Annotated in this window: 48 protein-coding genes, 3 pseudogenes and 1 riboswitch; of the genes and pseudogenes, 27 read left to right on the forward strand and 24 right to left on the reverse strand. The window is 70.6% G+C overall.

Going from position 1 to position 49,274, the window contains the following annotated elements; translation table 11 throughout:
• The first annotated feature begins 99 nt into the window (after positions 1-99).
• A complete protein-coding gene (locus ACFPZI_RS23805; protein ID WP_381366943.1) occupies positions 100-270 on the forward strand; it encodes a hypothetical protein in 171 nt (56 codons plus the stop codon).
• 384 nt (positions 271-654) lie between these two features.
• On the opposite strand, the pseudogene ACFPZI_RS23810 reads toward ACFPZI_RS23805, so the two are convergent.
• Positions 655-879: pseudogene (locus ACFPZI_RS23810) on the reverse strand (acyl-CoA desaturase); the annotation flags it as partial.
• A gap of 127 nt (positions 880-1,006) precedes the next feature.
• Between ACFPZI_RS23810 and ACFPZI_RS23815 the strand changes: the two are divergent.
• Together ACFPZI_RS23815 and ACFPZI_RS23820 are read left to right on the forward strand one after the other, a co-directional pair.
• The gene (locus tag ACFPZI_RS23815) at positions 1,007-2,224 is read left to right on the forward strand and encodes a PP2C family protein-serine/threonine phosphatase (protein ID WP_381366445.1); all 1,218 of its coding nucleotides are present in this window, start codon (positions 1,007-1,009) and stop codon (positions 2,222-2,224) included.
• 84 nt (positions 2,225-2,308) lie between these two features.
• The gene (locus ACFPZI_RS23820) at positions 2,309-3,577 is read left to right on the forward strand and encodes an ATP-binding protein (protein WP_381215154.1); all 1,269 of its coding nucleotides are present in this window, start codon (positions 2,309-2,311) and stop codon (positions 3,575-3,577) included.
• 38 nt (positions 3,578-3,615) lie between these two features.
• On the opposite strand, the gene ACFPZI_RS23825 is transcribed toward ACFPZI_RS23820, so the two are convergent.
• The 3 genes from ACFPZI_RS23825 to ACFPZI_RS23835 form a co-directional block, all read right to left on the reverse strand.
• The gene (locus ACFPZI_RS23825) at positions 3,616-4,089 is read right to left on the reverse strand and encodes a DUF5994 family protein (protein WP_381215157.1); all 474 of its coding nucleotides are present in this window, start codon (positions 4,087-4,089) and stop codon (positions 3,616-3,618) included.
• 67 nt (positions 4,090-4,156) lie between these two features.
• Complete coding sequence (locus tag ACFPZI_RS23830; protein ID WP_381215522.1) at positions 4,157-4,429, reverse strand: hypothetical protein; 273 nt, start codon at positions 4,427-4,429, stop codon at positions 4,157-4,159.
• A gap of 262 nt (positions 4,430-4,691) precedes the next feature.
• A complete protein-coding gene (locus ACFPZI_RS23835) occupies positions 4,692-5,228 on the reverse strand; it encodes a DUF5994 family protein (RefSeq protein ID WP_381215160.1) in 537 nt (178 codons plus the stop codon).
• Positions 5,229-5,876: 648 nt separating this feature from the next.
• Here ACFPZI_RS23835 and ACFPZI_RS23840 point away from each other — a divergent pair.
• A complete protein-coding gene (locus ACFPZI_RS23840; protein ID WP_381366450.1) occupies positions 5,877-6,314 on the forward strand; it encodes a thioredoxin domain-containing protein in 438 nt (145 codons plus the stop codon).
• Positions 6,315-6,578: 264 nt separating this feature from the next.
• Here the strand turns inward: ACFPZI_RS23840 and ACFPZI_RS23845 are convergent, their stop codons facing one another.
• The gene (locus tag ACFPZI_RS23845; protein WP_381366914.1) at positions 6,579-7,163 is read right to left on the reverse strand and encodes a dihydrofolate reductase family protein; all 585 of its coding nucleotides are present in this window, start codon (positions 7,161-7,163) and stop codon (positions 6,579-6,581) included.
• Positions 7,164-7,289: 126 nt separating this feature from the next.
• Between ACFPZI_RS23845 and ACFPZI_RS23850 the strand changes: the two genes are divergently transcribed.
• Positions 7,290-7,913: a TetR/AcrR family transcriptional regulator gene (locus ACFPZI_RS23850; protein WP_381366453.1), complete on the forward strand. Its 624-nt coding sequence runs from the start codon at positions 7,290-7,292 to the stop codon at positions 7,911-7,913.
• Here ACFPZI_RS23850 and ACFPZI_RS23855 read toward each other — a convergent pair.
• The 4 genes from ACFPZI_RS23855 to ACFPZI_RS23870 form a co-directional block, all read right to left on the reverse strand.
• Positions 7,904-8,533, reverse strand: a complete 630-nt coding sequence (locus ACFPZI_RS23855; protein WP_381366456.1) for a hypothetical protein — start codon at positions 8,531-8,533, stop codon at positions 7,904-7,906. The genes ACFPZI_RS23850 and ACFPZI_RS23855 overlap by 10 nt on opposite strands.
• 155 nt (positions 8,534-8,688) lie before the next feature.
• Positions 8,689-9,297 carry a GNAT family N-acetyltransferase gene (locus tag ACFPZI_RS23860; RefSeq protein ID WP_381366459.1) on the reverse strand — a complete coding sequence of 203 codons (609 nt, stop codon included), beginning with the start codon at positions 9,295-9,297 and terminating at the stop codon, positions 8,689-8,691.
• 425 nt (positions 9,298-9,722) lie between these two features.
• Positions 9,723-10,802 (reverse strand): family 2 encapsulin nanocompartment cargo protein polyprenyl transferase, encoded by a 1,080-nt coding sequence (locus tag ACFPZI_RS23865; RefSeq protein ID WP_381366462.1) that lies wholly within the window; start codon positions 10,800-10,802, stop codon positions 9,723-9,725.
• A 131-nt stretch (positions 10,803-10,933) separates the two neighbouring features.
• Positions 10,934-12,340: a family 2B encapsulin nanocompartment shell protein gene (locus ACFPZI_RS23870; protein WP_381366465.1), complete on the reverse strand. Its 1,407-nt coding sequence runs from the start codon at positions 12,338-12,340 to the stop codon at positions 10,934-10,936.
• Between the two features lie 308 nt (positions 12,341-12,648).
• Between ACFPZI_RS23870 and ACFPZI_RS23875 the strand changes: the two genes are divergently transcribed.
• The 5 genes from ACFPZI_RS23875 to ACFPZI_RS23895 all read left to right on the forward strand — a co-directional run bounded on the left by ACFPZI_RS23875 (position 12,649) and on the right by ACFPZI_RS23895 (position 16,881).
• Positions 12,649-13,227, forward strand: a complete 579-nt coding sequence (locus ACFPZI_RS23875) for an N-acetylmuramoyl-L-alanine amidase (RefSeq protein WP_381366917.1) — start codon at positions 12,649-12,651, stop codon at positions 13,225-13,227.
• Positions 13,228-13,379: 152 nt separating this feature from the next.
• Positions 13,380-13,853 (forward strand): DUF6010 family protein, encoded by a 474-nt coding sequence (locus ACFPZI_RS23880; protein ID WP_381366468.1) that lies wholly within the window; start codon positions 13,380-13,382, stop codon positions 13,851-13,853.
• A 223-nt stretch (positions 13,854-14,076) separates the two neighbouring features.
• Positions 14,077-15,003, forward strand: coding sequence for a 1-aminocyclopropane-1-carboxylate deaminase/D-cysteine desulfhydrase (locus ACFPZI_RS23885; RefSeq protein ID WP_381366920.1), 927 nt, complete (start codon positions 14,077-14,079; stop codon positions 15,001-15,003).
• Positions 15,004-15,304: 301 nt separating this feature from the next.
• Positions 15,305-15,718, forward strand: coding sequence for an ATP-binding protein (locus ACFPZI_RS23890; protein WP_019058277.1), 414 nt, complete (start codon positions 15,305-15,307; stop codon positions 15,716-15,718).
• A 17-nt stretch (positions 15,719-15,735) separates the two neighbouring features.
• A complete protein-coding gene (locus ACFPZI_RS23895; RefSeq protein ID WP_381366470.1) occupies positions 15,736-16,881 on the forward strand; it encodes an RNA polymerase sigma factor SigF in 1,146 nt (381 codons plus the stop codon).
• A 50-nt stretch (positions 16,882-16,931) separates the two neighbouring features.
• Here ACFPZI_RS23895 and ACFPZI_RS23900 read toward each other — a convergent pair whose 3' ends face one another.
• The gene (locus ACFPZI_RS23900; RefSeq protein ID WP_381366473.1) at positions 16,932-17,375 is read right to left on the reverse strand and encodes a hypothetical protein; all 444 of its coding nucleotides are present in this window, start codon (positions 17,373-17,375) and stop codon (positions 16,932-16,934) included.
• Positions 17,376-17,591: 216 nt separating this feature from the next.
• Here ACFPZI_RS23900 and ACFPZI_RS23905 point away from each other — a divergent pair, with 216 nt between their 5' ends.
• Together ACFPZI_RS23905 and ACFPZI_RS23910 are read left to right on the forward strand one after the other, a co-directional pair.
• Positions 17,592-18,560, forward strand: coding sequence for a diacylglycerol/lipid kinase family protein (locus ACFPZI_RS23905; RefSeq protein ID WP_381366476.1), 969 nt, complete (start codon positions 17,592-17,594; stop codon positions 18,558-18,560).
• Between the two features lie 319 nt (positions 18,561-18,879).
• On the forward strand, positions 18,880-19,137 hold the full coding sequence (locus tag ACFPZI_RS23910) for a WhiB family transcriptional regulator (RefSeq protein ID WP_030219886.1): 258 nt from the start codon (positions 18,880-18,882) through the stop codon (positions 19,135-19,137).
• A gap of 270 nt (positions 19,138-19,407) precedes the next feature.
• On the opposite strand, the gene ACFPZI_RS23915 is transcribed toward ACFPZI_RS23910, so the two are convergent.
• Positions 19,408-20,874, reverse strand: a complete 1,467-nt coding sequence (locus ACFPZI_RS23915; protein ID WP_381366479.1) for a sensor histidine kinase — start codon at positions 20,872-20,874, stop codon at positions 19,408-19,410.
• 642 nt (positions 20,875-21,516) lie between these two features.
• Between ACFPZI_RS23915 and nagB the strand changes: the two genes are divergently transcribed.
• The 7 genes and pseudogenes from nagB (at position 21,517) to ACFPZI_RS23950 (ending at position 29,877) form a co-directional block, all read left to right on the forward strand.
• Positions 21,517-22,302 carry a glucosamine-6-phosphate deaminase gene (gene nagB, locus ACFPZI_RS23920; RefSeq protein ID WP_381366482.1) on the forward strand — a complete coding sequence of 262 codons (786 nt, stop codon included), beginning with the start codon at positions 21,517-21,519 and terminating at the stop codon, positions 22,300-22,302.
• A gap of 212 nt (positions 22,303-22,514) precedes the next feature.
• Complete coding sequence (locus ACFPZI_RS23925) at positions 22,515-23,279, forward strand: GntR family transcriptional regulator (RefSeq protein ID WP_381366485.1); 765 nt, start codon at positions 22,515-22,517, stop codon at positions 23,277-23,279.
• Positions 23,280-23,532: 253 nt separating this feature from the next.
• Positions 23,533-23,808 (forward strand): DUF3311 domain-containing protein, encoded by a 276-nt coding sequence (locus tag ACFPZI_RS23930; RefSeq protein ID WP_381366488.1) that lies wholly within the window; start codon positions 23,533-23,535, stop codon positions 23,806-23,808.
• Positions 23,805-25,454 (forward strand): monocarboxylate uptake permease MctP, encoded by a 1,650-nt coding sequence (gene mctP, locus ACFPZI_RS23935; protein ID WP_381366491.1) that lies wholly within the window; start codon positions 23,805-23,807, stop codon positions 25,452-25,454. The genes ACFPZI_RS23930 and mctP overlap by 4 nt, the downstream gene beginning before the upstream one ends.
• Before the next feature lie 77 nt (positions 25,455-25,531).
• A pseudogene (locus ACFPZI_RS23940) lies at positions 25,532-26,084 on the forward strand (GNAT family N-acetyltransferase).
• A 77-nt stretch (positions 26,085-26,161) separates the two neighbouring features.
• Positions 26,162-26,300, forward strand: a riboswitch (cobalamin riboswitch).
• A 125-nt stretch (positions 26,301-26,425) separates the two neighbouring features.
• Positions 26,426-28,858, forward strand: coding sequence for a ribonucleoside-diphosphate reductase subunit alpha (locus ACFPZI_RS23945; RefSeq protein ID WP_381366494.1), 2,433 nt, complete (start codon positions 26,426-26,428; stop codon positions 28,856-28,858).
• The gene (locus tag ACFPZI_RS23950; protein ID WP_381366497.1) at positions 28,858-29,877 is read left to right on the forward strand and encodes a ribonucleotide-diphosphate reductase subunit beta; all 1,020 of its coding nucleotides are present in this window, start codon (positions 28,858-28,860) and stop codon (positions 29,875-29,877) included. Before ACFPZI_RS23945 ends, ACFPZI_RS23950 begins: the two co-directional genes overlap by 1 nt.
• 55 nt (positions 29,878-29,932) lie before the next feature.
• Here the strand turns inward: ACFPZI_RS23950 and ACFPZI_RS23955 are convergent, their stop codons facing one another.
• Positions 29,933-30,172, reverse strand: a complete 240-nt coding sequence (locus ACFPZI_RS23955; protein WP_381366500.1) for a hypothetical protein — start codon at positions 30,170-30,172, stop codon at positions 29,933-29,935.
• A 94-nt stretch (positions 30,173-30,266) separates the two neighbouring features.
• On the opposite strand from ACFPZI_RS23955, the gene ACFPZI_RS23960 reads away from it, so the two are divergent.
• On the forward strand, positions 30,267-31,229 hold the full coding sequence (locus tag ACFPZI_RS23960; protein WP_381366503.1) for a GlxA family transcriptional regulator: 963 nt from the start codon (positions 30,267-30,269) through the stop codon (positions 31,227-31,229).
• A gap of 63 nt (positions 31,230-31,292) precedes the next feature.
• Here the strand turns inward: ACFPZI_RS23960 and ACFPZI_RS23965 are convergent, their stop codons facing one another.
• The 10 genes from ACFPZI_RS23965 to ACFPZI_RS24010 form a co-directional block, all read right to left on the reverse strand.
• Positions 31,293-32,732, reverse strand: a complete 1,440-nt coding sequence (locus ACFPZI_RS23965) for a bifunctional albaflavenone monooxygenase/terpene synthase (protein WP_381366506.1) — start codon at positions 32,730-32,732, stop codon at positions 31,293-31,295.
• The gene (cyc1, locus tag ACFPZI_RS23970) at positions 32,729-33,814 is read right to left on the reverse strand and encodes an epi-isozizaene synthase (protein ID WP_381366509.1); all 1,086 of its coding nucleotides are present in this window, start codon (positions 33,812-33,814) and stop codon (positions 32,729-32,731) included. The genes ACFPZI_RS23965 and cyc1 overlap by 4 nt, the downstream gene beginning before the upstream one ends.
• Before the next feature lie 320 nt (positions 33,815-34,134).
• Entirely contained in the window at positions 34,135-34,785 is a 651-nt protein-coding gene (gene def / locus ACFPZI_RS23975) for a peptide deformylase (protein WP_381366512.1), read from the reverse strand.
• Positions 34,786-34,964: 179 nt separating this feature from the next.
• On the reverse strand, positions 34,965-35,945 hold the full coding sequence (locus tag ACFPZI_RS23980) for a tetratricopeptide repeat protein (RefSeq protein WP_381366514.1): 981 nt from the start codon (positions 35,943-35,945) through the stop codon (positions 34,965-34,967).
• Between the two features lie 295 nt (positions 35,946-36,240).
• The gene (locus tag ACFPZI_RS23985) at positions 36,241-37,575 is read right to left on the reverse strand and encodes an HD-GYP domain-containing protein (protein WP_381366517.1); all 1,335 of its coding nucleotides are present in this window, start codon (positions 37,573-37,575) and stop codon (positions 36,241-36,243) included.
• A complete protein-coding gene (locus tag ACFPZI_RS23990; protein ID WP_381366520.1) occupies positions 37,572-39,020 on the reverse strand; it encodes an HD-GYP domain-containing protein in 1,449 nt (482 codons plus the stop codon). The genes ACFPZI_RS23985 and ACFPZI_RS23990 overlap by 4 nt, the downstream gene beginning before the upstream one ends.
• Positions 39,021-39,210: 190 nt before the next feature.
• Positions 39,211-39,546 (reverse strand): mycothiol system anti-sigma-R factor, encoded by a 336-nt coding sequence (gene rsrA / locus ACFPZI_RS23995; protein ID WP_381366523.1) that lies wholly within the window; start codon positions 39,544-39,546, stop codon positions 39,211-39,213.
• A complete protein-coding gene (locus ACFPZI_RS24000) occupies positions 39,543-40,229 on the reverse strand; it encodes a sigma-70 family RNA polymerase sigma factor (protein ID WP_381366923.1) in 687 nt (228 codons plus the stop codon). Before ACFPZI_RS24000 ends, rsrA begins: the two co-directional genes overlap by 4 nt.
• A gap of 307 nt (positions 40,230-40,536) precedes the next feature.
• A complete protein-coding gene (locus tag ACFPZI_RS24005) occupies positions 40,537-41,178 on the reverse strand; it encodes an alpha/beta hydrolase family protein (RefSeq protein ID WP_381366926.1) in 642 nt (213 codons plus the stop codon).
• A 58-nt stretch (positions 41,179-41,236) separates the two neighbouring features.
• Positions 41,237-42,052, reverse strand: a complete 816-nt coding sequence (locus ACFPZI_RS24010) for an SOS response-associated peptidase (protein WP_381366526.1) — start codon at positions 42,050-42,052, stop codon at positions 41,237-41,239.
• Positions 42,053-42,156: 104 nt separating this feature from the next.
• Here ACFPZI_RS24010 and ACFPZI_RS24015 point away from each other — a divergent pair, with 104 nt between their 5' ends.
• The 4 genes from ACFPZI_RS24015 to ACFPZI_RS24030 all read left to right on the forward strand — a co-directional run bounded on the left by ACFPZI_RS24015 (position 42,157) and on the right by ACFPZI_RS24030 (position 45,918).
• The gene (locus ACFPZI_RS24015) at positions 42,157-42,879 is read left to right on the forward strand and encodes a M50 family metallopeptidase (RefSeq protein WP_381366529.1); all 723 of its coding nucleotides are present in this window, start codon (positions 42,157-42,159) and stop codon (positions 42,877-42,879) included.
• A gap of 186 nt (positions 42,880-43,065) precedes the next feature.
• A complete protein-coding gene (gene aroA, locus ACFPZI_RS24020; protein ID WP_381366532.1) occupies positions 43,066-44,382 on the forward strand; it encodes a 3-phosphoshikimate 1-carboxyvinyltransferase in 1,317 nt (438 codons plus the stop codon).
• A 10-nt stretch (positions 44,383-44,392) separates the two neighbouring features.
• Entirely contained in the window at positions 44,393-45,403 is a 1,011-nt protein-coding gene (rsgA, locus tag ACFPZI_RS24025) for a ribosome small subunit-dependent GTPase A (protein ID WP_381366535.1), read from the forward strand.
• Between the two features lie 191 nt (positions 45,404-45,594).
• Positions 45,595-45,918 carry a DMT family transporter gene (locus ACFPZI_RS24030; RefSeq protein WP_381366538.1) on the forward strand — a complete coding sequence of 108 codons (324 nt, stop codon included), beginning with the start codon at positions 45,595-45,597 and terminating at the stop codon, positions 45,916-45,918.
• Positions 45,919-45,952: 34 nt separating this feature from the next.
• On the opposite strand, the gene ACFPZI_RS24035 is transcribed toward ACFPZI_RS24030, so the two are convergent.
• The gene (locus ACFPZI_RS24035; RefSeq protein ID WP_381366541.1) at positions 45,953-46,567 is read right to left on the reverse strand and encodes a TetR/AcrR family transcriptional regulator; all 615 of its coding nucleotides are present in this window, start codon (positions 46,565-46,567) and stop codon (positions 45,953-45,955) included.
• A 180-nt stretch (positions 46,568-46,747) separates the two neighbouring features.
• Between ACFPZI_RS24035 and hisN the strand changes: the two genes are divergently transcribed.
• Positions 46,748-47,548, forward strand: a complete 801-nt coding sequence (gene hisN, locus ACFPZI_RS24040) for a histidinol-phosphatase (RefSeq protein WP_381366544.1) — start codon at positions 46,748-46,750, stop codon at positions 47,546-47,548.
• Between the two features lie 251 nt (positions 47,549-47,799).
• Entirely contained in the window at positions 47,800-48,204 is a 405-nt protein-coding gene (locus tag ACFPZI_RS24045; RefSeq protein ID WP_381366547.1) for a CBS domain-containing protein, read from the forward strand.
• 93 nt (positions 48,205-48,297) lie between these two features.
• Here ACFPZI_RS24045 and ACFPZI_RS24050 read toward each other — a convergent pair.
• A pseudogene (locus ACFPZI_RS24050) lies at positions 48,298-48,566 on the reverse strand (catalase-related domain-containing protein); the annotation flags it as partial.
• A 235-nt stretch (positions 48,567-48,801) separates the two neighbouring features.
• Between ACFPZI_RS24050 and ACFPZI_RS24055 the strand changes: the two are divergent.
• Entirely contained in the window at positions 48,802-49,218 is a 417-nt protein-coding gene (locus ACFPZI_RS24055; RefSeq protein WP_381366550.1) for a Fur family transcriptional regulator, read from the forward strand.
• Positions 49,219-49,274: the final 56 nt, after the last annotated feature.

Consider the following 49,274-nt stretch of genomic DNA (forward strand, 5'->3'; position numbering starts at 1 on the left):
CGAGGGCCGCGTGAGGTGATCCGCCGTGACCACCGCCACCGCCGCGTCCCGGCGTAAGCGGCTGATCACGCGGATGACGCTCGCGAGACGGGTGAGTGCATGATGAACACAGCGACGACGGGCCTCGCGGCCGGGATGGCCCTGGGCTTCGCCGGTTACTTCGGCGGCTTCTGGGCATTTCTGCTGGTTCTGGCCCTGGGGACGGCGGGGCTGATCGTCGGCCTCGTCGTGCAGGGCGACCTCGACGTCCGCGGACGGAGGCAGCGGTGAGGACCCGGCCCGGTTCCCCGCCTCCCGGCGAAGGGCCCGGCCCAGTCCCGGCGTGCCGCCCTCGATGCCCTCTGCGAAGGCCCACTCCGAACCGCCCATCGGTCCACCGGCTTCCCTGACATGCCCACCGAGACCCGACTACAGGTCGCCCGCCACAAACCACACCGCGCGGAGTAAGGAGGAGGCCGACCATTCCCGTGTCCACCCCCTTGCGGTCTTTCGCAGTTCACAGGGGAACCGACACTGCTCCTCAAGGGCGAGGTCATGACCATCCTGGGCATCGTTCTGCTCGTCGTCGGCTTCGTCACCGGGATATCCATCCTGTGGGTCCTCGGCGCGATGGGACACGCCGTCGCCGGTCGACGTCACTCCTGGTGATCGGGGTCAGGTCCGGCGGGCGGCCATGCAGGCCGCAGTCGGCCAGCGCACGTCGTAGACCCAGCCGAGGCGTTCGAGGAGGCGGATGAACGCGACGGAGAAGTCGATCCGACCGCGGTCGACGCCGTGCCGGGCGCAGGTGGGGTCGGCGTGGTAGAGGTTGTGTCAGCTCTCGCCGAACGAGAGCAGGGCCAGCGACCACAGGTTGGTGGCCCGGTCGTGGCGACGGGATGGGAGCAATGGCCCGGGTGGATCGGGCGGCGGTCGCACGCTGCTCTGGTCGGTCAGGCTGCGTCGGGAGTTCGTGTGCACAGTTTCTTCGTGAGGAGCCATCCGAGCGTCCACCGTGGCCACGGCGATGACGGGCAGTGAGCGGCAGGGCAGTGGAGGGGGCACGGGCCGGTCGGAGGGGTTCGGGGAGGAGCTTCTGGGGGCTCTGCTGGACCAGGGACACGAGTTGCCGCCGCATCTGCTCGGTCCGCTCGTTGCGCAGCAGGTGGACAGGCTCGGTAGCCGCGAGACCTCGGTTTTCTTGCAGGACTACGGTCAGGTGTGGCTCGTGCCCCTGCCGGGCGACGGGCTGACGGCCGGGGATCCGCAGCCGATCGACGGCTCCGATGCCGGTCGTGCCTTCCAGGTGGCGCGTCGTCTCGAGGTGCCTCAGGCCGATGGTGTACGGGTCTACTCGCCTCTGCTGGACGGCGGCGACCAGGTGGGCGTCCTGGCCGTCACTCTGGACGGGATCGACGACGATGACCGGCGGCTGCTGCGAAGGATCGCCGCTCTGGTGGCCGACATGCTGGTGACCAAGCACGGGTACACCGATCTGTTCTTCCAGGTCCGGCGCAGAGAACCGATGAGTGTGGCGGCGGAAATCCAATGGTCACTGCTGCCGCCGCTGGCCATGTCCACGCCTCGGGTCATGTTGGCCGGAATGCTGGAGCCCGCCTATGACGTGGCCGGCGACAGCTTCGACTACGCCCTCAACGGTGACGTGCTGCATGTGGCCATGGTCGACGCGATGGGGCACGGCCTGGACGCCGCCACGATGGCCACGGTGGCCATCGGCGCCTACCGGCATGCCCGGCGGATCAGCGTCGGCCTGTCGGAGATCTATGCGTTCATGGACCGGGCCATCGCCGAGCAGTTCGGCCCCGACCACTTCGTGACCGCTCAGATGATGCGGCTCGACACAATGACGGGCCGTGTCCAGTGGGTCAACGCGGGACATCCCGCCCCCCTACTGATCCGCGGACACCGTGTTGTCCGGCGGCTCCGCGGCCCGACGACGCTCCCTGTCGGCTTCGGCGGTCACGAGCCCCGGATCAATGAACTGACCCTCGCCCCCGGAGACCGGATCATGTGCTTCACCGACGGGTTGATCGAGGAGCACGATGCCGGTGGTGAGGAATTTGGTGAGGAACAGCTCATCGGCTGGGTGGACCGCATCGAACGTACGGCGTATGAAATCCGGGCCGTGGCCCGTTCCCTCTCCCACACACTCAAACGGGCACGGGGCGGGAGCACGATGGACGACGCGACGCTCCTGCTCATCGAGTGGCGCGGCGCCGACTGATCGGACTCACGGCCGGCACCTGTCGCGCGCGCACTCCATGCATCGGCTGATGATGGGAGTACGGCCGAACACGCGGAGTTGATGATGACGGGGTGGCGTGTCAGAGACTACTCCCAGGACGATCTCGAAGCGGTGATCCGCGTCGATGCGGAGAGCAGCACGGCCGAAGAGCCGCCTCTCTTCCCGCTCTCGGACGCCGTGGCGGCCCTTCAAGCCCTCCACCCTGCGGTGGTGGCCACAGCGGACGAGGTGGTGGTCGGCGCCGCGGTGAGCAGAGTGGAGGGCGACCGGGCATGGATCCTGCGCATCTGCATGGCACCTGCCTGGCGGCACCGGGGGCTGGGCAGCGACCTGATCACCGCCCTGGAGCACCGGCTCTTCGCCGGTGGCGTCCGCGCGGTGCACGCGGTCCTGCCCGAGGGCGAGACCGGTGCCGCCGCTCTGCACAACTGCGGCTTCGGCGCCCGCTCGGGCATGGTCGTCTTCGAGAAGCGCGGGCCGGTGACTCCTCAGGAGGTCAGCATGCTCTCCTCGCTCGGGGCGGAGCTGCCGCCCGGGGGACTGTGGCAGAAGGTCGCGGGCATGCACAGGGAGAAGCAGCTCATCGAGCGCCGCCTGGTCCTGCCACTGGCCCATCCCGAACTGGCCGCCCAGCACGGTGTGGAACTGCCGCGAGCGGTGATGCTGTTCGGTCCGCCCGGGACCGGCAAGAGTACGTTCGCGCACGCGATCGCCGGCCGCCTGGGCTGGCCCTTTCTCGAACTGTTCCCCGCACGTCTGGCTGCCGAGTACGGTCTGGCGAGCGGGCTGAGCCGGCGCTTCGACGAGATCGCCCAGCTCGACCACGTCCTGGTCTTCATCGACGAGGTCGAGGAGGTCGCCGGTGAACGCAGTGGTGCGGACGCGACCGCGGTCGGCGTCGTCAACGAGCTGCTCAAGGCGATCGTCCGGTTCCGAACCCAGGACGGGCGGCTGCTCGTCTGCGCCACGAACAACGTGACCACCCTCGACCCGGCCTTCCTGCGGCACGGTCGCTTCGACTACGTGCTGCCCATCGGCCCTCCCGACCACAGCGCCAGGACCGCACTGTGGAGGAGCTACCTGGCCCGAGCGGGCGCCCAGGCCGACAGCGCGGCACTCTCGTCCGCCAGCGAGGGGTTCACCCCCGCCGACATCGCCCACGTGGCACGTACTGTCTCCCAGGCCCAGTTCGAGCGCACCTTCGACACCGGAGCCCGGACCCTGCCCACCACGGACGACTACCTGGCCACGATCCGCGACACCCAGCCCACGGTCAGCAGCGCCACGGCTCAGGAGTTCGCCGAGCAGACCGAGAAGTTCGCCCGTATCTAGCGTCCCGACTTCCGGAGATCCGGTCTGCGACGGAGGTGTCAGTTCGGCGGAGACGGCGTGTCGATGAGGATCTGTTCGGCCCCGGTGACGTTGTCGGCCCGGACGGCCCTGGCCATCGCGGCGCGTGCCGCGTCAGGCATCGTGTCCGGCGGTACTACCAGCAGGGAGAAATGGTCCCGGTCGCCTCGGGTGATGAGGACGGTGTCGTCACCGACCGGGAAGGAGTCGATGTGCACGACTCGGCCGTCGATCACCAGCCGTGTCGGCAGTTCGTCCCAGGCGCTGGCGTCCAGACCGACGCGGGTGACGGGTCCGAGATGCTCGGTCAACGCGGTGATCAGCGAGGGCAGCTCGGCACCGATGTCCCGGGACCGCGGCCACCAGGCACCGTCCAGGATTCCCTCACGCGCGTGTGTCGTCTCCAGTCTCAGCAGAGCCGTCCCGGGGCTCACCGGCTGGTGGACGGCGTCCGGCAGCAACCTGGGAGTGTCGGAGGTGTCGGAGTCGGTCATGGTGTCCGCCCGTCCTTCGTATGCCGGTCGCACGCCCTGCGGCCGCACGGTCTCTACGGACGGCGGCTCAGTCACGCTCTTTCTCTTCTGTCTCCATCTGCCGAATCCCCTGGTGCGTCAACGTGATCCTTGCGGGCGTGTCACCCCTCCCCCAGTCGACGACGACCCAGCCTTTGCCCGCCAGGTACGTACAGGCAGCGGCCAGATCCTGCTCAGGGATGCCGAGATCGGTGCGGAGCTTCGCCCCGTCGACGCCCAGGAGACGATTGCCCTCGGCGGCTTGGTACAGAGCCCGCATGATCTTCTCGCGGTACGTCTTCCGCTCACGCAGTATCCCCATGACATGCCGTCCTCTACGGCCCCCGGTCGGGCCGAAGTCGATGTCATCCGCGGTCGCTGTCGCGGTGGGGCGTGCCAGGGCGGTCGCGTCCACCGTCGGCCGGCGGTGCCTCCGGGTCCGGCGGCCGATCCCCGGCAGAGCATCGCTGTAGTGGAAGGCAGCGATCCGTCCGTCGTGCTGAGCGTTGAGCCGGTGGATCAGAGCGACTCCGATGGCGATCAGAACGAGCAGTGCGGCCACGGCGATGACAGTCATGGTCCTCTCACCTCCGTTGACCGGCGGGCGAACGCCCTGTCGAGCCGATGGGCCGGGGCAGGGACGACGGCGGACCTGCCCCGCCGTCGGTCTCCCACGCTTCTTCCCTGCTTCGGGTATCGATCCTGTCTGCTGCTTCCTCCCGGCCCGGGGCATCGATGCCGTCACCGGCCATCAGCCGTGCGGCGGCATCCACACCGGTTTCCGGCGGAACCACCAGCACGTCCCGGCGGCCACTGGTGGAAAAAAGGGTCATCCGGTGCGGGTCCTGCTCCTCGGTGGACCAGCCCACACGCACGGTGCGCCCGGCGCCGGACACCCAACTCGGGATGACGGGCCAGTGGTCCGGGTTCACCGTGACACCTGTGATGCGGCCCCAGAGGTCGCCCAGTGCGGCTGTCAAGTCCGGCAGCTCACGGGTGAGGGCACGGGAGCGAGGCCACCACATGCCGTCCAGCCCGCCCGGCGCGGGCGTCAGGCACAGGCGAGCGGGCAGCGACGGTGCGCGCCTGCTCGATGCCGTACGGTCGATGATCACGGTCATGGCGCGAACCTGCCCCCGGGCTCGTGGGGCGGCCCGGCGTTGTCAATCACCAGAAACGGCACCCACAGCGGAGCCGGTGCGCGAAGAACTCCCGGTGTCTTCACACTACTCCGCTTGCTGGCCCGAAAAGCCGTGGCTGACCAGGTACTTTCCTGCCTCGGGACCTGGCCCCCGGCGCCCAGTGGCGAGCCGGGACAAAGCCAGTCCTTGCGCTCAGGCACGCCCTTGAGAGCGGTTAACCGGGGGTAACGGAGGTGCGCTCCGGCCCCGAGCGGTCCGGCATCAGCCACGTCTGCCCCCGGACGGGACAGCAGTCCGCACACAGTCCGCAGGACATCCGTTCAAGACCGTCGCACCCCATCGCCAGCAATCGGCAAAAGGCCAGGTCAGCGACCCCCAGGGAAGATCCCTGCAGGCCCCCGACCCGGCCCGTTACTAGGAGACCAAGAAGGCCTGACCCACCGGTCAAGTTGTACCGACCCGCGATGTCTCCTCCCATCGCCAGGTCCCCCGCCCGCACCCGGCCCGCAGACCGCCACCACCCCGGCGCCCCTGACGGCCGGGTGCGGTCGTCTTCGGCGACGGCGGACAGAGACGAAACCGTCCCCCCGCACGGCAGGCGCCGGCTCATCGACAGCCTGCTTCACCATGACGCGCGTGTGGATCCTGCCGATGCCGCTTGTGCTCAGCGGCTCAGTCGTCGCGACAGGGCTGACCCTCAGGGGAAGCCCCGGCAGGGCCGTGGCACTCCTCCTGCTGTTCGCGCTGCTCGCAGGCGTGAACTCGCCGCTGATCTTCCCGAGGTCGATCGGCGCACTGGAGGCGCAAAGCCGCAGCGAGGCCGACGGTCGGCCAATCGTCTTCTGGCGGCCGGGCTGCGTCTCCTGTCTGCGCCTGCGCATCCGGTTGGGCCGGGGCGCCCGTCGGCTGCACTGGGTCGACATCTGGCGCGACCCCGCCGGCGCGGCGACCGTGAGGGCTGCCAACGACGGCAACGAGACCGTGCCCACGGTCGTCGTGGCAGGCCGGCTCCCCGTCAACCCCGACCCTGAATGGGTACGGGAACAGCTCGCGCGTTCCGCGTGACCGGGAGCCGTTCCCAGGTGGTCAGCCCGGACCCGCTTCCGGCACCCGGGCCGTGCTTCCGGTGTGCTCGGGCCGGGGGGAATCGGCGAGTTCGCGGCCGGGGTTCCTGTCGCAGTCCGGGTTGCCGCATGCTCCTGGGACCCAGGTCGGGACCCAGATGCCCAGCGTCTTATGACGCCGGACGACCATCTCCACTGGCTGTCCGCAGGAGGGACAGACCGGTTCGTCGCTGCCCATAACCCCCAGGGTAGGCCCGACGCCGGTTCAGCGCTTCCTGCTGTACGTGCGCACCAGCACCCCGTTCTTGAACGTACGCACCGACTCGAGGGCGAACTCCGTCACCGAGAAGCCCGCGCCGAACATCGGCATGCCGGTGCCCTGCACGATCGGGTACGTCTTGATGACCAGCTCGTCGATCTCGTCGAGCAGCTCACCGGCAAGCACGGAACCACCGCACAGGTAGATGCCGAGCCCACTGTCCTCGGCCTTCAGCTCCCGGACCCGGCCCACCAGATCGTCGGCGATGATCTCGACGTTCGGGTCGGGCGACTCCTTCAGCGTGTGCGAGGCGACGTACTCGCGCAGGTGGGCGTAAGGGCTGGTGATGCCCTCCTTCAGGGCGATGTCGTAGCTTGCGCGGCCCTGGACGATCGTGTCGAACCGCTGGTTCGGCAGGTCGTCGATGCCGAGCGGGCGGCGGCCGTGGGTGGAGAGGGTCTCCGGGTATTCCGTCTTGAGGAACGCGAGGAACTCCTCGTCGACGAAGCGCATCATCGCCGACGCGTCGCCCTCCGGGTCCCCGATGAATCCGTCGATGGAGCAGGCGATGAAGTAGGTGAGCTTTCGCAACACGGTCTCTTTCCGTAGGCTGCCTCGTCCATGAACCACTCCAGTTGTAGTACTTCATTTGTAGTGGTTTCAAGGGGTCTACCGACGCGGGTCGGGCATCGAGGCAAGTGAGGAAAGGGACTCCACATGGTCGCCAACCCTGAACGCCGCACGGCCCTGGTCGATGCCGGGGTCGAGGTACTCGCCCGCGAAGGGGCCCGGGGACTGACGTTCCGCGCTGTGGACGCGCAGGCCGGAGTGCCGGTGGGCACCGCCTCCAACTACTTCGTCGGACGGGACGACCTGCTGCGCCAGATCGACTCCCGGCTGCACATACGGCTCGCGCCCGACCCCGCGGTCGTCGCCGAGCTGCTGACCCGGCCGCGGGACCGCTCGCTCGTCGCCGCGTTCATGCACGACCTGATGGCGCGTGCGACCGGTGACCGCACGGGCTGGCTGGCCCTGCTGGAGATGCGGCTGGAGGCCACCCGGCGCCCCGGGCTGCTCGCCTCCTACACCGCCTCGGTCCGTGGCGACCTCGTGGAGGGCATGGAGTTCCAGCGGGCCGCCGGGCTTCCGGGCGGCGACGAGACGGTGGCGGTGCTGTACCTGGCCATGCTCGGGCTGATCCTGGAGCACCTGACGCTGCCGGGCGTCCTGGACGGCGTACTGCCCGGGGTGAGCGTGCCGGACGGGCTCGTGGACCGGATCGTGGCGACGATCGTGCCGGAGACGGCGGAGGAACAAGGTGAGGAACGGACTCAGGAATAGCGCGCGCCGGGCGGTTCTGCGGGCTCCCTGACGGGGAGTGCGGCGGAAGGGGCGGTCGGGGCCTCTCCCGCCCCGCGTTCGGCTCCCGCGGGCCACACGATCTCCACGGGGATGTTCCGGGCTCGGGCGTACGTCACCAGGTGGGCGGTGGCGTCACGGCCGTTGGATGGGGAGCCGTCCCAGACCGCCAGCAGCAGGCCGCTGGTGGCGATCATCCGCTCGTCCGCGCCGACGCAGGAATCCCGGTGGTTCGGGTCGTACGACAGGAGCCGCGCCTGGTCGGCGAGGTTCAGCAGTTCACCGGTGGCCATCCGGTCGCGCCGGGGCGGCATGGCGGGGACGTCGTTGTACGTGGGGATGACCACGACCAGGCGACGGCCCGACGCACTCGCCGCCCGGCCGAACGCCAGCGGCGCTCCCGCACCGCAGCGCACCATGACCGGCCTCGGCTCGGCGTGCTGCTCCAGTTGCTCCAACCGCTCCTGGAACGCGGACTCCACCAGCGCGAGTGTGTGCGGGGTCAGATCGGCATGCCCGACCGCCGCGATCTCCCTGCCCGCCGCCCCGCCGCCCGGCACCTGGTCGCCCGCCGTCCCGTTGTCGCGCGCCGTTGTGCTCATCTCGCCCCTGACAGTCCTCGCCGACCGGTCCTCGCGAGGGCCAGTGAAGCGGGTACGCACGCCGGCAGCCAGGGCCGAACGTCCCTGATGGGACAGAAAACCGGCCCGATCGGGCTCAGCCGGGCCCGGTCAGGCGCGGGCGGGGCGCCGGCCGGTCACGGGGTGCGGGGTTCGCGCCACATCGGCCACATGTGGGGGCCGTCCGGGAGCGGCAGAGGCTCACCGGCCGGGGCGAAACCGAGGCGTTCGTACAGCAGGCGGCTGCGGACACTGCTCGCCTCCAGATAGGCCGGCAGCCCCTCGTGGTCGCAGCGGTCGAGGACCGAACCGATGAGCGCGGTGCCGAGCCCCTCGCCCTGACGGCCGGGCGCCACGCCGATCATCCACAGGTACTCGTGGGCCCGCCCGGTGGGGTGGACGCCCGCCGTCAGCCGGCCTATCATCTCCACCCGCTCGTTCTGCGGGTCGACGGCCTGGCGCACCTGCGCCGGACCCTCGTCGTCCGCCGGGCCCCCGGCGTCGTGGTCGTCCGCCGGCATCGACATCCACAGCGCGCACGCCGCGCCGTCCTCCGTGACGTCGATGCGTCCCTCGGCGAGCACGATGTCGGTGAAAGCTCCCATCAGCCTGTGGTGCGTCGTACGGCGGTACTCCGTGCCCGGAAAGACCCAGCCACTGACCGGGTCGTCCTGGAACGCCTCGTCCAGGAGCCGGACCAGCAGCTCCCGGTCCCCGTCCCCAGCCGTCCGGATCGCCACACCCATGCCCGCCCTCCTTCTCAACCCTCTTCTATCGTACGGGGGTTGACCCTATCGGGACGACGATGCCCGACGGGAGGGCGACTACAGCCGCCCGCCGGAAGCCCCCTGTCCCTGCCGCAACAGGGGCAGGGACAGGGGGCACCGCGAGGTTGGCGGGCCCCGCACCCCGTGGGGGACGCCGTTGGCTAATCCGGCGGACGGGGGGCATGGTCCCGCGGGCTGTGTCACTTTCCCGGAAAGTGACACAGCCCGCGGCCGGAGCACCCCGGGCCACCGGCACGGGCTCACGAGGGCCCGGAATCGCCGGAAGGGTTTAACCAACAGCATCCGTAGGGAAGTGCGGGGCCGCCGGGCCAAAACCACGGTGGCCGTACGGGGCCAGGGTCCCGCACGCCCCTGGGGCAGCCCGGTGTCCCGGGCCGCCCTGCCTAGGTGGTGCGCCGTGTCACGAACTCGGCGAGGGCCAGCAGTCCGCCCGCCGCCTCCGGGTCCGGCACCGCGCGGGCGAGTTCCTGCATCACCCGGACCATGCGGTCGGCAGCCTGGGCCTGCGCCCAGTCGCGGCCGCCCGCCCGTTCCACGGTCAGGGCGATGCGCTCCAGGTCCTCCTCCGCATGCGGGGCCGCGTACAGTGCGGCGAGTTCGGATGCTGCCGGGGTGCCGGAGGTGAGCGCGGCGACCACCGGCAGGGACTTCTTGCGGGCGGCCAGATCCGCGCCGGCGGGCTTGCCGGTACGCATCGGGTCTCCCCATATGCCGATCACGTCGTCGATCAGCTGGAAGGCCAGTCCCGCCTCACGGCCGAACGCGTCCAGTGCCGCCACGTCCGCCGCCCCGGCGTCCGCGTACAGCGCGCCGAGCGCGCAGGCGCAGCCGAGCAGCGCGCCCGTTTTCGCCTCGGCCATGGACAGCGTCTCGTCGAGGGTGACCTCGCCGGGAGCGCGCCCTTCCATGGCCGTGTCCACCTGCTGCCCCGCGCACAGTTCCACGACGCAGTCCGCGAGCCGGGCCACCGCGGCCGGGGCCGACGGGTGCGCGTCCTGTGCGAGCAACCGCAGGGCGAGGGCGTGGAGGGCGTCCCCTGCGAGGATCGCGTCGGCATCGCCGAACACGGTCCATGCGGTGGGCCGGTGGCGCCGGGTGGTGTCCCGGTCCATCACGTCGTCGTGCAGCAACGTGAAGTTGTGCACCAGTTCCACCGCGGCGGCTGCCCGGACGGCCGTCGCCCGTGCCGCGGGGCCGCCGAGGGTGGAGGCCGCGGCGAGGACCAGTGCGGGGCGGATCGCCTTGCCGGAGCCGCCGGTGGCCGGGGTCCCGTCCGCGTGCTCCCAGCCGAAGTGGTAGCGGGCGATCCGGCGCAGCGGGCCGGGCAGCGAGCCGATGGCGGCCCGCAGCACCGGGTCGACCTCGGCCCGCGCCCGCTCCAGCAGAATCGTCGCCTCGTGACTCTCGGCGGGGCGGTGCTCGTCCTCCGTCTCCGTGGTGGCCTCGGTCATGGAATCCGTCATGAACTCACCTCTGGACCCGTCTCGGAGGATGAGCGGAGGTGGTGCTTCCGCCGACGTCGCGCGCGTACTCCCAGGGTGTACCCGTCCGGGTGGGCGGGTACGCGGCGTGCGAGCCGAGAGATCCCGGAGGGTCACCGCCAGCGACCGATCTCGACGTTCTCCAGGACGCCGAGCGCATCCGGCACCAGGACCGCGGCCGAGTAGTAGGCCGTGACCAGGTATTTGATGATGGCCTGTTCGTTGACGCCCATGAACCGCACGGACAGGCTCGGCTCGATCTCGTCGGGGATGCCGAAGGCCCGCAGACCGATGACGCCCTGGTCCTCCTCGCCGGTACGCAGGGCGATGATGGAGGTCGTCCGCTCCTCGGTCACCGGGATCTTGTTGCACGGGAAGATGGGCACGCCCCGCCAGGTGGGGATGCGGTTGCCGGCCATGTCGATGGTCTCCGGGACCAGCCCCCGCTTGTTGAGCTCGCGGCCGATGGCGGAGATCGCGCGCGGATGGGCGAGGAGCAGCTTGGTGCCGCGCCGCCTGCTGAGCAGTTCGTCCAGGTCATCGGGGGCGGGTACGCCGTCGTGCGGCTGGATCCGCTGGTCGTACTCGCAGTTGTGCAGCAGGCCGAAGCCGCGGTTGTTGACGAGTTCGTGCTCCTGGCGCTCCTTCAACGCCTCGACGGTCAGCCTGATCTGCTGCTCCGTCTGGTTCATGGGCTGGTTGTAGAGGTCGGCCACGCGTGAGTGGATGCGCAGCACGGTCTGGGCGACGCTCAGTTCGTACTCGCGGGGCCTGGCCTCGTAGTCGACGAAGGTGTGCGGGATGTCGGGTTCGCCGCTGTGGTCGGCCGCGAGGTCGATCTCCTGCTCGCCGTACTTGTTGGTGCGCCGGCTGGGAGCCGAGCGCTGCTGCTGGAGGTGTTCGCTCAGTGTCTCGGCTCGCTCGGCGACCTGCTGGACGGCGTCACGCGGCAGGACGAGCACGGTGCAGGCGGTCAGGGTGCGGGCGGTGTACTCCCAGATGGCGCCCTCGTCCAGCAGCGCCTGATCGCCGAAGTAGGCGCCGTCGGCGAGGACTCCGAGGGACTCGTCGCTGCCGTAGGGGCCGGTGCCGATCTTCTCGACCCTGCCGTGCGCCAGCAGGAACACCTCGTCGGCCGGGTTGCCGAACGAGGCGATCACCTGTCCGGCCTCGATCTCCCGCTGCCGGCAGCGGGCGGCCAGCTCCGAGAGCACCTCCTCGTCCTCGTACGACCGCAGGGCCGGCAGCTCCCCCAGCTCGGCCGGGATGACCTCGACGCGGTCACCGGTCTTCACGAATGTCACGCGTCCGTCGCCGACGGCGTATGTCAGCCGCCGGTTCACCCGGTACGTACCGCCCTGCACGTCCACCCAGGGCAGCATGCGCAGCAGCCAGCGCGAGCTGATCTCCTGCATCTGCGGTACGGACTTGGTGGTGGTGGCCAGGTTCCGCGCCGCGGCCGTGCCGAGGCTCTGCTGCTGCCGGGTCTGCTCGGTGCGGACCTCTTCGCCTACCGACATAAAGAATTGCCCTCCCAGTTGTGACCGGCACCCATCCGTGCCGGGTGCCGGTCTCCGCGGCAAAGCCTTCCTCACGGAACGTGCTCGCGGTATTACCCGAATGAGCGGGAATGGATCTTCAACTGTGTGGGCATTCATGGGGATTCCGTTCAGCGGCATCCCCGGGGCCGAACATTGTCCGGATCGGCTCGTACAGAGACCGAACGATTGGTTGCGTTCGCTCCGTTTAGGTACAAGCACCGGTACGAGACGGCTGCGACCGGCAGGCGTCGCGCTGCGAGAAGGAGGCGCGGCCCATGGCCCCACCCATGTCCGCGAGCGCGTTCCTGAGCGCTCTGAAGGCGGAGGGCCTCACGGTCGTCGAGGTCGGCGACTGGCGCGATCACAACCGCAACCACAAGGGCCCCTGGGGGCCGGTGCACGGCGTGATGATCCACCACACGGTCACCCAGGGCAGCGCCCGGACCGTGGACCTGTGCCGCAAGGGCTACTCGGGCCTGCCGGGGCCTCTGTGCCACGGCGTCATCACCAAGGACGGCAAGGTTCACCTCGTCGGCTACGGCCGTGCCAACCACGCCGGCCTGGGCGACGACGATGTCCTGCGCGCGGTGATCGCGGAGAAGGGGCTGCCCGCGGACAACGAGCAGAACACCGACGGCAACCGGCACTTCTACGGCTTCGAGTGCGAGAACCTGGGCGACGGGAAGGATCCCTGGCCCCCGGCGCAGTTGGAGGCCATCGAGAGAGCCGCCGCCGCGGTCTGCCGCCACCATGGCTGGAACGAGCGGTCGGTGATCGGGCACCTGGAGTGGCAGCCCGGAAAGGTGGACCCGCACGGGTTCACGATGACGTCGATGCGGAAGCGGATCCGCGACCGGCTCAAGTGACGCACGCGGGCACACGCGCGTGCGGGAGGAGGAGGGCCGGGACCGGGCCGGCGACAATCCGTCGGAAGCTGTCGCCCGACCCCCTGGGGGTGCGGCACACCGGCTTCCAGCGTGGCGAGTCGCCCCAGGTCGTCCCAGGTGAAGGCCCCGCCATGCAGTACGTCGCCCCCCTGGCCATCGGTGTTCTCCACGCCCTGCTGATGCCCTTCGTCCGCGAGCCGCACCGGCGACGCCTGAACGCCGTCGTGCTCGCCGGTGCGGGCGCCGCCCACCTCGGCGGGGGCGGCCTGGGCGGCTGGGAGTTCGCCTTCACCGCGCTGATCGCCTACGTCGCGTTCCGTGGCCTGGGTTCGTGGGCGTTCGTCGGCATCGGCCGGCTGCCGCACACCGCGTGGGACGTCGTCCACCCCTTCAAGGGCAACCCCATCATCCCGTTCGCCCCCACCTCGTCGCTGGGCTGCGCGCTCTGCGACCCGGTGATCGTCCTGTGGTGTCTTGAGGGAGGCCCGTCCCTGATCGACCTCGTCCGACGTCGACGGCGCGGGCACCGCCCCGGCACCGGGGAATCCACGCCCGCCGGGCACCCCGGCACCGGGGCGCCGGTCCCGAGCGGCAGTTCGGGCTGACGGCGCACATCGGCCACGCGTTCGCCCGGAACCCGGCCGGCAACGACGAAATCCAGCCATGCTCACTCCCCCGCCCGGCCCACCCGGCGCCCTGTCGCCCCCGCCGGGCGACAATGGCCCCGTGACCAGCCCGGACACCCCCGATACCGAGACCGGCCCGACGCCGGGCGCCCGTCCCGGCCCCGATCTCGCCGCCTCCTCCACCGCCGCGGCCTCCACCGTCCTGACCTCCGCAACTTTCGTCGCCCCCGCCGCTCACGGGGGTCTCGCGGGTCTGCGCCCCCGGCTGCCCTCGCCGGTGCAGGACGTCGTGGACGAACGGTTCGAGCGGCGCGGGGTCCGGCTGGTACTGAAGCGGGACGATCTGATCCACCCGGAGCTGATCGGAAACAAGTGGCGCAAACTCGCGCCGAATCTTTCGGCGGCGCCCGGACGGACAGTGCTCACCTTCGGCGGCGCCTACTCCAACCATCTGCGGGCCACCGCCGCCGCCGGACGGCTGCTGGGGCTGCCCACGGTCGGCGTGGTGCGCGGCCAGGAACTCGCCGACCGCCCCCTCAACACCTCGCTGGCCCGGTGCGTGGCCGACGGAATGCGGCTGCACTTCGTCGACCGGGCGACCTACCGCGGCAAGACCGCGCCGGCGACTCTCGCGGCCGTGCTGCGCGAGGCGGACGCCGAGGACGCTTACGTCGTCCCCGAGGGCGGCAGCAACGCCCTCGCCGTGCGCGGCTGCCAGGTGCTCGGGGAGGAGCTGGCCGGACGCGCGGACGTGGTCGCGATGGCGTGCGGCACCGGCGGGACACTCGCCGGGCTGGCCTCCGGACTCGGCCCGGGCGGGCGCGCACTGGGCGTTCCGGTGCTCAAGGGCGGCTTCCTGGCCGCCGAGATACGGGGACTGCAGGCCGAGGCGTTCGGTGGTCCGCGCGGCGACTGGAGCCTGGACGACCGCTTCCACTTCGGCGGCTACGCCCGGACCACCCCGGAACTCGACGCGTTCGCCGCGGACTTCGAGCACCGCCACGGCGTACCCGTCGAACGTGTCTATGTCGCCAAGTTGCTTTACGCTCTTGTCTCCCTGGTGGAGGAAAACGCGTTCCCGCGCGGGAGCACGGTCGCGGCCGTCGTCACCGGGCGCCCTTTCCCGTGAGCAGGCGCGCTGTGGGCAAGGGCTTCCGGACGCCTCCCGATGCACCCCCGAGAAGACTCCGGTACCGGACGGTTCGACCGTCTGACGTCTGGGTACGTCAATCCGGCGCGCACTCTTCCCATTCGGGCCCGCAGACCTCTAGCCACGGAGAGTATCCGTAATTTTACTATGAGTGACAGCATGGGGTCGGGGTCCCGGGGACAGGACCATCCGGAGCGCGGTAGCGTCACCGCTGAACCACATATCGCGTTATCCGGGGGCGACCCCGATCCTGAACGCTTGTACCACCTTGGAGGTGAGGGTGTCCCAGATCGCAGGCGAGCCCGCGACCCAGGACTTCGTGGAAGTCCGGCTGCCGGCCGCGGGTGCCTACCTGTCGGTGCTGCGTACGGCCACGGCCGGCCTCGCGGCCCGTTTGGACTTCACCCTCGACGAGATCGAGGACCTGCGCATCGCGGTCGACGAGGCCTGCGCGATCCTGCTTCAGCAGGCCGTGCCGGGTTCGGTGCTCAGTTGTGTCTTCCGCCTCGTCGACGACTCGCTCGAGGTCACCGTCTCGGCGCCCACCACGGACGGCCACGCCCCTGCGCGTGACACCTTCGCGTGGACCGTGCTGTCCGCTCTCGCGGGCAAGGTCTCCTCCGCCGTGGACGAGGACAAAACCGTTTCGATCAGCCTCTACAAACAGCGCGGCGCGGGACCCGGGCCGGCGTGAGGAACGAGGACGGGCCGGTGCGGGACGAAGAACGCGGCACACGCGAGCTGCCGGCCGAGCGGATTCCGGGCGGCATCGACGGCATCGACGGCATCCCGGAACAGGCCCGGCCGCATCCGGAGGACGACTCCGCGGTGGCCGGCGCTCCGGACGGCGGTCAGCACGACGCCGTCGCGCGGAGCATGCCTGAGGCCGGTCGGCCCGGTGTCTCCCCCGGCCACACTGGGGGAGACCGGATGCGTGCGGAGCCGACGGCGGGGGACGAGGCGAGCGCTCGGGGAAGGGCGACGGGCGGGACGATGAACGAGCACGAGCGACACGCCGAGAGCGAGGTACCGCGGACGCCGGGCACGCAGGGCGCCCAGCGCACACCGGACACCCCGGGCACGCACGGCGCACGGCGCGACCCGCAGGACCGCAGCGGGGCGCGTACCTTGTTTCTCGAGCTGCGCACGCTGCAGGACGGCACTCCGGAGTACGCGGAGCTGCGCAACCGGCTGGTCCGCATGCATCTGCCGCTCGTCGAGCACCTCGCTCGCCGCTTCCGCAACCGCGGGGAACCGCTGGACGACCTCACCCAGGTCGCCACCATCGGCCTGATCAAGTCGGTCGACCGCTTCGACCCGGACCGTGGCGTGGAGTTCTCGACGTACGCGACCCCGACGGTCGTCGGCGAGATCAAGCGGCACTTCCGCGACAAGGGCTGGGCGGTGCGCGTCCCCCGCAGGCTGCAGGAGCTGCGGCTGGCGCTGACGACGGCGACGGCCGAGCTCTCGCAGCAGCACGGCCGCTCCCCCACGGTCCACGAACTCGCCGAGAAGCTGGCGATCTCGGAGGAGGAGGTCCTGGAGGGCCTGGAGTCCGCCAACGCGTACTCCACGCTGTCCCTGGACGTTCCCGATACGGACGACGAGTCCCCGGCGGTCGCGGACACCCTGGGCTCGGAGGACGAGGCGCTGGAAGGTGTGGAGTACCGCGAGTCGCTGAAGCCTCTGCTCGAGGACCTTCCTCCCCGCGAGAAACGGATTCTGCTGCTGCGCTTCTTCGGCAACATGACCCAGTCGCAGATCGCCCAGGAGGTGGGCATCTCCCAGATGCACGTCTCCCGGCTGCTGGCCCGCACGCTGGCCCAGTTGCGGGAGAAGCTGCTCGTGGAGGAGTGAGCCGCCGAAAGGCGGCCCGGACCGTGAACCGCGCCCCGGGTCGCGGGGCGTTACTTCTCGGCGTTCCCGGGCCCCCGGATACCGAGGGCCCGGGTCGTCTCGGGGTTCAGCAGCAGCACCAGGGCCGTGACGGCCACCACCGCGAGCACGATCCCCGCCGGGATGGCCACGCTGTCGGACTCCAGCAGGTTGTAGGCCACCGGCAGGGCCAGGAGCTGGGTGATGACGGCCGGGCCGCGGCTCCAGCCGCGGCGGCCGAGCAGCCCGCGTGCGGCGAGCAGCGGCAACAGGGCGAGGACCGCGAGCGTCACTCCGCCGGTGACGGCCTGCTGCCGGTCGTCCGGCTGTCCTGTGAGCCCGAGGACCAGCATCCAGACCCCGCCGATCAGCAGAGCCAGCCCTTCCAGGGCGGCGAGCCCCGCGGCGTACGTCAGGCGGCGCGGGCGGGGGCCGGCGGGGGCCGGGGCGGTGGTGGGGGTCTGCTCGCTGCTCACCCCTGAAGGGTAGCCCTCGCCCTGCGCGCCCCCGTGCCGAGGTTCACGCCCCTCCTGCGCCCGTGCCGCCCCTGGCTCCGCCCCCGGTTCTCCCCCGGTCCTGTCCCGGTTCGTCCCGGACCCGCCCCTGATCACGTCCCTGGGCCCACCCTTGTTCCCCCTCCCGACCTCACCTCGGCCTGGGCCCGGTACCACCCAGTAGGTACTCTGCAACGCATGCGTGCACTTCTCGTGGTCAATCCGGCGGCAACCACTACAAGTGCGCGCACGCGCGATGTGCTGATCCACGCCCTCGCCAGCGAGATGAAGCTGGAGGCGGTCACCACCGAGTACCGCGGCCACGCGCGCGACCTGGGCCGGCAGGCGGCGGAGAGCGACGACATCGACCTGGTGGTGGCGCTCGGCGGCGACGGCACGGTCAACGAGGTCGTCAACGGCCTGCTGCACTCCGGCCCCGACCCGGAGCGCCTGCCCGGTCTCGCCGTGGTCCCCGGCGGCTCCACCAACGTCTTCGCCCGCGCCCTGGACCTGCCCAACCACCCCGTGGAGGCCACCGGCGCCCTGCTGGACGCCCTGCGCGAGGGCCGCGAACGCACCGTCGGCCTGGGCCTGACATCGGGCACACCGGGAACGGACGACGAAAGCGTGCCACCCCGCTGGTTCACCTTCAACGCGGGGCTGGGCTTCGACGCCGGTGTGGTCGGCCGGGTGGAACAGCACCGGGAGCGCGGCAAGAAGTCCACTCACGCGCTGTACATGCGTCAGGTCGTGCGTCAGCTGATCGGTGAACCACACCGCCGGCACGGTGTGATAACGCTCGAGCAGCCGGGCGAGGACCCGGTCAGGGATTTGGCACTCTCCATAGTCTCGAACGCCTCCCCGTGGACGTTTCTCGGCAATCGCCCGATCTACGCGTCACCTAAGGCCTCGTTCGATACCGGCCTCGACATCTTCGGTCTGAAGCGGCTGTCCACCTCCGCCCTTGCCCGGTATGGCACCCAGTTGCTCACTTCGTCCCCCGAGCGCGGACCCCGGGGCAGGCATGTGACCGCGAGGCACGATCTGACCCAGTTCACCTTGCATTCGAAGGTGCCACTGCCCCTCCAGATGGACGGCGACCACCTCGGACTGCGAACCAGCGTGACGTTCACAGGCGTTCGCCGTGCACTGCGTGTGATTGTGTGAGCGGAAAACGCTAAAGTCCTTTCACTCGAACGTTTAGGCCAGGATCCACCCCATGGAAGTACGGCTGTGACCTAGTCGACACCGATGAATCAAAAAAAACTTTCCGGAAGGGGTTGTATCCGCCGCCGAGGTTTGCGAGTCTCTACATGGCGATCGGGACGGCCCGCAACACCAGCCTCCACAGATCACCGGAACCCCTCTTCAAACCCAAGGACCACGCCAGGGAACCTGGCGGTCGGCCCTTCACTTGTTGGGGGATTCGTGAAAGCGTTCACATTCACAAGCCACATGTAGTTCATACCAAGGAGAGGTAGCAGCCATGGACTGGCGTCACAACGCCGTTTGCCGCGAGGAAGACCCCGAACTCTTCTTCCCCATCGGCAACACCGGTCCTGCGCTGCTGCAGATCGAGGAAGCCAAGGCCGTCTGCCGTCGCTGCCCGGTGATCGAGAGCTGCCTTCAGTGGGCACTCGAGTCCGGTCAGGACTCCGGCGTCTGGGGTGGTCTCAGCGAGGACGAGCGCCGTGCAATGAAGCGCCGCGCCGCCCGCAACCGGGCCCGTCAGGCCTCCGCCTGACAACCCACCCCTGCTGACAGCCTGAGCTTGGCGGCGCGTACAGCGCGTACGCATCTCCCGCCCCCGAGCCGCAGCACGCAGTTCCCCCGGTGCTCCCCCGAGTTCTCGGCTCATCTCGAGCCGGAGGGGAACCCATCAGTCAAGCGAAGAGCCCCGGACGGGTAACCGTCCGGGGCTCTTCGCTGCTCGCCGACATCACGGGCCCACGTCCGCGGCCCACCCCCGCAGCCCATGCCACTGGTCCAGACCACTGGCGTACGTCACTCGTCGTCACTTGTCCACGGCCACCGGCACATCCAGGATCACCCGCGTCCCCCCCTCCGGGGCCGGGACCATGTCGAAAGTGCCGCCCAACTCGCCCTCGACCAGGGTCCGTACGATGTGCAGCCCCAGGTTGCCGGCGGTGTGCGGGTCGAAGTCCTCGGGCAGGCCGACGCCGTCGTCCTGGACGGTGACCAGCAGGCGGGCCTTCTTGGTGGTGCCGCCGCGGACCGCGGTCACCTCGACCGTGCCGGTGTCGCCCTCGCGGAAGCCGTGCTCCAGGGCGTTCTGCAGAACCTCCGTCAGCACCATCGACAGCGGGGTGGCGACCTCCGCGTCGAGTATGCCGAAGCGGCCGGTGCGCCGGCCGGTGACCTTGCCCGGTGAGATCTCGGCGACCATCGCCAGGACACGGTCGGCGATCTCGTCGAACTCCACCCGCTCGTCCAGGTTCTGGGAGAGCGTCTCGTGCACGATCGCGATGGAACCGACCCGGCGCACCGCCTCCTCCAGCGCCGCGCGTCCGCGCTCGGAGCCGATCCGCCGGGCCTGGAGGCGCAACAGTGCCGCCACCGTCTGGAGGTTGTTCTTCACCCGGTGGTGGATCTCCCGGATGGTCGCGTCCTTGGTGATCAATTCCCGTTCACGGCGGCGAAGTTCGGTGACATCCCGGAGCAGGACCAGCGAACCGATGCGGGTTCCCTTCGGCTTGAGCGGGATCGCCCGGAACTGGATCACCCCGCCGGGCGCCTCGATCTCGAACTCGCGCGGCGCCCAGCCGCTGGCGACCTTCGCCAGCGCCTCGTCCACCGGCCCGCGGGAAGGCGCCAGTTCGGCGGTGGTTTGGCCGAGGTGGTGGCCGACCAGGTCGGACGCCAGGCCCATCCGGTGGTAGGCGGACAGGGCGTTCGGGGAGGCGTACTGGACGACCCCCTCGGCGTCGAGCCGGATCAGCCCGTCCCCCACACGGGGCAGCGCATCCATGTCGAGTTGCTGGTTCGCGAACGGGAAGGCGCCGGCCGCGATCATCTGGGCGAGGTCGGAGGCACTCTGGAGGTAGGTGAGTTCCAGTCGGCTGGGAGTGCGCACGGTGAGCAGGTTGGTGTTGCGCGCGATGACTCCGAGCACGCGGCCCTCCCGCCGTACGGGAATGGACTCGACGCGGACCGGGACCTCCTCGCGCCACTCCGGGTCGCCCTCGCGCACGATCCGCCCCTCGTCCAGGGCCACGTCCAGCATGGGGCGGCGGCCGCGCGGGACGAGATGGCCGACCATGTCGTCCTGGTACGAGGTCGGGCCGGTGTTGGGCCGCATCTGGGCGACGGAGACATAGCGGGTGCCGTCGCGGGTGGGGACCCACAGGACCAGGTCGGCGAAGGAGAGGTCGGAGAGCAGCTGCCACTCCGAGACCAGCAGATGAAGCCACTCGAGATCGGATTCGTCGAGAGCGGTGTGCTGGTGTACGAGTTCGTTCATGGAGGGCACGTCAGCGAGCGTACCCGGGACGTCGCACCCTCTCCCGGAAGCACCCGCGGGCCGCGGCGCCTGAGAGGGACCCTCAGCCCTCCCGGCACCGCAGCCCGGAGCGACATCGGCCGCGGGGTGTGCGGTCCCGTTCGGCCGAGGGACGAGGATCCGGGGCAGTCAGGGCAGAGAGCTCCGGGTCCTCGGTCCGCCTTCCTGTGCAGGGAAGGCAGGCTTGCGTGCGCTGCACTGTGACGCATTGTGGACTAGACCACTACCCGTGTCCATGTGTCGGAGACTGTTCGTTGCTGTCTTTTTTCGTGATCGCGCGCTCACGTGCTCACGCCGCCATCGGGACAACAACCAAGCGGGACAACGGTCAAGCGGACCTACGGGCGCCCGTCATGCACCCTATCCCGCAGGCGTGTGCCAGGGAACGGAATTCCATGGTCATTTCGGTCGGCGGGCCGCGACCGTCCCGTGCTGGGATGCTGAGGAAAGGCCGGGGCGGACTCCGCGAGAAACGCCGCCGCCCTCCACCTGGGAGCGGGCCCCCGCTCTGTTAGATTTAAGATTGGTCTAAACCATACGACTGCCCCGCTCCCCTCCGGGGTCGGTCCCAGTGGAATCCCCTCCCAGAACGGCAGGCTCAGCGTGGAAGTTGTCATCGTTCCGGACGCCAAGGCCGGCGGCGCACTCATCGCCGGGGCCATGGCAGATCTCCTGCGGCGCACCTCCGACGCCCTGCTCGGCGTGGCCACCGGCTCGACGCCCCTGCCCGTCTACAAGGCACTGGCGGCCCAGGTGCGCTCCGGCGCCGTGGACACCTCCCGGGCGAGGATCGCCCAGCTCGACGAGTATGTGGGGCTGCCCGCCGATCACCCCGAGTCCTACCGCTCGGTGCTCCGACGCGAGGTCCTGGAGCCGCTCGGCATCGGCATGGACGCCTTCATGGGCCCCGACGGCACGGCCGAGGACGTACAGGCCGCGTGCGAGGCGTACGACAGGGCGCTGGCCGAGGCCGGCGGCGTCGACCTGCAACTGCTCGGCATCGGGACGGACGGGCACATCGGGTTCAACGAGCCGTGCTCCTCGCTCACCTCGCGCACCCGGATCAAGACGCTGACCGAGCAGACCCGGGTGGACAACGCGCGCTTCTTCGACGACGACATCGACCAGATCCCGCACCACGTCATCACCCAGGGCATCGGCACCATCCTGGAAGCCCGTCACCTGGTCCTGCTCGCCACCGGCGAGGGCAAGGCGGACGCGGTCGCCGCGACCGTCGAGGGCCCGCTGGCCGCGGTGTGCCCGGCGTCCGCGCTGCAGCTGCACCCGCATGCCACGGTCGTCGTCGACGAGGCCGCCGCGACCAAGCTCAAGCTCGCGGACTACTTCCGGCGCACCTACGCCAACAAGCCGGACTGGCAGGGGATCTGACCGGAAGCCCTCGGGCACCCGCCCCGCGCCACAGCCCGTGGCCGCCGCGCCCCCGGGCGGCCACGATGGACTAGACCAACCTCCGGCTCGGCGGTATACAGAGGGGATCACGGAGCGTACGGGGGAATATCCCCGGCCGCGGCCGTGCCACGATGTGGGCCGGGGCCGATGGGGTGTCGGCCGTGCGGCACCCGGAGCCGGGAAGGCAGAGCATGAGCACCGACGTCAGCGGCACGGAGAACGAGGGTGGGACTACGGTCCGTACGGCGCGCGTGCCCAAGTACTACCGCTTGAAGAAGCACCTGCTCGACATGACGGAGACTGCTTCTCCCGGTACGCCGGTCCCGCCCGAGCGCACCCTGGCGGCGGAGTTCGACACTTCGCGCACCACCGTGCGCCAGGCGCTCCAGGAGCTGGTGGTCGAGGGGCGTCTGGAGCGCATCCAGGGCAAGGGCACCTTCGTTGCCAAGCCCAAGGTCTCGCAGGCGCTGCAACTCACCTCGTACACCGAGGACATGCGTGCGCAGGGTCTGGAGCCCACCTCGCAACTGCTGGACGTCGGCTACATCACCGCCGACGACGGGCTCGCCACACTGCTCGACATCGCCTCCGGCGGGCGGGTACTGCGCATCGAACGGCTGCGCATGGCGAACGGCGAGCCGATGGCCATCGAGACCACCCACCTCAGCGCGAAGCGCTTCCCGGCACTGCGCCGCAGCCTGGTCAAGTACACATCCCTCTACACCGCACTCGCCGAGGTGTACGACGTCCATCTGGCGGAGGCCGAGGAGACCATCGAGACCTCCCTGGCCACCCCGCGCGAGGCGGGCCTGCTCGGCACCGATGTGGGGCTGCCGATGCTGATGCTCTCCCGGCACTCGCTGGACCGGAACGGGCAGCCGGTGGAATGGGTGCGCTCGGTGTACCGGGGCGACCGGTACAAGTTCGTGGCCCGGCTGAAGCGCCCGCAGGACTGAGTCCGAAGCCGGACCCCATGGCCGGACCCCATGGCCGGACCTCACAGCCCGGAGCACCCGAAGAGGCGGTGCCGAGCCGTGGGCGGAACAGCACAAGCCGGACGGTTGACGGAGAATTCACCGCCGTTGAGTCAGCCTTCCGTGGAGTTTAAGTACGCAATCCCCACGAGGGGTTCCGCCCCGCTCCGACACTGACCTAGATTTCCTGCGCATTGCGCAGCGCAGGCGATCAGCGAGGGGACGGAGTCGTTCGATGTCGCAAGCCCCAGATTCCAGCAGAGGTCCGGTGGTGACGCCCGCGCGCGTCGTCATCGGCGTCTGTCTTCTAGCACCGTTCGTGGCCCTGTTATGGGTCGACTCGTACGCAAGGACCGACCCCACCTTCATCGGCATCCCGTTCTTCTACTGGTACCAGATGCTGTGGGTGCTGCTCTCCACCGCGCTGACGATGATCGCGTACAAGCTGTGGCAGCGTGACCAGCGTGACCGGCGTACCCGCGCGGCGGCGAAGGGCGGTGCGCAGCGATGAACGACGGCGTGAACGGCGTGGCACTCGCCGTCTTCATCTTCTTCTTCGTCCTCGTCACGGCGATGGGTTTCCTGGCCGCCCGCTGGCGCAAGGCGGCGAACGAGCACAGCCTCGACGAATGGGGCCTGGGCGGACGGTCGTTCGGTACCTGGGTCACCTGGTTCCTGCTCGGCGGCGACCTGTACACCGCGTACACCTTCGTGGCCGTACCGGCGGCGATCTACGCGGCGGGCGCGGCGGGCTTCTTCGCCGTGCCGTACACCATCCTCGTCTACCCGCTGATCTTCACCTTCCTGCCTCGGCTGTGGTCGGTGTCGCACAAGCACGGCTATGTGACGACCTCCGACTTCGTGCGCGGCCGGTTCGGCTCGAAGGGGCTGTCGCTGGCGGTGGCGGTCACCGGCATCCTGGCGACGATGCCGTACATCGCGCTCCAACTGGTCGGCATCCAGGCCGTGCTGGACGTGATGGGTGTCGGCGGCGGCGAGGACACCAACTGGTTCGTCAAGGACCTGCCGCTGCTGATCGCCTTCGGTGTGCTGGCGGCGTACACGTACTCGTCGGGTCTGCGGGCCCCCGCGCTGATCGCGTTCGTGAAGGACACGCTGATCTACCTCGTGATCGCGGTGGCGATCATCTACATCCCGATCAAGCTGGGCGGCTTCGACGACATCTTCGCCAGGGCGAGCGAGGCGTACAGCGAGACCAACCCGGCCACGGGCGCGCCGCGCGGTTCGCTGGTGCCGGGCGAGGCGGGGCAATGGACGTACGCCACGCTGGCGTTGGGATCGGCGCTCGCGCTGTTCATGTACCCGCACTCGATCACCGCGACGCTGTCCTCGCGCAGCCGTGAAGTGATCCGCCGCAACACCACGCTCCTGCCGCTGTACTCACTGATGCTGGGCCTGCTGGCCCTGCTCGGCTTCATGGCGATCGCGGCCGGGGTCGAGGTCAGCAACGGGCAACTGGCGATCCCGCAGTTGTTCGAGAACATGTTCCCGGCCTGGTTCGCCGGCGTGGCCTTCGCCGCCATCGGCATCGGGGCGCTGGTGCCGGCGGCGATCATGTCGATCGCCGCCGCGAACCTGTTCACCCGCAACATCTACAAGGACTTCATCAAGCCGGACGCGACACCCGCGCAGGAGACCAAGGTCTCCAAGGTGGTCTCGCTGCTCGTGAAGGTGGGTGCGCTGGCCTTCGTCCTCACCATGGACAAGACGGTCGCCATCAACTTCCAGCTCCTTGGCGGCATCTGGATCCTGCAGACCTTCCCCGCCCTGGTGGGCGGCCTGTTCACCCGCTGGTTCCACCGCTGGGCGCTGCTCGCGGGCTGGGCGGTCGGCATGGTCTACGGCACGGTCGCGGCGTACGGGGTGGCCTCGCCGACGCAGAAGCACTTCGGCGGCTCGTCAAAGGAGATCCCGGGTATCGGCGAGATCGGCTACATCGGCCTCACCGCCTTCGTGACCAATGCCCTGGTCACGATCGCCCTGACCTTCGTCCTGAGGGCCGTCAAGGCGCCCGAGGGCATCGACGAGACCCGGCCGCAGGACTACACGGTGGACGCGGGCGATCCGGGCGTCAGCACCGAGCTGCCCCTGGACACGGCCGACACAGCCGACACAGCCGCCGACGGCAAGCACTGACGCGGTACGCGGGTACGACAACGGGCCGCGGATGTCTCCGGCGGCCCGTTGTCGTACCCGCGGGGCACACTCGCCCCATGGACATCGTCACCCGGCCGGTGGAACCGTACGAGTTCGAGGAGCTCGGTGAGCTCACCGCGCAGGCCTGTCCGCGCGACGGGCTGCTCGGCTTCGGGAGAGCGACGCGTACCTCGGTGAGCTCAGGGACGTCGCCGGGCGGGCCACGACCGCCGAGGTACTGGTCGCCGTGGAGAGGACCGGAGCGCGTCCCGGGGCGGCGGAGGCGGGCGGCGCGGGAAGGGTGCTGGGCGGGGTGACGTTCGTACCGCGCGGCGGGCCGATGGCCGATACGGCCGGGCCCGGCGAGGCGGAGATCCGGATGCTCGCGGTCGCCCGCGCCGCCCGGCGCCGGGGTGTCGGGGAAGGCCCTCGTCCGCGCCTGTGCCGACCGGGCACGGGCCACGGGCCACGGAGGGGTGCGTACGGATCGTGCTGTCGACCCGGCGGACGATGCGTGCGGCCCACCGCATCCACGAGCGTCTCGGTTTCGTCCGCTCCCCCGGGCGGGACTGGAACCCTGTTCCGCACCTGGACGACATCACGCTGCTCACCTATGAGCTGACGCTCTGACACCACCGCGGCCCTGCGCCGCAGCACCCACCGGGACACAAGATATGGGCCCGCCGACAGAACCCGACACAAGATGTATGCTCGTGCTCGCTGTCGCCGCAGGGGAATCCGGTGCGAATCCGGAACTGTCCCGCAACGGTGTACTTGTGCGTGTTCGCGTTTCCCGCGTACCCGCACGGGCTTAGTCCGAGGACCTGCCGACAGTGCGCCCGGCCGTCCGGTCCGGGTGCCTGACGTCCGGGCCTCGCGGAATGGGCCGGTGGACGCGAGGCACGTTCGCGTGCTCGTGTGCTGCCCCCTGCCCTCGCCGAGGCCCCGTGCCGAGCGAGGGAGAGCCCCACGTGACCATCGCGCCAGCCGATCCTGCTTCAGCGGTCGACGTGAGCGACGGCCCCGGTGCCGCGCTGCTGCGGACCCTGACCGAGCTGACCGCCGATCTCCCCGACGCCGACCCCGGCCGGGTCGCCGCCGCCGCGCTGCGCGGCCGGTCCGCCCATGCGGACGAGGCCGAGCTGCGCGAGCTGGCCACCGAGGCGGCGGCCGGGCTCATCTCCGAGGATCCCGTCCACTCCCGGCTCGCCGCCCGCCTGCTGACCCTCGGCATCCGCGCCGAGGCCGCCTCGCAGGGTGTCACGTCGTTCACCTCGTCGATCGCTGCCGGGCACCGCGAGGGCCTCATCGCGGACCGGACCGCCGAGTTCGTCCTGCTGCACTCGGACCGTCTTGACGCGCTGATCGACCCCCGCGCGGACGACCGCTTCGGCTACTTCGGGCTGCGCACCCTGTACAGCCGCTATCTGCTGCGGCATCCGGTCACCCGCAAGGTCGTCGAGGCACCGCAGCACTTCCTGCTGCGGGTCGCCGCCGGTCTCGCCGAGAACGGCACCCCCCGTGCGGTGGACGAAGTCGCCGAGCTGTACGGCCTGATGAGCCGCCTGGAGTACCTTCCCTCCTCCCCCACCCTGTTCAACTCCGGTACCCGACACCCCCAGATGTCCTCCTGCTACCTCCTCGACTCCCCCAAGGACGAGCTGGACTCCCTCTACGACCGCTACCACCAGGTGGCCCGCCTCTCCAAGCACGCCGGCGGCATCGGCCTGGCCTACTCCCGCATCCGCTCCCGGGGTTCGCTGATCCGCGGCACCAACGGGCACTCAGGCGGCATCGTCCCGTTCCTGAAGACCCTGGACGCCTCCGTCGCCGCCGTGAACCAGGGCGGCCGGCGCAAGGGCGCGGCGGCGGTCTACCTGGAGACCTGGCACTCGGACATCGAGGAGTTCCTGGAGCTGCGCGACAACACCGGTGAGGACGCCCGCCGTACGCACAACCTGAACCTCGCGCACTGGGTGCCGGACGAGTTCATGCGCCGGGTCGACGCCGACGCCGCCTGGTCGCTGTTCTCCCCGTCCGCCGTCCCGGACCTGGTCGACCTGTGGGGCGAGGAGTTCGACGCGGCCTACCGGGCCGCCGAGGCCGCGGGCCTGGCGCGGAAGACGATCCCCGCCCGGGAGCTGTACGGGCGCATGATGCGGACCCTCGCCCAGACCGGCAACGGCTGGATGGCGTTCAAGGACGCCGCCAACCGCACCGCCAACCAGACCGCCGAGCCCGGCCACGTCGTCCACTCGTCCAACCTGTGCACGGAGATCCTCGAGGTCACCAGCGACGGGGAGACAGCGGTCTGCAACCTGGGCTCGGTCAACCTCGGCGCGCTCGTCGACCCGGCGGCCGGTGACCTGGACTGGGAGCGGCTGGACGAGACCGTGCGCACAGCCGTCACCTTCCTCGACCGGGTCGTGGACATCAACTTCTACCCGACCGAGCAGGCGGGCCGTTCCAACGCGCGCTGGCGCCCGGTGGGGCTGGGAGTGATGGGCCTCCAGGACGTCTTCTTCGCCCTGCGCCTGCCCTTCGACTCCCCGAAGGCCCGGCGGCTCTCCACCCGGATCGCCGAGCGCATCATGCTCGCCGCGTACGAGACCTCCGCCGACCTCGCCGCGCGCCCCCGGACGCCCGCGACGGGCTCCGGGACAGCGGGGAACCCCGTCGGCCCCCTGCCGGCCTGGGAGCACACGCGTACCGCCCGGGGCGTGCTGCACCCCGACCACTACGACACCGAACTCACCTGGCCCGAGCGCTGGTCGGCGCTGCGCGAACGTATCGCCTCCGTCGGCATGCGCAACTCGCTGCTGCTGGCGATCGCGCCGACCGCCACCATCGCGTCCATCGCGGGCGTGTACGAGTGCATCGAGCCGCAGGTGTCCAACCTGTTCAAGCGCGAGACGCTGTCCGGTGAGTTCCTCCAGGTCAACTCGTATCTGGTGAACGACCTGAAGCGGCTGGGCGTGTGGGACGCGCGGACCCGCGAGGCGCTGCGCGAGGCCGGCGGCTCGGTGCGGGACTTCACCTGGATCCCCGAGGAGGTGCGCGGGCTGTACCGCACCGCGTGGGAGATCCCGCAGCGCGCCCTGATCGACATGGCCGCCGACCGCACCCCGTTCCTGGACCAGTCGCAGTCGCTGAACCTGTTCATGGAGACGCCGACCATCGGAAAGCTCTCCTCGATGTACGCCTACGCCTGGAAGCGGGGCCTGAAGACCACGTACTACCTGCGCTCCCGACCGGCGACCCGCATCGCCCGCGCGGCCCAGGCACAGACCACTGCCGCCGCCGGCCCCGTCCCCACCCCTGTCCCCGCCCGGCAGCCGGCCGCCGACCCCGAAGCCGTCGCCTGCTCCCTTGAGAACCCCGAGTCCTGCGAGGCCTGCCAGTAATGACCACCGCCCCCCGAACCCGGAACCTGCTCGAGCCGGGCTTCGAACTCACCCTGCGCCCCATGCGTTACCCCGACTTCTACGAGCGCTACCGGGACGCGATCAAGAACACCTGGACCGTGGAGGAGGTCGACCTCCACTCGGACGTCGCCGACCTCGCGAAACTGAGCCCCGCCGAACAGCATCTGATCGGCCGTCTGGTGGCGTTCTTCGCCACCGGCGACTCGATCGTGGCCAACAACCTGGTGCTCACCCTCTACAAGCACATCAACTCCCCGGAGGCGCGGCTGTATCTGTCGCGGCAGCTCTTCGAGGAGGCGGTGCACGTCCAGTTCTATCTGACCCTGCTGGACACCTACCTGCCCGATCCGGAGGACCGGACGGCCGCGTTCGCGGCGGTGGAGAACATCCCGTCCATCCGGGAGAAGGCCGAGTTCTGCTTCACGTGGATGGACTCGGTGGAGAAACTCGACCGGCTGGAGACGCGGGCCGACCGCCGCCGCTTCCTCCTCAACCTGATCTGCTTCGCCGCGTGCATCGAGGGCCTGTTCTTCTACGGGGCGTTCGCCTACGTGTACTGGTTCCGCAGCCGGGGCCTGCTGCACGGTCTCGCGACCGGCACCAACTGGGTGTTCCGGGACGAGACGATGCACATGTCCTTCGCCTTCGACGTGGTCGACACCGTCCGCAAGGAGGAGCCGGACCTGTTCGACGACGAGCTTCAGCAGCAGGTGACGGACATGCTGCGCGAGGCGGTCGAGGCGGAGCTGCAGTTCGGGCGCGACCTGTGCGGTGACGGGCTGCCGGGCATGAACACCGAGTCGATGCGGCAGTACCTGGAGTGCGTGGCCGACCAGCGGCTCACCCGCCTGGGCTTCGCTCCGGTGTACGGCTCGGGCAATCCGTTCTCGTTCATGGAGCTCCAGGGGGTCCAGGAGCTGACGAACTTCTTCGAGCGGCGTCCGTCCGCGTACCAGGTCGCCGTGGAGGGCACGGTCGACCTGGACGAGGAGTTCTAGCAGGACAGCCCTTCGGGGAACCTCCACGGGGCGTCCGCCCGGGTGCCACCCCGCCTCACGCCGCGCGTGCGGTGTGGTGCGAGGTGGCACTCCGCGCGGGGCCGTGCGCGGGACTCCGCGCCGGCCGGGACGCCCCGGCCGAGGTGTGGGCGGCGCGGTCGGTCCCAGCCCGCTTCAGCTGTCGGTCGATCCTCCGCTCGTGCGCGATGCCGATGACGGCGGGGAGGACCATCAGGACGAGCAGTCCGAGAACGGTCAGCATTCCGATCAGCGCTTCCACGTGTGTCGTCTCCATGGACACCACTGTCACGCCGGACGCTCCTTACCGAACAGTGGCAGGACTGCCGCGCACCCTCGATTTACTGCCAGCGGCAGGGCACACTGGAGTCATGCTCCGCAATGTGGCCGCCGTCCTGCTCGACAGCGTGAACCCCTTCGAACTCGGCGTCGTCTGCGAGGTCTTCGGCGTCGACCGCAGCGACGACGGTCTGCCCGTCTACGACTTCGCGGTCGCCTCCGCCGAAGGCCCCTCGCTGCGCAGCAACACGGGCTTCTCGCTCCAGGTCGAGCACGGCCTGGACCGGCTGGAGGCAGCGGACCTCATCGCCGTACCCGCCGGCTCGTGCTACGAGTCGCGGGACTTCCCGCCCGAGCTGCTGGACGCGCTGCGCCGGGGCGTGGACCGGGGAGCCAGGGTCCTCAGCGTCTGCTCCGGCGTGTTCGTACTCGCCGCCGCCGGTCTCCTCGACGGCCGGCGCGCCGCCGCCCACTGGCGGCACGCGGACGCGCTGACCAGGAAGTACCCCCACCTGACCGTCGAACCGGATGTGCTCTACGTCGACGAGGACCCGGTGATCACCTCCGCGGGCACCGCCGCCGGGATCGACGCCTGTCTGCACCTCGTGCGCAAGGAGCAGGGTCCCGAGGTCGCCAACCGGATCGCCCGGCGCATGGTGGTGCCCCCGCACCGCGACGGGGGCCAGGCCCAGTACATCGAACGCCCGCTGCCGCTGCCCGGCGGCGACACCGTGTCCGAGGTGCTGGTGTGGATGGAGCGGCATCTCGACGAGGAGGTCACCGTCGAGCAGCTGGCGGCGCGTGCCCACATGTCCCCCCGCACCTTCGCCCGCCGCTTCCAGCAGGAGACCGGCACCACGCCGTACCGCTGGATCCTGCGCCAGCGCGTCCTGCTCGCCCAGCGCCTGCTGGAGGGGACCGACGAGACGGTGGACGCGGTCGCCGGCCGTACGGGGTTCGGCAACGCGGCCGCGCTGCGCCACCACTTCGTACGCGCCGTGGGGACGACCCCGAACGCCTACCGGCGGACGTTCCGCGGCCCGGAGGCCGCCTGAACGCCCGCCGGTGGCGGTGCCGCTCCCGCCGGCGGACGTGGTGCGCCCGCCGGCCGGGACGGTTCAGCGCACGACCGGCCTGAGCATCAGCCGGTTCGGGCGCAGGGTGATACCCACGTGTGTGGCGTCGTCGGAGCCGGGCACGTACTCGAAGCGGTACTTCGTCGCCAGCGCGGCCGTGATCAGGCTGAGCTGGGCCATCGAGAAGTGGTCGCTCGGGCACTTGCGGTTGCCCACGCTGAACGGACGCATGGCGAACTTCGGCACGTCCTTCACGCGCTCCGGAAGCCAGCGGTCGGGGTCGAACTCCAGGTTCCGCGCGTACGACTTCGGATCGCGCTGGATCGCGTACGGACTGTAGATGATGTCCGCTCCGGCCGGAATGCGATAGCCACCGAGTTCCGTGTCGGTGACCGCCCGGCGCGTCAATATCCAGACAGCGGGCCGCAAACGCATGACCTCGACGACGACATTGTTGGTGTGCGTGAGCTTGTGGATGTCCTCGAATGCCACCGGGCGGCCCCCGGTAACGGCGAGAACTTCGTCACGCACCCGGTCGCCGTGTTCCGGATGCTTGGCAAGTGCCTGAAGCAACCACATGATCGTGGAGGCGATCGTCTCGCTGCCCGGGGTGAGTATCGCGACCACTTGGTCGTGGATCTCCTGCTCCCCGATCGGGTCGCCATTGTCGTCCTTCGCCTCCAGCAATGCCGTCAGCAGATCGTCCGGCTTTTGACCGGATGCGCGACGCTCGGAGACGATCTCGTCGACCACGCGATGCAAATCGGCCAGGGCCCGGTTGAATTCGCGATTGGCCGGAAGCGGCAGCTTGTACAGCGGGCCGAGCGGCACCACCATCCGCCGGTACATACCGCGGAAGACGGTGGCGAGCGCGACACACAGCCGCTCCGCCCGCTCGTCCATGTACTGCCCGCGCAGGAGGCAGCGCGCGGCGACGCGCACGGCGATCCGGAACGACTCGGAGGTGCAGTCGACCGGCTCCCCCGACGCCCAGCGTTCGGTCAGCGCATGGGCCTCCTCCTCGATGATCGGGCCGTAGGCGGGGATGGCGTCGAGCTTGAAGGCGGGCTGGATGGTGCGCCGCTGGCGCCGGTGCAGCGGGCCGTTGGCGGTGGCCACGCCCTCCTTGCCGAGCAGGCCCTCCAGGGACTCCCACAGGGGGCCGGAGATGATGTAGTCGGGGCTCAGCGCCAGCGCCCCGGTGAGGGCGGGCGTGGTGACGGCGTACACCGTCTTGGGGCCGAGCTTGAGACGCACGATGTCGCCGTGGTCGCGCAGCTGGGACATGAAGGTCAGCGGATCGCGGACCAGTTTCAGGCCGTGGCCGAGGCCGGGGATGCCTCCGCCGGCCACCGGCGCCACACGCAGCCCGGTCGCGTCGGTTCTCACCCGGGCTGCCTCGTCGGACGCTTCGGTCGTTCCGGATGCTTCGGTCGTTCCGGATGCGTCTGGTGCGTCGGGCGTCACCGACTCGACGGTCATTTCTCACCTGCCGCTTCGTTGTCGACATACGGGGGCGTGGACCGGTCGTCCCAGCTGTCGACCATGTACCGGCCGGACTCATGGTGGAACCAGTAGACGGAACTGAACCAGTTCCGCATGTTTACGAGGCAGGCCCGCACGGCCGCGCCCCGTTCCTTTCCTCCCACCGTGCCGTCGTCGAGAGCGTCGGCGAATCGTAAGGCTTCCTGTTCTGTGTCGAGGAATTCGGTGATGCATTTCTCGATGCGATGCCTCACATCGATGACCGCCTCTTCGAGGGTCAGCCCTTCATGGACGATGAGACTGATTCCGAGATTGTGCACCTCATTGCCCGCCAATTCCTTCGGGAGCGAGCAGAGGTCGTTGTACCAGGCGGCGAATTCCTGACTCAGCAGGGCCGCCTTCCGATAGGACGGGTTCTTCCGTATGGCGTCCGGCAGTTCACAGCCCGCGCTCGGCTCCAGGAGATCGGTCCAGATCCAGTGTGCGAAGGTGAGCCGGCGCAGTTCCAGATACTCCTCGACGGTGGGGACGATTCCCTCCGTACGATTGCGGAATTCTCGGTCGTACGCCTCGATCACCGTGTGGAAGTGCCGGGCGAACCGGGCGTTCCACGTGTCCGGAAGGAACGAGTACAGCCGCCGCACACCGTCCGCGAGCCCGGCCACCAGCGTGTCCTCGTGGCGCAGGTGGTCCGTGGGACTGTCGAGGGCCGTGTGCAGTTGGTCCTTCAGCCGCCGCCAGGCGTCGGGACGGCCGTGCACGATGTCGCGGTCGTGCCGGTCGTCCCAGACGAAGAACCACGCGCTGTAGTCAGCTATCGCCTGGAGGACCTCGTCGGCGGCGCCTGTGTAGTAGCCCGCCATGAGGTCCGTGTAGCACAGTCCGTCGGCATATTCCTCCACCTTGTCCGCCGGCATGAGCCGCTTTTCGAGCAGCCACGCACGGGTTTCCCCCTGGAGCTTCGGCCAATACGGATGGAGTTGCCGGGGAAACGCCGCCTCGATCACCGGAAGAGACAGCGCCGGTGGAACTGTGATGGTGGTCGCTTTCGATGTGGTGCCGTGTGACAAAGCATGCACGAACAATCCCCTCTCAGCCGCCAGTCGGCGTGCGCCCCTCCCCCCGTGCCGGACGCACGCCCTTGCGTATCCCCACTCCTCCATTCAGCACCACAACTGACCCTTCTGGGAACGCATTCGCTCCTTCACTACCCCACGGTGCCGAGAATCTCCCCTTGTGTGTCTGATTTCGTGCTGACGGTCCGTCGAGGGATCGAACACCTGACGAAAAGACGAACGGCGCCTGTTCCGGAGGGGGTGCCGGAACAGGCGCCGTACGCGAGGGGGTTCTGTGAACCAGGGGATCAAAGGACCCTGGTGGACGTGAAGCTGACAGGAGGTCAGTCGTTGGCGACCACGGGATAGCGCGGTTCGTTCTCGGCCATCTGACGCAGCGCGTCCTTGCGTTCCCGCTTGGAGAGCCGGTCGATGTACAGGTAGCCGTAGAGATGATCCGTCTCGTGCTGCAGACACCGTGCGAAGTAGCCGGTGCCGCGTACCTTGACCGGGTTGCCCAGCTCGTCCTGACCGGTCACCTCGGCGTAGTCGGGCCGGGCCAGCGGCGCGTACGCGGTGGGGACCGACAGGCAGCCCTCGTTGGAGTCGTCCAGCCGGCGCGTCTCGGCGGGCAGTTCGACCAGCTTGGGGTTGCAGACCACGCCGGCGTGGCGCACGCCGTCGTCGTCCGGGCAGTCGTAGACGAAGACCTTCAGGTCGACGCCGATCTGGTTGGCGGCCAGACCCACGCCCTCGGCGGTGCGCTGGCTGGCGAACATGTCCGCGATCAGCTGCTGGAATTCCGGGCCGAAGTCGGTGACGTCCCGGCACTCCTTGTGCAGCACCGGGTTGCCGACCACGGTGATCGGCCGCGAGGTGCCGCGCTCGACCCAGGCGGCCTCGCGCTCCGCGCAGCCCTCCGTGTCGATGACGTACCCCTCCTCGTCGACGGGGAGCACGCCCGCGTGCTGCTGATCGGTGTCCTGCTGAGCCATGACCGACGTACGCCTTCCTGGAAAACATGGGATGTGGTGCTGATACAGGGTACGGCGAACGGCCCGCCCGCCGACCGGCCCGCGCCCGCGGCCTGCCTCATGGCCGGTCCGGTGGCCCGTCCGGTGAACGGCCGAAGGACAGTCCCGTGGCCCTGTCCGGTCAACGGGCTCCGAACGCCCTAGCAGACCTCTTCGAGGTCCCGCCAGTCCCGCGAGTCCGGACTGTCCGCGACCCATCCGTCCAGCAGGCCGCGGACCAGTGAGGGCGGCGCGGCGAGCCCGCACTCGCGCTCCGGCACCCACAACTGCCCGTCGGTGCGGTGGCCCAGCGGTCCGGGATGTCCCGGCTCACTGTGGTCGTGCGGGTCGAGGTGCTCGCCCTCGCCCTCGTCGGACGGCATCCGGGACTCCGAGCACATCCGGCACAGCAGCCGCACCGACGACGACCAGTCCTCGGCGGCGAACCCGGCGTCCGCGGCCAGTTGCTCCAGGGCGTCCCGGTCGGCCTCGCTCGCGGCCTCCAGCAGGACCACCCAGGTCGGCACCGGTGAGGGCGCCCACAACTCGATCTCGTCGAACACCGGGTAGGTGTGCCCGGCGGCCGTGCTCCGCTCACCGTGCGGCACCCCGTCGTGCAGGACGACCTCGCCCCAGCGGCGGCCGGAGGACGGCAGCGGAATGGACAGCACCTCGATCCGGGCGGGATCGAGCCGCCGCCCCCAGACGACCTCGGCCTCCCCCTCCGGGGACAGTCGTACCGCCGCGCTGCCCAGGTCCATGCCGAGCGGCTCGCCGGAGTCGGTGGGGCTCCCGGGCACCTTCAGCCCGTAGGCCTGCCAGGCGCGGCGGGCCAGCGGCCAGTCCTGCAGGGCGGTGGCGGCGATGCCGACGTTCCACCAGTCCGGCGCCCCGGCGTCCCGGTCGAGCAGCGCCACGGCCCTGAGGCCCGCCGCCCGCGCCTGCTCCCAGTCGTGCCGGAACTTGTGCAGCAGCGCGAGGTTGAACCAGGACTCCGACAGCCAGGGCTCCAGATCGGCGGCCCGGGTGAGCAACGCGCCCGCGTCCTCGTAGCGGCCGTCGCCGATGAGTGTGAACGCGCGGTCGGTGGCCTGCCGCCAGGAGGCGGAGGGCCTGTTCCGTCCCTTGCCGAAGATCCTCACGATTTCCGCCTGCCAGTTCCGTGCGGTGGGCGGCCCAGCCCCCGGCCACCGTCTCCTTCGCATCCAACCACGTACGGCTGGAAGGGCGCTCATTACCCATGGGTTACCCCGGACCTGCCCGGGTCAGACCGTTCCGTTCGCGGCTCTCGCCGCGGTCGGGCGCTGTCCTCACGCCGGTCCTCGCGCCCCTGCTCCCGGCGCTCCCCCGCGTCCTGCTCATCCCCCTGCTCCCTACACCGTCCTCATCCTCACATCCCGGCCCCCCCCCGTGATGCCCCGGCGGCCTCTCACTGCCTCACGACCGGCCGCCTCCGTCGTCGTACCCGTCTCCGTGCCCCCTTGCCCCGGCTGCCCTGGACAGCACCCGGGCCAGGGATTCGACGACCTGGGGTGCGTACTCGCCGGCGGTGCCGAGGCGCAGTTCCTCCAGTGCCGTCAGGGGCCCGCCGGGGCCTCCTGCCCGGGACTTCTCGTCGTACGCGTTCACCACCCGGACGATCCGCGCGGCCAGCGGCTGCTCCCGGTGGGGTTCGGCCTGCCGCTCCACGATCCCGGCCACCTTCGGGTCCACCCCGGTCTGGCGGACCACGGCGCCGCCGAGCAGGGCGATCCGACGCTGTTCCGGGGCCGGCAGGGCGGCGGTGGCACCAGCGGGCACCGGGTCGACAAGGCTGAGCTGGCCGATGTCGTGCATCAGGGCCGCGTACTCCAGCACCGTCAGGTCCGGCTCGGTCAGCCCCAGGTCCCGGCCCACCGACTGGCTGAGGTCGGCGACCCTGCGGGCGTGCCCGGCCGGGGTGCAGCCGGCGATCTCGGTGGCCCGCGCGAGGGAGGCGATGGTCTGCCGGTAGGTGGCCCGGACGGCCGCGTACCGCCGGTAGGACAGCTGCGCGAGCAGCAGGGGCACGGAGAGCAGGGGCAGCGCCCACAGCCCCACGACCGCGACGCCGAGCGCCATCACCGCGCCCGTCGCGACGACTGCGGCCCCGATGCCGGGCAGCGCCCGCAGTTCGTCGCGCAGCACCGGTGGGAAAGGCCAGCCGGTGCGGGAGTGGGCCAGCGCGGCGGCGAGCACGGCGTCGCACAGCGCGGACAGCGACAGCAGGGCGAGCAGCAGCAGCGCGTGGGCGGGGCCGCCCCAGTCGTCGAACATCCCCCGGCCGTACAGCGGCTGGAAACACACGGCGACGAACCCCACGGTGAGGGTCCGGCGGGCCAGCCGGTCGCGGGTGGGCCCGCGCCCGTGACCGATGTGCGGCACGCTGCCGAGCAGCGAGGCGGCGAGGACCACGGCGACGACCTGGGCCGCGCCGTGGTGGCTGGGCCGCCCGCCGGCCTCCCCGAGCAGCGCGTACGCCAGTGCCCCGGCGGCGGCGAGCGGCGCGGCCTGCCGGATCCGCGGTCCGTCGCGGGGCTGCGTTCCGGCGCCCGGCGGCGTTCCTTCACCAGGCTGCCGTCCGTCGCGGGGCCGCGCTCCGTGGTGCCGGGTGAGTTCGCCGATGGCGACGAGGACGCCGAAGGCGAGGGCGGCACCGCGTTCCGCGATCCCGTGCCACAGGGTGGCGCCGAGACAGCCGGTGGCGAGCGCGGCGGCGCAGGCGTGCACGAGGGTGTGCGGCCGGAGGGTCATCGGCGCGCCCCGGGCGGATCGGCGACCTGATCGGCGACGGGCTCGGCAACCGGCTCGGCGACGGGCTCGGCAACCGACGGCGCGGCCGGGCCAGGAGGCTGCCGGACGTCCTCGGCCGTCACCGCGGGATGCCAGCCGGTCCGGCCGATCGCCCGCACCAGCGCTTCCACCATCCGCGGGTCGAAGTGGTCGCCCGCACACCGCTGGAGCTCGTCCAGCGCCACGGGCACCGGCCGGGCCCTGCTGTAGGACCGGTTGGAGGTCATCGCGTCGAAGGCGTCGGCGACCGCCACCACCCGCGCGGACTCCGGGATCTGACCGCCCGCCAGCCCGTAGGGGTAGCCGCTGCCGTCCAGCCGCTCGTGATGGTGCAGCACCGCCGCGCGGGCCTCGCCCAGGAAGGAGATCCCGCGCACCATCTCGTGTCCGTACTCGGGGTGCAGTTCGATCACCCGCCGCTCCTCGGGGGTCAGCGGGCCGTCCTTGGTGAGCAGCCGGGTGGGCACCCCGAGCTTGCCGACGTCGTGCAGGATGCCCGCGAAGCGCAGCACCTCGGTCCGCTCGTCGTCCATGCCGAGCTCACGCGCGATCATCGTGGAGGCCTGGCCGACCCGCTCGCTGTGCCCGCGCGTGTACCCGTCCTTGATGTCGACGGCCTGCACGAGCGCGCGGATCGTCGCCTGATGGGCGGCCCGCTCCCGGTGGTACTGGGCGAACGCCCACCACGAAACGCACATCGGCAGCAGCACGAGGAGCGCGGCCACGGGCCCGTAGGGGCTGCGCCACAGCAGGGCCATCATCAGTCCGGCGAGCCCGTGCACGGTGACCGGTGCGAGCGACCGCAGGAACAGCCGCCACCAGGTCGTCCGCCGGGCCGTCCGCCGGGGCTCCGGACGTCCCGTCCGGTTCCCGCGCCGAAACGGCACGCTGCCCGTCAGCGCCAGGATGCCGCGGTCCAGCAGCGTGAGCACCAGGCAGAACACCAGCACCGAGGCGCCGGCTGCGCCCAGCGCTGCCGGAACGTCACCGTCCGCGACCGCTTCCCGGCCGCCGGCCGCAAGGTGCGCCCGGCTCGCGGCCCACACGGCGAGGCTCAGCTGCCCGGCCCGCCAGATCCGCCGCGTAAGGAACGGCCGCTGTTCCACGGGGATGAGCAGCGCGCCGGGCAGCGCGACCAGCGCGGCGGCGGACGGCGGCAGCAGAAAGGCCGCGGCGAGCAGTACGGGGTGGAAGGTGCCGCCCGGGTTCGGGGCACCGAGGTGCCGGGACCGGGCCAGGCGTTCGCAGCCCGCGTACAGCACGACGAGCGATGCGACGGCCCCCCAGGGGGCACCAGGACCGGGCGCGACCGACAGCGGCAGGGGCACCGCCGGCAGCAGACAGAGCAGACCCGCCACGGCGACACCGGTCACGTACACGCGGACCCGTGCCGGTAACGCCTCCATGAGCCCCTCCCCCGACCGTGCCGACCGCGCTCGGTCTGCCGCCTGTCAAGGTCCGGAGCCTAGGGGGACGAACGGCGCCTCCGCGGGCTCATGACCCGCGGATTAGCACGTACGAGTGACGGCGCCCCCTTCGAGGGGTGCCTTCCGGGGCAGCTGTTCGCAGAATGTTCGAACAGCGGGGCTCAGAGGCTCAGGACTCCTGCGGCGCCGGAGCGGCCTGGGGCTGTGCGGCCGCCTCGGAGGCAGCGACGTCCTGGTCGGGAACGGCCTGGCCCGAGCGGATCACGTCGATCCGGCCCATGACCTTCGCACGCAGGTCGCCCGGTACGTCGTCCTGCCCGCAGCACCGCTTGACCAGCTTCTTCACCGCCTGCTCGAGCCCGTACTTCTCGAGGCAGGGTGAGCATTCCTCGAAGTGGTGCTCGAACTTCACGCAGTCGGAGTCCGGCATCTCATGGTCGAGGAACTCGTAGAGATGATCGAGGATCTCGCTGCAATCCGTCTCGTGCGGCTCTCCGCAGCTCATGACCTCGAGCCTTTCGCTTCGTTCGACTCTCCGGCGCCCGCCGGAACCAGTCCACGCTCGCGCGCGTAGTCCTCGAGCATGCCGCGCAGCTGACGACGGCCACGATGCAGCCGGGACATCACGGTACCGATGGGTGTGCCCATGATGTCGGCGATCTCCTTGTAGGCAAAGCCCTCGACATCCGCGAGATACACGGCGATGCGGAACTCCTCGGGGATCGCCTGGAGCGCTTCCTTGACGTCCGAGTCGGGGAGGTGGTCCAGCGCCTGCGACTCCGCGGAACGCAGACCGGTCGACATGTGCGACGCGGCACGCGCGATCTGCCAGTCCTCGATCTCCTCGGCCCCGCTGCGCTGCGGTTCCCGCTGCTTCTTGCGGTACGAGTTGATGAACGTGTTGGTGAGGATCCGGTACAGCCACGCCTTGAGGTTGGTGCCCTCGCGGAACTGGTGGAAGGACGCGTACGCCTTGGCGTACGTCTCCTGGACCAGGTCCTCCGCGTCCGCCGGGTTGCGCGTCATGCGCAGGGCGGCCGAGTACATCTGGTCGAGGAACTCGAGCGCGTCCCGCTCGAAGCGCGCGCTGCGCTCGACGGCCGATTCCGCCCGCTTGTCGCCCTGGCCCTCGGGCTGCTCCGCCTGGCCGTGATCGGTCCCTGCGTCGGTACCGGGAACCGGACCCACCTCCTCCGTTGTCGCGAGACCAGGAACGGCCTCACCCGAATCGGAGGATAGACGACGATCCGGTCCGTCCGCCGCCCGAAGGGGGACGGTCCTGGCCGCGTGCAGCACCGTCCAGTCCAGGTCGGTGCGGCCCTTGCGGCTCGGGCAGAAGGTCGAACCCATGCGGTGGACTTCCTCTCCTACGACTACGACGGCTGTGCCGGAGACCGGCGGACACGTCGGCGTCAACAGCGGAGGGTGTCCGGACATTCCCGAAGCTTTACCCGGGCGGGCCGGGCGGCCGCCGCCATGGGAGAGAGCTGATCCACTACGGCATGAGGGAGCCGGCCCACCGCACGACAGCGTCCGTGACGACCGTCAGGGCCTCCTCCTGCGTGATGTCCGCCCGCTTGGGAACGGCGAGGCCGTGATCGCCGTGCGCCACCTCGACCAGTTCGTGCACCCCCTCGGGGAACTCGCCGGGCCTGCCGAAGGGGTCGTTGCCGCCCTGTACGACGAGGGTGGGCACCCCGGCCCCGAGCAGCTCGTCGGCGCGGGACTTCTCGGGTCTGCCGGGCGGGTGCAGGGGGAAGCCGAGGGCCAGCACGGCATGGGCGCCCAGTTCACCGGCGGTCCGGCAGGCGACCCGGGCCCCGGCGCTGCGCCCACCGGAGATCACCGGCAGGCCCGGCTTCGTCAGCGCGGGCCAGAGGCCGCGCCAGCCGATGTCCAGGGTCTTCGGCGCGGGAGCCACCTTCTTGCCGGCCACCCTCCAGGGCTGCTCCACCAGGGCCACGGTCACGCCGTGCGCGGGCAGCACGGCGGCCAGGGCCTTCAGGTCCCGCGCCTCGATGCCGCCGCCGGCGCCGTGACTCAGCGCGAGGACGAGGCGCGCGGTGGGCCGGGCGGGGTGCCAGGTGATGCGGGCGAGGCCGGCGTCCGTCTCCACGGTCCCGGCCGACGGTTCCACCCCGTCGGCGGCAGCAGGGGTGTCCTTCGAGCTCTTCGCGTTCTTCACATGCGTCACGTCAGAAGAGTGTGCTCTCTTCCGGTGCTTCCAGTTCCTTCAGCAGGTCCGGGCCGTTGTTGCGGACGTTGCTGACCGCCGTGGAGACCGGGAAGGCACGCATCAGGCCGGAGGGCGGCGGTGCGAGCAGCCCGCGCAGCTCCTCGGTGTCCGTGCGGGCGGGGTCGAGCCAGGCGTCCCAGCGGTCCGGTGTGAGCATCAGCGGCATCCGCGGGTGGATGTCGGCCAGGGCCGTCGGGCCGTCCGCCGGCGCCACCGCGAGCGGCGTGGTCTCCGCCTCGGTGGTGATGACGGAGCACGTCACCCACCAGGTCCTGGGATGGTCGTCCGGCAGGGTCCGGTCCCGCCAGAACTCGTACAGCCCCGCCATCGCGAACACCGAGCCGTCGGCCGGTGTCACGAAGTACGGCTGCTTGCGGGGGCGCTTCCGCTTGCCCTCGACCTCCAGGTCCCGCTCCTGCGTTCCGGTGACCCACTCGTAGTAGCCGTCGGCGGGCAGGATGCAGCGCCGGGTGGCGAAGGCGCGACGGTAGGACGGCTTCTCGTGGACGGTCTCCGCGCGGGCGTTGATCATCCGGGCCCCGCCCTCGGGTGTCCTGGCCCAGGACGGCACGAGGCCCCACTTCAGCTTCCGCAGCTGCCGAACCGGCCGCGGGTCGTCCGCGTCCTTCAGGGCACGGTCGAGTACGGCGAAGACCTCTTTGGTGGGCGCCACGTTGTAATCGGGCTCCAGGGCCTCTTCCGGCTCCCACTGTTCGATCTCAAAGACTTCTGCGAGATCCTCGGGCCTGCGACTCGCTGCATAACGTCCGCACATACGTGCAACACTGCCAGGCCCACCCGTCTCCCGGCCACCGCCCCTTCAACGAGGCGCTTCACGCCGCCCCCTCGGTTCGCGACCACGAGGAGCCCCCGCCGAACATGGACAGCACCGCATCCGCCTCGCTCGCCTCCCTCTGGAACGAGGTCACGGGCACCCAGCCCGACCCCGACCTGTGGGTGGTGATCGCCGCCCTGGCCGCCGCGCTCGTCGTCGTCGCGCCGCACGGACTGTGGAGGCTCTCGCGCAACGCCATCACCATCGCCCACGAGGGCGGGCACGGGCTAGTGGCGCTGCTCACCGGCCGCACCCTCACGGGGATACGTCTCCACTCGGACACCAGCGGCCTGACCGTCAGCCGGGGCAAGCCGACCGGTATCGGCATGATCCTCACCGCCGCGGCCGGCTACACGGCTCCCCCACTGCTGGGCCTCGGCGGGGCGGCACTGCTGGGCGCCGGGCGCATCACGCTGCTGCTGTGGCTGGCCACGGTGCTGCTCGTGGCGATGCTGGTGATGATCCGCAATGCGTACGGGGCGCTGACGGTGCTGCTCACCGGCGGCACGTTCGTCCTCGTGTCCTGGCTGACCGGCCCGCAGGTCCAAGCGGCGTTCGCGTACGCCGTGGTGTGGTTCCTGCTGCTCGGCGGGGTGCGCCCGGCGTTCGAGCTCCAGGCCAAGCGGGCGCGCGGGGGCGCGGGCGACTCGGACGCGGACCAGCTGTCCCGGCTGGCGCACGTACCGGCGGGGCTGTGGTTCTTCCTGTTCCACGCGGTGTCCCTGTGCTCGCTGCTCGGCGGAGGGCGCTGGCTGCTGGGGCTGTGACGCCGCGGAGGTGACCCGGGGACGGTGGCGGTTGACGCGTCAACAGGGGTGCACACGCGCGGGACCCCACCCGTACTCGGCCGAGGACGCCCGGTGGAGTGGCCCGACCAGGTGGACAACGGCTCGGGGGCCGCCGGGCGGTCCCGGGCACGCCCGGCGGCCCGGGCCGCCATTAAAGTGGTGCGCATGACCGCTAATCCCGCGCCCACCGCCCTCTGGCCCGCCCCGCACGCGAGCGGAGCCGTCGACGCGACGGTCCATGTGCCGGGGTCGAAGTCGGTCACCAACCGTGCCCTCGTGCTCGCCGCCCTCGCCTCCGAGCCCGGCTGGCTGCGCCGCCCGCTCCGCTCGCGCGACACGCTGCTGATGGCCGGCGCGCTGCGGGCCATGGGCATCGAGATCGAGGAGGGCGTGGGCCCCGACGGCACCGGTGAGGCCTGGCGGGTGCTGCCCACCGGCCTGCGCGGACCGGCCACCATCGATGTCGGCAACGCCGGCACGGTGATGCGGTTCCTCCCCCCGGTCGCCGCCCTGGCCGACGGTCCCATCCGTTTCGACGGCGACCCGCGGTCGTACGAGCGCCCGCTGAACGGCGTCATCGACGCGCTGCGTCACCTCGGTGCCCGGATCGACGACGACGGCCGGGGCGCACTGCCGCTGACCGTGCACGGCGGCGGCGCCCTGGAGGGTGGCACCGTGTCGGTGGACGCGTCCTCGTCGTCGCAGTTCGTCAGCGCGCTGCTGCTGTCCGCGCCGCGTTTCAACCAGGGCGTCGAGGTCCGGCACACCGGCGCGACGCTCCCCTCCCTGCCGCACATCCGGATGACCGTCGACATGCTCCGCGCGGTGGGCGCCCAGGTGGACAGCCCGGAGTCGGGCGGCGAGCCCAACGTCTGGCGGGTCACCCCGGGGGCCCTGCTCGGACGGGACCTCACCATCGAGCCCGACCTGTCCAACGCCCAGCCCTTCCTGGCGGCGGCGCTGGTGACCGGCGGCCGGGTCGTCGTCCCGGACTGGCCGGCCCGTACCACCCAGCCCGGCGACCGACTGCGGGAGATCTTCACCGAGATGGGCGGTTCCTGCGAGCTGACCGAGCAGGGGCTGGTGTTCACCGGTTCGGGGTCGGTCCACGGCATCGACGTGGACCTCGGTGAGGTCGGTGAGCTGACGCCGGGCATCGCGGCCGTCGCGGCGCTCGCGGACTCTCCGTCCACACTGCGCAATGTGGCCCATCTCCGGCTGCACGAGACGGACCGCCTGGCCGCGCTCACCAAGGAGATCAACGAGCTCGGCGGCGACGTCACCGAGACCGCCGACGGTCTGCACATCCGCCCTCGCCCGCTGCACGGCGGCGTCTTCCACACCTACGAGGACCACCGCATGGCCACCGCGGGCACGGTCATCGGTCTCGGGGTGGAGGGCGTGCAGATCGAGAACGTGGCGACCACGGCGAAGACGCTCCCGGACTTCCCCGAACTGTGGGCCGGGATGCTCGGGGCCTAGGACCAAGACGATGCGCCGTTACGGCAAGCACACCGACGAGGACGACATCCGCTCCCGCCCGAACCGCAAGGGCACCCGGCCGCGCACCCACATCCGGCCCAAGCACGAGGACGCCGCCGAGGGCATGGTCCTCACCGTCGACCGGGGCAGGCTGACCTGCCTCGTCGAGGACCGGACCGTGCTCGCCATGAAGGCCCGCGAGCTGGGCCGCAAGGCGGCGGTGGTCGGCGACCGTGTCGCGATCGTCGGCGACCTGTCCGGCCAGAAGGACACTCTCGCGCGGATCGTCCGCATCGAGAAGCGGACGTCGGTCCTGCGCCGTACCGCGGACGACGACGACCCTTACGAGCGGGTCGTCGTGGCGAACGCCGACCAGTTGGCCGTCGTCACCGCCCTCGCCGACCCGGAGCCCCGCCCACGCCTGATCGACCGCTGTCTGGTCGCGGCGTACGACGGCGGGCTGACCCCGCTGCTCGTCCTGACGAAGTCGGACCTCGCGTCGCCCGACAAGCTGCTGGAGTTGTACGGCGACCTGGGCATCCCGTACATCGTCACCAGCCGTGAGGAACTGGAGAACGGCACGGCGGCCGACCGTGTTCGCCAGCAGCTGGCGGGCCGGATCACGGCGTTCGTGGGGCACTCCGGGGTGGGCAAGACGACCCTGGTGAACGCGCTGGTGCCCCAGGGGCGGCGGCGGTCGACCGGGCATGTCAACGCGGTGACGGGGCGGGGGCGTCATACGACGACGTCCGCGCTGGCGCTGCCGCTGTCGGGCGCCGAGGGGTGGGTGGTCGACACCCCCGGAGTGCGGTCGTTCGGCCTCGCCCACGTCGATCCGTCGCGGGTCATCCGTGCCTTCCCCGACCTCGAGCCGGGGACGGAGGGCTGCCCCCGCGCGTGCAGCCACGACGAACCGGACTGCGCGCTGGACGCGTGGGCCGCCGAGGGACACGCGGACCCCGCGCGGTTGTACTCGCTGCGGCGGCTGCTGGCGACCCGGGAGCGCACGGAAGGCGACTGACCCGAAGCAGCCGGGAGCAACCGGGTTACTCGGGCCACGACGCGGGATCGTCGGCCCTCGCGTGTTTGTCATGGCCCGCCGGCGGTAAGTGCATAATCGCACCGAGCCGGATCCGAAGCCGTCGAACCCGGCGAAACGGCCACTGTACGCAAAAGCGGTCACTGTACGTGGGGACAACGGGAGGACGACACATGGCGTGGCTGCTGGTCGTGGTGGCCGGGTTGCTCGAGACCGGTTTCGCCGTGTGCCTGAAGCTGTCCCACGGCTTCACGCGGCTCTGGCCGACGATCGCCTTCTGCGCGTTCGCGCTGGGCAGCTTCGGCCTGCTCACTCTGGCTCTGAGGAAGCTGGACGTCGGGCCCGCGTACGCCGTGTGGACGGGGATCGGGGCCGCGGGCACGGCGATCTACGGAATGGTGTTCCTGGGTGACCTGGTGTCGACGCTGAAGATCGTGTCGATCACCTTGGTGATCGTCGGTGTGATCGGGCTGCAACTGTCGGGATCGGCGCAGTGAGCGCTGCCCGCCGGTGAGCGGGGGCGGGAGAGCGCTACGGCACTGGCTGACGGTGCAGGGCACCGCGGACCAGGCCGGCGACACCACCCTCGGCCGGCGGCGCGGCGATGCAGGACAGGGCGAGGCGCACCACCAGTTCACAGACGCCGGCCAGCTCCGCGGTGTCGGCCGCCCCGGGCACGCCGGGGCCGGTCAGGACGGCCACCGCGCGGTCGCGGACGAGCGCGACGAGGTCACCGGGCGAGGGCAGCGGGCCGTCGGCGCGGCGCTGGGCGGGGACGGCGGAGCCGGACCGGACCGGTGACAGGGCCGGGGAGGGCAGGCGCTCGCTCCAGCAGCCTGTGAGCATGGCCCGGACGAGGGCGTTCCGGCGGGCCGCGGCGGCGGTCCACTCGGCCGCCGCCGTGAGCCGGTCGCGGGGGTCGCCGTGGACCGTGAGGGCGCGGTCGACACCGGCGAGGTAGCCGTCGGCTTCCCTGCGGACCAGGGCCCTGGCGAGCCCCTCCTTGTTGCCGAACTCGTTGTAGAGCGTCTGCCGGGACACTCCGGCCGCCGCGGCCACGTCCACCATCCGTACCACGGACCACGGGCGGCACGCGAGGGCCGCGTAGGCGGCGTCCAGCAGAGATTCCCGCGCTGCGGGCATCATCGCCTCCCTCGGGGCGGGCGAACGGCTCTGCGCTTCAGATTTGACGCACCGTCGGACCCTGTCAAGGGTTCGCGTGGGGTGCGGAGTCCCGGTGCCCGCGCGGTGTGCGGGCTTTTGGCCCGCGCGCGGTCCGGAAGCCCCTGTAGCCCTGGCCCCACCTCGGCAGATACGGTTCGTTGCATGCCCGACTACCTTGATGACCTGCGTCTCGCCCACGTCCTCGCGGACGCCGCCGACGCCGCGACGATGGACCGGTTCAAGGCCCTCGACCTCAAGGTGGAGACCAAACCCGACATGACGCCGGTGACCGAGGCGGACAAGAGCGCGGAGGACCTCGTCCGCGGCCACCTCCAGCGCGCCCGTCCGAGGGACGCGGTGCTCGGCGAGGAGTACGGGATGGAGGGCACGGGACCGCGGCGCTGGGTGATCGACCCGATCGACGGCACCAAGAACTACGTGCGCGGCGTTCCTGTCTGGGCCACGCTGATCTCCCTGATGGAGGCCGGTGAGGGAGGCTTCCAGCCCGTCGTCGGTCTCGTCTCGGCCCCCGCGCTCGGCCGCCGCTGGTGGGCGGCGAAGGGCCACGGCGCCTACAGTGGCCGCAGTCTGTCCTCGGCCTCCCGGCTCCAGGTCTCCCGGGTCTCCAAGCTCGCGGACGCCTCGTTCGCGTACTCCTCGCTCAGCGGCTGGGAGGGGCAGGGGCGTCTGGACGGCTTCCTGGATCTCACCCGCGAGGTGTGGCGTACGCGCGCGTACGGCGACTTCTGGCCGTACATGATGGTCGCCGAGGGGTCGGTCGACATGTGCGCCGAGCCGGAGCTGTCGCTCTGGGACATGGCCGCCACCGCGATCGTCGTCACCGAGGCCGGCGGCAGTTTCACCGGACTCGACGGCCGCCCCGGACCGCACAGCGGCAACGCGGCCGCCTCGAACGGCCTGCTGCACGACGAGCTGCTGGGCTACCTCAACCAGCGTTACTAGCGCGGCCGGCGTTCGCCGTGTCGCCGGCGTTCACGGTGTCACTGACGACAGCGCCGTCGGCGTCCCGGGACGTACGGGGTCCGCGCGCGAGGCCCGTGCGCGCCCTCGATCCGCCACACGCGCCCTCTTGTTGACCCGGGCTTTGCCTGCGACTCTGAGAATCCACCCACTTGTGAACTTGTGAAACCGTGAACCAGTGGACCGCTCCGGCGTCCGACGGCACGGTTTCCGGTAGGAGGTGGCTCCATCCCATGCTCGTCCGCGACGCCATGAGCACGGTGGTCCTCACCATCGGCCCCGCCCACACCCTCCGTCAGGCCGCCGCCCTGATGTCCACCCGCCGCGTCGGAGCGGCCGTGGTCCTCGACCCCGACGGCACCGGCATCGGCATTCTCACCGAACGGGACGTCCTCAACTCCCTGGGCCTGGGACAGGACCCGGACTCCGAGCACGCACATGCCCACACCACCACCGACGTCGTCTTCGCCGCCCCGTCCTGGACGCTCGAGGACGCCGCCCACGCCATGACCCACGGCGGCTTCCGTCATCTGATCGTCCTGGAGCAGGGCGAGCCCGTCGGCATCGTCTCGGTGCGTGACATCATCCGCTGCTGGGCTCCCGTACGACGACAAGCCGCCCAGCACACACCAGCGTGACCGCCGCGCCAGGGCCTGCTCGGCACGCGAAACTGGCCGGGCTCCCCGGAGGGAGTCCGGCCCGTCGCCACGACAAGCGGTCCAGCGCTGGGATCAGCCGCGAAGGGCCTGGACCGCGGCCTCCAGCCGCTTGCCGAAGTCCTCGTCCGCCTGGCGGAAGTTGTTGATCGCGCGCTCGGCGATGTCGTCGCGCGTGACCCGGAGATGGCGCCCGCCAGGTTGTTGACCAGGCGTACCTTCTCCTCCTGGCTCATCAGCCGGTAGAGGTTGCCCGCCTGCACGAAGTCGTTGTCCTCGGCGTGGGACGGCGTGGCCGTCTCGCCGGTGACACCGGTCACCGCGAGGGGCTCCCACAGCGGTCGGTCTGGACCGGGCCGCCGACGCCCGCGCTCTTACTGTTCTGATTGTCGGATACCGGAGCCCCGGCCTCCGTAGCGAGCGGTCCCTGCGTCACGTGCGCTCCTGCGTCATTCCAACCAACCGCACCCCTTGGCTAAAGTCACCCCCGATCCCGCAATGGACAACGTCTAAGTCAAGCAAGACTCCAAAGTCACACTCATTCAGAATCTGTTCCTCCTAGCTGTTAGGCTGGTGTTCATGAGCGACCTTTTGGAACGACTGCGCGGACGTGGCTGGCGGATGACCGCACAGCGTCGTGTGGTGGCCGAGGTCCTCGACGGCGATCACGTCCATCTGACGGCCGACGAGGTGCACGCCCGAGCCGTCACCAAGCTGCCCGAGATCTCCCGGGCGACCGTCTACAACACGCTGGGCGAGCTGGTCACGATCGGCGAGGTGCTGGAAGTCTCCACGGACAAGCGGGCCAAGCGCTACGACCCGAACGCCCACCGGCCGCATCACCACCTGGTGTGCGGGCAGTGCGGCGCCATCCGTGACGTGCATCCGATCGGCAACCCGCTGGCCGACCTCCCCGAAACGGAGCGCTTCGGCTTCACGATCTCGGGCGTCGAGATGACGTACCGCGGCGTCTGCCCGAACTGCGCAACGGCGTAACGACGGCAGATCCCGTAGCACCCACCCCTTTCGCACGCGCGCGACGAAGCCCCGGC

The sequence above is a fragment of the Streptomyces chlorus genome (assembly GCF_042655885.1).
Lineage (GTDB): Bacteria > Actinomycetota > Actinomycetes > Streptomycetales > Streptomycetaceae > Streptomyces > Streptomyces chlorus.

Excerpts from the sequence above, each read along its gene's own strand:
- ACFPZI_RS24010 (WP_381366526.1), bottom strand. The coding sequence starts at position 42,052 with ATGTGCGGACGTTATGCAGCGAGTCGCAGGCCCGAGGATCTCGCAGAA.
- ACFPZI_RS24030 (WP_381366538.1), top strand. The coding sequence starts at position 45,595 with ATGGCGTGGCTGCTGGTCGTGGTGGCCGGGTTGCTCGAGACCGGTTTC.
- ACFPZI_RS23860 (WP_381366459.1), bottom strand. The coding sequence starts at position 9,297 with ATGGGTGTGGCGATCCGGACGGCTGGGGACGGGGACCGGGAGCTGCTG.
- ACFPZI_RS24045 (WP_381366547.1), top strand. The coding sequence starts at position 47,800 with ATGCTCGTCCGCGACGCCATGAGCACGGTGGTCCTCACCATCGGCCCC.
- rsgA (WP_381366535.1), top strand. The coding sequence starts at position 44,393 with ATGCGCCGTTACGGCAAGCACACCGACGAGGACGACATCCGCTCCCGC.
- rsrA (WP_381366523.1), bottom strand. The coding sequence starts at position 39,546 with ATGAGCTGCGGAGAGCCGCACGAGACGGATTGCAGCGAGATCCTCGAT.
- ACFPZI_RS23840 (WP_381366450.1), top strand. The coding sequence starts at position 5,877 with ATGACGCGCGTGTGGATCCTGCCGATGCCGCTTGTGCTCAGCGGCTCA.
- ACFPZI_RS23870 (WP_381366465.1), bottom strand. The coding sequence starts at position 12,340 with ATGTCGGTAGGCGAAGAGGTCCGCACCGAGCAGACCCGGCAGCAGCAG.
- ACFPZI_RS23960 (WP_381366503.1), top strand. The coding sequence starts at position 30,267 with ATGCTCCGCAATGTGGCCGCCGTCCTGCTCGACAGCGTGAACCCCTTC.
- ACFPZI_RS23955 (WP_381366500.1), bottom strand. The coding sequence starts at position 30,172 with ATGGAGACGACACACGTGGAAGCGCTGATCGGAATGCTGACCGTTCTC.
- ACFPZI_RS23915 (WP_381366479.1), bottom strand. The coding sequence starts at position 20,874 with ATGAACGAACTCGTACACCAGCACACCGCTCTCGACGAATCCGATCTC.
- ACFPZI_RS23930 (WP_381366488.1), top strand. The coding sequence starts at position 23,533 with ATGTCGCAAGCCCCAGATTCCAGCAGAGGTCCGGTGGTGACGCCCGCG.
- ACFPZI_RS23850 (WP_381366453.1), top strand. The coding sequence starts at position 7,290 with ATGGTCGCCAACCCTGAACGCCGCACGGCCCTGGTCGATGCCGGGGTC.
- ACFPZI_RS23865 (WP_381366462.1), bottom strand. The coding sequence starts at position 10,802 with ATGACGGATTCCATGACCGAGGCCACCACGGAGACGGAGGACGAGCAC.
- ACFPZI_RS24055 (WP_381366550.1), top strand. The coding sequence starts at position 48,802 with ATGAGCGACCTTTTGGAACGACTGCGCGGACGTGGCTGGCGGATGACC.
- ACFPZI_RS23925 (WP_381366485.1), top strand. The coding sequence starts at position 22,515 with ATGAGCACCGACGTCAGCGGCACGGAGAACGAGGGTGGGACTACGGTC.
- ACFPZI_RS23805 (WP_381366943.1), top strand. The coding sequence starts at position 100 with ATGATGAACACAGCGACGACGGGCCTCGCGGCCGGGATGGCCCTGGGC.
- ACFPZI_RS23880 (WP_381366468.1), top strand. The coding sequence starts at position 13,380 with ATGCAGTACGTCGCCCCCCTGGCCATCGGTGTTCTCCACGCCCTGCTG.
- ACFPZI_RS23830 (WP_381215522.1), bottom strand. The coding sequence starts at position 4,429 with ATGGGGATACTGCGTGAGCGGAAGACGTACCGCGAGAAGATCATGCGG.
- ACFPZI_RS23820 (WP_381215154.1), top strand. The coding sequence starts at position 2,309 with ATGACGGGGTGGCGTGTCAGAGACTACTCCCAGGACGATCTCGAAGCG.
- ACFPZI_RS24015 (WP_381366529.1), top strand. The coding sequence starts at position 42,157 with ATGGACAGCACCGCATCCGCCTCGCTCGCCTCCCTCTGGAACGAGGTC.
- ACFPZI_RS23835 (WP_381215160.1), bottom strand. The coding sequence starts at position 5,228 with ATGACCGTGATCATCGACCGTACGGCATCGAGCAGGCGCGCACCGTCG.
- ACFPZI_RS23965 (WP_381366506.1), bottom strand. The coding sequence starts at position 32,732 with ATGACCGTCGAGTCGGTGACGCCCGACGCACCAGACGCATCCGGAACG.
- def (WP_381366512.1), bottom strand. The coding sequence starts at position 34,785 with ATGGCTCAGCAGGACACCGATCAGCAGCACGCGGGCGTGCTCCCCGTC.
- ACFPZI_RS23815 (WP_381366445.1), top strand. The coding sequence starts at position 1,007 with ATGACGGGCAGTGAGCGGCAGGGCAGTGGAGGGGGCACGGGCCGGTCG.
- ACFPZI_RS23905 (WP_381366476.1), top strand. The coding sequence starts at position 17,592 with ATGCGTGCACTTCTCGTGGTCAATCCGGCGGCAACCACTACAAGTGCG.
- ACFPZI_RS23950 (WP_381366497.1), top strand. The coding sequence starts at position 28,858 with ATGACCACCGCCCCCCGAACCCGGAACCTGCTCGAGCCGGGCTTCGAA.
- ACFPZI_RS24035 (WP_381366541.1), bottom strand. The coding sequence starts at position 46,567 with ATGATGCCCGCAGCGCGGGAATCTCTGCTGGACGCCGCCTACGCGGCC.
- ACFPZI_RS23990 (WP_381366520.1), bottom strand. The coding sequence starts at position 39,020 with ATGGAGGCGTTACCGGCACGGGTCCGCGTGTACGTGACCGGTGTCGCC.
- hisN (WP_381366544.1), top strand. The coding sequence starts at position 46,748 with ATGCCCGACTACCTTGATGACCTGCGTCTCGCCCACGTCCTCGCGGAC.
- ACFPZI_RS23825 (WP_381215157.1), bottom strand. The coding sequence starts at position 4,089 with ATGACCGACTCCGACACCTCCGACACTCCCAGGTTGCTGCCGGACGCC.
- ACFPZI_RS23985 (WP_381366517.1), bottom strand. The coding sequence starts at position 37,575 with ATGACCCTCCGGCCGCACACCCTCGTGCACGCCTGCGCCGCCGCGCTC.
- mctP (WP_381366491.1), top strand. The coding sequence starts at position 23,805 with ATGAACGACGGCGTGAACGGCGTGGCACTCGCCGTCTTCATCTTCTTC.
- ACFPZI_RS23875 (WP_381366917.1), top strand. The coding sequence starts at position 12,649 with ATGTCCGCGAGCGCGTTCCTGAGCGCTCTGAAGGCGGAGGGCCTCACG.
- aroA (WP_381366532.1), top strand. The coding sequence starts at position 43,066 with ATGACCGCTAATCCCGCGCCCACCGCCCTCTGGCCCGCCCCGCACGCG.
- ACFPZI_RS23910 (WP_030219886.1), top strand. The coding sequence starts at position 18,880 with ATGGACTGGCGTCACAACGCCGTTTGCCGCGAGGAAGACCCCGAACTC.
- ACFPZI_RS23855 (WP_381366456.1), bottom strand. The coding sequence starts at position 8,533 with ATGAGCACAACGGCGCGCGACAACGGGACGGCGGGCGACCAGGTGCCG.